The 56723-nt window shown below is 70.4% G+C and carries 48 protein-coding genes and 1 tRNA gene (2 of these 49 cut by a window edge); 20 read left to right on the top strand and 29 right to left on the bottom strand.

Annotated features, from left to right (window positions below; all coding sequences use genetic code 11):
• Window positions 1-249, top strand: partial view of an RNA polymerase sigma factor gene (locus ABH935_RS40060; protein ID WP_370383201.1) — the end only. It extends 285 nt beyond the left edge of the window; 249 of the gene's 534 nt are visible here — the last part of the coding sequence; the start codon falls outside the window, past its left edge; it ends in the stop codon at window positions 247-249.
• Window positions 250-362: 113 nt separating this feature from the next.
• Here ABH935_RS40060 and ABH935_RS40055 read toward each other — a convergent pair whose 3' ends face one another.
• Entirely contained in the window at window positions 363-863 is a 501-nt protein-coding gene (locus ABH935_RS40055; protein ID WP_370383200.1) for a universal stress protein, read from the bottom strand.
• A 210-nt stretch (window positions 864-1073) separates the two neighbouring features.
• On the opposite strand from ABH935_RS40055, the gene ABH935_RS40050 reads away from it, so the two are divergent.
• A complete protein-coding gene (locus tag ABH935_RS40050) occupies window positions 1074-1631 on the top strand; it encodes a hypothetical protein (protein WP_370383199.1) in 558 nt (185 codons plus the stop codon).
• 70 nt (window positions 1632-1701) lie between these two features.
• On the opposite strand, the gene ABH935_RS40045 is transcribed toward ABH935_RS40050, so the two are convergent.
• Window positions 1702-3951 (bottom strand): PQQ-binding-like beta-propeller repeat protein, encoded by a 2250-nt coding sequence (locus ABH935_RS40045; RefSeq protein ID WP_370383198.1) that lies wholly within the window; start codon window positions 3949-3951, stop codon window positions 1702-1704.
• Between the two features lie 134 nt (window positions 3952-4085).
• Window positions 4086-4158: transfer RNA gene (locus ABH935_RS40040), tRNA-Arg, on the bottom strand.
• Between the two features lie 291 nt (window positions 4159-4449).
• Here ABH935_RS40040 and ABH935_RS40035 point away from each other — a divergent pair.
• Window positions 4450-4677, top strand: coding sequence for a DUF5302 domain-containing protein (locus tag ABH935_RS40035; protein ID WP_370383197.1), 228 nt, complete (start codon window positions 4450-4452; stop codon window positions 4675-4677).
• A 111-nt stretch (window positions 4678-4788) separates the two neighbouring features.
• Here the strand turns inward: ABH935_RS40035 and ABH935_RS40030 are convergent, their stop codons facing one another.
• Window positions 4789-6174 (bottom strand): threonine/serine exporter ThrE family protein, encoded by a 1386-nt coding sequence (locus ABH935_RS40030; protein ID WP_370383196.1) that lies wholly within the window; start codon window positions 6172-6174, stop codon window positions 4789-4791.
• 121 nt (window positions 6175-6295) lie between these two features.
• Here ABH935_RS40030 and ABH935_RS40025 point away from each other — a divergent pair, with 121 nt between their 5' ends.
• Window positions 6296-7333, top strand: a complete 1038-nt coding sequence (locus ABH935_RS40025) for a polysaccharide deacetylase family protein (protein ID WP_370383195.1) — start codon at window positions 6296-6298, stop codon at window positions 7331-7333.
• A 116-nt stretch (window positions 7334-7449) separates the two neighbouring features.
• On the opposite strand, the gene ABH935_RS40020 is transcribed toward ABH935_RS40025, so the two are convergent.
• The 6 genes from ABH935_RS40020 to ABH935_RS39995 form a co-directional block, all read right to left on the bottom strand.
• Entirely contained in the window at window positions 7450-9234 is a 1785-nt protein-coding gene (locus ABH935_RS40020; protein WP_370383194.1) for a cell wall-binding repeat-containing protein, read from the bottom strand.
• Between the two features lie 184 nt (window positions 9235-9418).
• A complete protein-coding gene (locus ABH935_RS40015) occupies window positions 9419-11071 on the bottom strand; it encodes a cell wall-binding repeat-containing protein (RefSeq protein ID WP_370383193.1) in 1653 nt (550 codons plus the stop codon).
• Between the two features lie 213 nt (window positions 11072-11284).
• Window positions 11285-12412 carry a PLP-dependent cysteine synthase family protein gene (locus tag ABH935_RS40010; protein WP_370383192.1) on the bottom strand — a complete coding sequence of 376 codons (1128 nt, stop codon included), beginning with the start codon at window positions 12410-12412 and terminating at the stop codon, window positions 11285-11287.
• 137 nt (window positions 12413-12549) lie between these two features.
• A complete protein-coding gene (locus ABH935_RS40005; protein ID WP_370383191.1) occupies window positions 12550-13515 on the bottom strand; it encodes a metal-dependent hydrolase in 966 nt (321 codons plus the stop codon).
• Window positions 13516-13528: 13 nt separating this feature from the next.
• Window positions 13529-15301, bottom strand: coding sequence for an SDR family oxidoreductase (locus tag ABH935_RS40000; RefSeq protein ID WP_370383190.1), 1773 nt, complete (start codon window positions 15299-15301; stop codon window positions 13529-13531).
• Window positions 15298-16191, bottom strand: coding sequence for a M24 family metallopeptidase (locus ABH935_RS39995; protein WP_370383189.1), 894 nt, complete (start codon window positions 16189-16191; stop codon window positions 15298-15300). Before ABH935_RS39995 ends, ABH935_RS40000 begins: the two co-directional genes overlap by 4 nt.
• Window positions 16192-16423: 232 nt before the next feature.
• On the opposite strand from ABH935_RS39995, the gene ABH935_RS39990 reads away from it, so the two are divergent.
• The 3 genes from ABH935_RS39990 to ABH935_RS39980 all read left to right on the top strand — a co-directional run bounded on the left by ABH935_RS39990 (window position 16424) and on the right by ABH935_RS39980 (window position 18871).
• Window positions 16424-17074 carry a TetR/AcrR family transcriptional regulator gene (locus ABH935_RS39990; protein WP_370383188.1) on the top strand — a complete coding sequence of 217 codons (651 nt, stop codon included), beginning with the start codon at window positions 16424-16426 and terminating at the stop codon, window positions 17072-17074.
• 131 nt (window positions 17075-17205) lie between these two features.
• Window positions 17206-17739, top strand: a complete 534-nt coding sequence (locus ABH935_RS39985; RefSeq protein WP_370383187.1) for a SigE family RNA polymerase sigma factor — start codon at window positions 17206-17208, stop codon at window positions 17737-17739.
• 25 nt (window positions 17740-17764) lie between these two features.
• Window positions 17765-18871 carry a hypothetical protein gene (locus tag ABH935_RS39980; protein WP_370383186.1) on the top strand — a complete coding sequence of 369 codons (1107 nt, stop codon included), beginning with the start codon at window positions 17765-17767 and terminating at the stop codon, window positions 18869-18871.
• Window positions 18872-18937: 66 nt separating this feature from the next.
• Here the strand turns inward: ABH935_RS39980 and purU are convergent, their stop codons facing one another.
• The 3 genes from purU to ABH935_RS39965 all read right to left on the bottom strand — a co-directional run bounded on the left by purU (window position 18938) and on the right by ABH935_RS39965 (window position 21415).
• Complete coding sequence (purU, locus tag ABH935_RS39975) at window positions 18938-19822, bottom strand: formyltetrahydrofolate deformylase (protein ID WP_370383185.1); 885 nt, start codon at window positions 19820-19822, stop codon at window positions 18938-18940.
• A 70-nt stretch (window positions 19823-19892) separates the two neighbouring features.
• Window positions 19893-21074 carry a glutathionylspermidine synthase family protein gene (locus tag ABH935_RS39970; RefSeq protein WP_370383184.1) on the bottom strand — a complete coding sequence of 394 codons (1182 nt, stop codon included), beginning with the start codon at window positions 21072-21074 and terminating at the stop codon, window positions 19893-19895.
• Window positions 21074-21415 (bottom strand): hypothetical protein, encoded by a 342-nt coding sequence (locus tag ABH935_RS39965; RefSeq protein WP_370383183.1) that lies wholly within the window; start codon window positions 21413-21415, stop codon window positions 21074-21076. Before ABH935_RS39965 ends, ABH935_RS39970 begins: the two co-directional genes overlap by 1 nt.
• 155 nt (window positions 21416-21570) lie before the next feature.
• Between ABH935_RS39965 and ABH935_RS39960 the strand changes: the two genes are divergently transcribed.
• Window positions 21571-22602, top strand: coding sequence for an NAD(P)/FAD-dependent oxidoreductase (locus tag ABH935_RS39960; RefSeq protein WP_370383182.1), 1032 nt, complete (start codon window positions 21571-21573; stop codon window positions 22600-22602).
• Between the two features lie 73 nt (window positions 22603-22675).
• Here ABH935_RS39960 and ABH935_RS39955 read toward each other — a convergent pair whose 3' ends face one another.
• Window positions 22676-24241, bottom strand: coding sequence for a class I adenylate-forming enzyme family protein (locus ABH935_RS39955; protein WP_370383181.1), 1566 nt, complete (start codon window positions 24239-24241; stop codon window positions 22676-22678).
• A 156-nt stretch (window positions 24242-24397) separates the two neighbouring features.
• Between ABH935_RS39955 and ABH935_RS39950 the strand changes: the two genes are divergently transcribed.
• Window positions 24398-25516 carry an LLM class flavin-dependent oxidoreductase gene (locus ABH935_RS39950; protein WP_370383180.1) on the top strand — a complete coding sequence of 373 codons (1119 nt, stop codon included), beginning with the start codon at window positions 24398-24400 and terminating at the stop codon, window positions 25514-25516.
• A 775-nt stretch (window positions 25517-26291) separates the two neighbouring features.
• Here the strand turns inward: ABH935_RS39950 and ABH935_RS39945 are convergent.
• Window positions 26292-26924, bottom strand: coding sequence for a cysteine hydrolase family protein (locus ABH935_RS39945; protein WP_370383179.1), 633 nt, complete (start codon window positions 26922-26924; stop codon window positions 26292-26294).
• A gap of 143 nt (window positions 26925-27067) precedes the next feature.
• On the opposite strand from ABH935_RS39945, the gene ABH935_RS39940 reads away from it, so the two are divergent.
• The 5 genes from ABH935_RS39940 (at window position 27068) to ABH935_RS39920 (ending at window position 35689) form a co-directional block, all read left to right on the top strand.
• Complete coding sequence (locus ABH935_RS39940; RefSeq protein ID WP_370383178.1) at window positions 27068-28321, top strand: acyl-CoA dehydrogenase family protein; 1254 nt, start codon at window positions 27068-27070, stop codon at window positions 28319-28321.
• Window positions 28321-29367 carry an acyl-CoA dehydrogenase family protein gene (locus ABH935_RS39935; RefSeq protein ID WP_370383177.1) on the top strand — a complete coding sequence of 349 codons (1047 nt, stop codon included), beginning with the start codon at window positions 28321-28323 and terminating at the stop codon, window positions 29365-29367. Before ABH935_RS39940 ends, ABH935_RS39935 begins: the two co-directional genes overlap by 1 nt.
• A gap of 569 nt (window positions 29368-29936) precedes the next feature.
• On the top strand, window positions 29937-30785 hold the full coding sequence (locus tag ABH935_RS39930; protein WP_370383176.1) for a hypothetical protein: 849 nt from the start codon (window positions 29937-29939) through the stop codon (window positions 30783-30785).
• Window positions 30775-32781: a CpaF family protein gene (locus ABH935_RS39925; RefSeq protein ID WP_370383175.1), complete on the top strand. Its 2007-nt coding sequence runs from the start codon at window positions 30775-30777 to the stop codon at window positions 32779-32781. The genes ABH935_RS39930 and ABH935_RS39925 overlap by 11 nt, the downstream gene beginning before the upstream one ends.
• Before the next feature lies 1 nt (window position 32782).
• A complete protein-coding gene (locus tag ABH935_RS39920) occupies window positions 32783-35689 on the top strand; it encodes a LysM peptidoglycan-binding domain-containing protein (RefSeq protein ID WP_370383174.1) in 2907 nt (968 codons plus the stop codon).
• A gap of 59 nt (window positions 35690-35748) precedes the next feature.
• Here ABH935_RS39920 and ABH935_RS39915 read toward each other — a convergent pair whose 3' ends face one another.
• A complete protein-coding gene (locus tag ABH935_RS39915; RefSeq protein WP_370383173.1) occupies window positions 35749-36087 on the bottom strand; it encodes a nuclear transport factor 2 family protein in 339 nt (112 codons plus the stop codon).
• A gap of 14 nt (window positions 36088-36101) precedes the next feature.
• Window positions 36102-37037, bottom strand: coding sequence for a cyclase family protein (locus ABH935_RS39910; protein WP_370383172.1), 936 nt, complete (start codon window positions 37035-37037; stop codon window positions 36102-36104).
• A 125-nt stretch (window positions 37038-37162) separates the two neighbouring features.
• Between ABH935_RS39910 and ABH935_RS39905 the strand changes: the two genes are divergently transcribed.
• Genes ABH935_RS39905 through ABH935_RS39895 form a run of 3 tightly spaced genes read left to right on the top strand, consistent with a single transcriptional unit; the run spans window position 37163 to window position 41289 of the window.
• Window positions 37163-38143, top strand: a complete 981-nt coding sequence (locus ABH935_RS39905) for an SDR family oxidoreductase (RefSeq protein WP_370383171.1) — start codon at window positions 37163-37165, stop codon at window positions 38141-38143.
• Window positions 38140-39219 (top strand): Zn-dependent alcohol dehydrogenase, encoded by a 1080-nt coding sequence (locus ABH935_RS39900; RefSeq protein WP_370383170.1) that lies wholly within the window; start codon window positions 38140-38142, stop codon window positions 39217-39219. Before ABH935_RS39905 ends, ABH935_RS39900 begins: the two co-directional genes overlap by 4 nt.
• A gap of 24 nt (window positions 39220-39243) precedes the next feature.
• Window positions 39244-41289 (top strand): hypothetical protein, encoded by a 2046-nt coding sequence (locus ABH935_RS39895; protein WP_370383169.1) that lies wholly within the window; start codon window positions 39244-39246, stop codon window positions 41287-41289.
• Window positions 41290-41293: 4 nt separating this feature from the next.
• Here ABH935_RS39895 and ABH935_RS39890 read toward each other — a convergent pair whose 3' ends face one another.
• From ABH935_RS39890 to ABH935_RS39865, 6 genes are all read right to left on the bottom strand, one after another.
• Window positions 41294-41863: a flavin reductase family protein gene (locus ABH935_RS39890; RefSeq protein ID WP_370383168.1), complete on the bottom strand. Its 570-nt coding sequence runs from the start codon at window positions 41861-41863 to the stop codon at window positions 41294-41296.
• Between the two features lie 206 nt (window positions 41864-42069).
• Window positions 42070-42897, bottom strand: coding sequence for an enoyl-CoA hydratase/isomerase family protein (locus ABH935_RS39885; protein WP_370383167.1), 828 nt, complete (start codon window positions 42895-42897; stop codon window positions 42070-42072).
• Between the two features lie 95 nt (window positions 42898-42992).
• Window positions 42993-44648 (bottom strand): acetate--CoA ligase family protein, encoded by a 1656-nt coding sequence (locus ABH935_RS39880; RefSeq protein ID WP_370383166.1) that lies wholly within the window; start codon window positions 44646-44648, stop codon window positions 42993-42995.
• 120 nt (window positions 44649-44768) lie between these two features.
• Window positions 44769-46277 (bottom strand): class I adenylate-forming enzyme family protein, encoded by a 1509-nt coding sequence (locus tag ABH935_RS39875; protein WP_370383165.1) that lies wholly within the window; start codon window positions 46275-46277, stop codon window positions 44769-44771.
• Between the two features lie 89 nt (window positions 46278-46366).
• The gene (locus tag ABH935_RS39870) at window positions 46367-47020 is read right to left on the bottom strand and encodes a TetR family transcriptional regulator (RefSeq protein ID WP_194907186.1); all 654 of its coding nucleotides are present in this window, start codon (window positions 47018-47020) and stop codon (window positions 46367-46369) included.
• Between the two features lie 82 nt (window positions 47021-47102).
• Window positions 47103-47873: an SDR family oxidoreductase gene (locus tag ABH935_RS39865; RefSeq protein ID WP_370383164.1), complete on the bottom strand. Its 771-nt coding sequence runs from the start codon at window positions 47871-47873 to the stop codon at window positions 47103-47105.
• Between the two features lie 120 nt (window positions 47874-47993).
• Here ABH935_RS39865 and ABH935_RS39860 point away from each other — a divergent pair, with 120 nt between their 5' ends.
• The gene (locus ABH935_RS39860; RefSeq protein WP_370383163.1) at window positions 47994-48512 is read left to right on the top strand and encodes a hypothetical protein; all 519 of its coding nucleotides are present in this window, start codon (window positions 47994-47996) and stop codon (window positions 48510-48512) included.
• A 369-nt stretch (window positions 48513-48881) separates the two neighbouring features.
• Here ABH935_RS39860 and ABH935_RS39855 read toward each other — a convergent pair whose 3' ends face one another.
• Genes ABH935_RS39855 through ABH935_RS39845 form a run of 3 tightly spaced genes read right to left on the bottom strand, consistent with a single transcriptional unit; the run spans window position 48882 to window position 51277 of the window.
• Window positions 48882-49673: an enoyl-CoA hydratase/isomerase family protein gene (locus ABH935_RS39855; protein ID WP_370383162.1), complete on the bottom strand. Its 792-nt coding sequence runs from the start codon at window positions 49671-49673 to the stop codon at window positions 48882-48884.
• Window positions 49666-50088: a Zn-ribbon domain-containing OB-fold protein gene (locus ABH935_RS39850; protein ID WP_370383161.1), complete on the bottom strand. Its 423-nt coding sequence runs from the start codon at window positions 50086-50088 to the stop codon at window positions 49666-49668. The genes ABH935_RS39855 and ABH935_RS39850 overlap by 8 nt, the downstream gene beginning before the upstream one ends.
• A gap of 31 nt (window positions 50089-50119) precedes the next feature.
• Complete coding sequence (locus ABH935_RS39845) at window positions 50120-51277, bottom strand: lipid-transfer protein (RefSeq protein WP_370383160.1); 1158 nt, start codon at window positions 51275-51277, stop codon at window positions 50120-50122.
• Window positions 51278-51393: 116 nt separating this feature from the next.
• Here ABH935_RS39845 and ABH935_RS39840 point away from each other — a divergent pair, with 116 nt between their 5' ends.
• The gene (locus ABH935_RS39840; RefSeq protein ID WP_370383159.1) at window positions 51394-52932 is read left to right on the top strand and encodes a FadD3 family acyl-CoA ligase; all 1539 of its coding nucleotides are present in this window, start codon (window positions 51394-51396) and stop codon (window positions 52930-52932) included.
• 9 nt (window positions 52933-52941) lie between these two features.
• Here the strand turns inward: ABH935_RS39840 and ABH935_RS39835 are convergent, their stop codons facing one another.
• Window positions 52942-53706, bottom strand: a complete 765-nt coding sequence (locus tag ABH935_RS39835) for a hypothetical protein (RefSeq protein ID WP_370383158.1) — start codon at window positions 53704-53706, stop codon at window positions 52942-52944.
• Window positions 53703-54245 carry a SigE family RNA polymerase sigma factor gene (locus ABH935_RS39830; RefSeq protein WP_370383157.1) on the bottom strand — a complete coding sequence of 181 codons (543 nt, stop codon included), beginning with the start codon at window positions 54243-54245 and terminating at the stop codon, window positions 53703-53705. The genes ABH935_RS39835 and ABH935_RS39830 overlap by 4 nt, the downstream gene beginning before the upstream one ends.
• A 108-nt stretch (window positions 54246-54353) precedes the next feature.
• Here ABH935_RS39830 and ABH935_RS39825 point away from each other — a divergent pair, with 108 nt between their 5' ends.
• Window positions 54354-54974 (top strand): hypothetical protein, encoded by a 621-nt coding sequence (locus ABH935_RS39825; RefSeq protein ID WP_370383156.1) that lies wholly within the window; start codon window positions 54354-54356, stop codon window positions 54972-54974.
• A 37-nt stretch (window positions 54975-55011) separates the two neighbouring features.
• Here the strand turns inward: ABH935_RS39825 and ABH935_RS39820 are convergent, their stop codons facing one another.
• Window positions 55012-56723, bottom strand: the 3' portion of a protein-coding gene (locus ABH935_RS39820; protein WP_370383155.1) for a bifunctional FO biosynthesis protein CofGH. It continues 862 nt past the right edge of the window; the window shows 1712 of its 2574 coding nt (coding positions 863-2574); the start codon falls outside the window, past its right edge; its stop codon occupies window positions 55012-55014.

Raw genomic sequence — 56723 nt, 5'->3', positions numbered from 1 at the left:
GTGCTGGACACCGTCGACGTGGAACCCGCCGAGATCACGGCACTGGTGCCGCTGGAGCACCGCGAGGTGATGGAAGCCGTGAAGGCGCTCCCCACGCGGCAGCGGGAGGTGCTGGTGCTCCGCTACTGGGCCGACCTCTCGGAGACGGAGATCGCGCGCACGCTGGGTGTCACCCGCGGAACGGTGAAGTCCACCGCGAGCCGGGGGATGCGCGCTGTCACGGCACGACTAAGGGCCAGCAACGCATAGCGTCACCAGCCCTGTCACACGCTCTATAGCGTTCGTACACGCAGAGACTCGTACACATAAAGAGCGGCCGGTCGCAGAGCTCTTGGAAGCGACCGACCGCTCGTCCCTACGCATCAGGCGTTGGCGGACTCGCCCTCAGGAGCCTCGCTGCGGGCCTTGGCCAGGTGCGCCGACGGGACGACGAGCACCGGGCGCTGCGCGTGCCGCAGGACCTTCGCGGAGACGCTGCCGACGAGCAGCGAGTGCAGACCGGTCAGGCCGCGCGAGCCGGTCACGATCAGGTCGGCGTCGAGCTCGTCGGCCACGCGCTCGATGGTCTGCCACACCGACTGCGCGCCCTCGGACTCCCAACGGGCGGTGGCCTTCAGGCCGGCCTCGGTGGCGAGCTTGGCACCGACCTCGGCGACCTGCTCCGCGCTCTGCTCCACGACCTTCTCGTCATCCTCGGTGGCGACCGCGCCGACGAAGGCCTCCGCGACACCCAGCTGAGCCATCAGCGGCTCCCAGACGGTCACCACGACGGCCTCGCGGCCGGGGAACGTCCGGGCCGTGTACTCCAGGGCGGTCTTGGCGTCGGCGGAGCCGTCGTACGCGATGAGAAGGGTGCCGGCCATGGTGGTTCTCCTTCGGTGAGACCTCGTCGTCGTGTTTCACGTTCATAACACTGACTCGCTTTAGATCATTCCACCGCACGGGCCCGGAATGGCGGAGCCGGGGGCCCCCGAGTGACCCATCTCCCACACGGTGACGGAGCGCATCCTCCCCACTACTCAAGCCGTTGATACCGATGGGATCGCCGGATCCCTCCGATACGGGAGGACAGGATGAGGATTCGCTATAGAGGAACCGCCACTGTGGCCCTGGCCGCGCTCACGGCCACATTCACCACAGGCATCGCCTTCGCACCTTCCGCCACGGCGGACGCCAGGAGCACGCCCGCCACATCCGGCCGGGTCTGTATGTTCGACGCCCCCAAGGGTGCGCTGTCCCTCGGACACGTCGCCTGGGCCTTCCGCTGGTCCGACGGCAGCGACACCTGGGACTACGGCGCGACGCTGGCGAACAGCAACTGGGAGAAGCACGGGACGGAGCAGCAGATGCTCCACGACTTCGCGACGGCGACCGACTCCGGCGGCTACCAGAGCTACCGCTGCAAGGACACGGCAGCGGACGATCAGAGCGCCGCGGAGTCGGCGGTCACGGCCGGCTTCGCACGGGCCTACAACCTGGTCGACGACAACTGCCTGACCCGCTCGATCGAGATCTTCAAGGCGTACGACGGCTCCGGAGGGCTCAACAGCCTGCCGGACGGGAAGTTCCTCTTCCCGAACGCCTACTTCAACTACGACCTGTCCGGCTGGGATGCGTCGAAATCGCTATAGCGTTCTCGCCCCCGGGCGCTTACGTCCGGGGGCTCTATATAGCCCAGCCGCTGTAACCGCCGCCGCAGGCTCAGTCCGCCTTGAACCCGTGCACGGTGGTGCCGTAGCCGGCGAAGACGTAGGCGTCGTTGGCAACAATCTGCCAGCTGGTATTCGATCCGGTGGCCGCCGGATCGTGGAACTGCCAGAGGGTCTTGCCTGTCTTGGCCTCTAGAGCGACCAGTGTGCCGTTCACGCGGTCGGCGATATAGAGGATTCCTCCGCCGAGAGCCAGCCGACACTCCAGGCTCGGATCCAGATAGGACTTCGGCCAAGTGGAACGCCATAGAGGTCCGCCGTCGGAGGCTCTATAGGCGGCGATCACACTGTTGCCCAATGTGACGCTCGACGCTGCGTAGACGGCGTTGTCGTCGGCGATGACCGCGTGGAACGCGCCGCCGTCGCTTTCGGTGACGCCCACGGGCCATAAGGCACGGCCGTTCGCGTCGAAGGCGTAGAGGCGGTTGGTGGCCCAGTAGATGGACGTGCCATGGCTGGTGATGTCGGTGGCGAACGCGGGATCGGAGGCCGGGGAGGTGTCCTGGGCGGTCCAGGCTTGGCCGCCGGTCTTGGCGTTGTACGCCGTCAGCTTGCTGTCGTGCGGCTGCGACAACAGGACGAGACCGGTTCCGGCGCTGTAGTAGGGCGCGCGGTCCACCGCGCCGATCTGCGTCTGCCACCGCAATTGGTGCGTCTGCGCGTCGACTCCCCACAGGCCGTCGTTGGCGGGCTGATTGGCGTCGATGTAGGACCAGCCCACGACCAGGTCCGAGGAGGCCCCGACCAGGCCGCGGGTCAACCAGTTGGCCGGTCCGGGGACGCGCCAGGCCGGGCGGCCGTTCGCGACGGAGACCGCGACCAGGTCGCTGCCGGCGGCCGCGGTCTCGTACGCGGTGTCCGCGGTGGCGGGGAAGACGCCGTCGTTGAGCTGCGCGTAGGTCCCGGTCGGGACGGTCCATCGCTGGGTGCCGGCGGCGGTGTCGAAGGCGGTGAGGGTCGTGCCCTGGACCAGGAGGGTATTTCCGGACAGGGCGAGGAAGTCGGCGTAGACGCCGGTGTGGGACCACAAAGGGCTCTTCAGCGGACCGCCGAGGCTGCCCTTGCTGACCGTGGTGGGCAGGCCTGATGGGGAGTTCGAGCCGGTGTCGCCGGTCTCGGCGCCGGTCGTCTTGGCATCGCCGTGGGGCATTTCGGCGACACCGACGCTGAAGGCGGCTACCGCTGCGCCTGCCAGGCCGAAGAAGAGGAACTTTCGGCGGGTCGGTGTGTTCGCGGTGTTGCGGTCCTTGCGGTCCTTTGCGTTCTTGCCGGGCTTGGCGCGCATGAGGGTCGTCGGCGTCGTGGCGATCTCAGCGTTCTGGGTGCCTACCGACGCGGCGAGGAGGAGGTCGTCCAGTTCTCGCGTCTTGGTCTTTGTATCCGTCTTGGTCTTTGTCTTCGCGGGGGTCTTGGTCCGCGCGGCGCGTTTCTCGTCCTTAGCGTTCTCGCCCAGGAGCTCCAGTAGAGAGTCCGTAGTAGGGCGCGCTGCAGGGAGTGTGTCCAGACAACGGGATACAATGTCGCGCAGCCCTTCGGGAATCCCTGAGATGTCGCGATCCCCGGACGCCTGGCGGAGCAGCACTCCCGGCGTCGGGCCGTTGCCGAACGGTCCGTGCCCGGTCGCCGCGTAGGTCAGGACGGCGCCGAATGAGTAGATGTCGGCCGCCGCGTCCGCCTCGCCGCCGGCCGCCTGCTCGGGCGCCATGAAGCCGGCGCTGCCGAGCACATAGCCGGTCTCGGTGAGACCCTCCCCGTCCTCCGCGCGGATGATGCCGAAGTCGATCAGGCGCGGCCCGTCCGCCGCCAGCAGGACGTTGCCGGGCTTCAGGTCGCGGTGCACCAGCCCGGCCCGATGGATGTCGCGCAGCGCCTCCGCCAACCCCGCACCCAGAGCCCGGGTCTCCTGCGCACTCATGGGCCCCTCATCGGCAACCCTGGAGAGCAAAGACGGCCCGTCGATGTACGCGGTCGCCAGCCAAGGCCGCTCGGCATCGGGATCGGCATCCAGCACAGCCGCCGTATAGGCACCGCTCACCGACCGCGCGGCAGCCACCTCACGCCGAAACCGCTCCCGAAACCGCGGATCATCGGCCAGCAGATCCCGCACCACCTTCACGGCCGCCAACCGCCCACCCGGCGACCGCCCCAGGAACACATCACCCATGCCCCCGCCCCCGATCCGTCCGGTCAGCTCATAGGGGCCAATACGCGTGGGATCGGTGGAACGCAATGGGCGCGTCATGTGATGAGCATACTTACTCACCCACCGGTCAACGCCAGCAGCCGCTCGCCCGCCGAAGCCGCCGGCCTCGACCGCAGCCATCAAGCAGCGTTCAGAAAGCAGTGTTCAAGACCAGAGCCTGACACCACGGCAAGTGCCCCCGGTTGGATTCGAACCAACGGCCCCCCGCTTAGGAGGCGGGTGCTCTATCCCCTGAGCTACGAGGGCGGGATGACCATGACCACGGGTTCAGGAGATTGGTGCGGCTCCCAGGCCCGAGAACAGGCTGTGGGTAGCTTACAGGCTGGCGTTTGCGGCGCGAACCGCATTGCGGGGTGGACGGCGTGCCTGCTGGGGCGTCCGGTTCGGCCAGGGCTTCAGCCGGTTCCGCGCATTCGCGTCACGTCCGACGTCGCACTACTCGGGACGCGTGTTATCCGTGTGGTGCGGGGCGCGGTGGTCGTGGGAGGCTGGCTGGGACAGCTCTTCCGTCACATCGCACAGCATCAGGAGGCCGGTATGGACGCCACCGCGGCAGGATCGCAGTCGGAGCCCGGCGAGCCGGGGGGTGGGCCGGAGGTCGCTCCGGACGCCGACGAGCAGAAGCGGCGTTTTCTGGAGGCGCTGGAGGCCAAGCGGGGTAGTGGGGGCCGCGGGGCCGGGAGTGGGCCGGGGGACTCGAAGATCCACTCCGCGCATGGGCGGGCCGGGGCCAAGCGGCAGTTCCGTCGCAAGAGCGGCGGGTGACCGGCCGGCGCTATACACGGCGGCGCCTACGTGCCCCTCATAGAGAGGTGTGCATAGAGGTGCCGCGCAGAGCCGCTGAGGGACGTGACTGTGGGACTGCGGTCACGTCCCTCAGCCTTGCTGGGGCGGCAGTCCCGGTTCCTGCTCCCCCGCCGCTTCGCGCCGGAAGCGCCAGACCAACTCCTTGGTGCCCCTCATCCGAGTGAACAGGCGCGCCAGTTCTCCGCCGAGGCTCGCGCCGGCGCCGATGGCCAGGCCCAGGGAGATGGCGGTCTCCAGGGAATCGATGCCGCGGTGGCTGTCGCCGCTGGTGATCTCCAGCATGGCGAAGTACACCGCGGAGCCGGGGAGCAGGGGCCCTACTGCGGGAATCACATAGGGCAGTGCTGAAGTGCGGAAGCGGAGCGCGACGAGGTAGCCGATCAGGCCGACGATCATCGCGGCCAGTCCGGTCGCGACCACCGGGGACAGGCCCCACTGGACGGGATACGTGGCGGCGGCCCAGCTGAACGCCGCGCCGACTGCGGCGAACGGGAGTATGCGCCGCGGCGTGTGCACCGCCACTGCGAACGACACTCCCAGAGCCGCCGCGACGAGGGCGATCAGGGGCTCGGCGCGGACCGGGGCCAGGTGCTCGTCCACGATGAAGCTCGCGCCGACCTCGCGGCCCACCCTCAGCACCAGCGTGATGCCGGTGACCAGAGCGCCGACCAGGAACACCACTTCCAGCAGCCGTGCGGAGGCGGTGATGTAGAAGCCTGTCAGCCCGTCCTGGATGGCCGCGACCAGCGCGCGCCCCGGCAACACCGTGAACACCCCGCCGACCACCACCGCCGAGCTGTTGATGCGGACCCCGAGCCGGTCCAGGATGATCGCCGCGATCGCCCCCGGGACCGCGGCCACCGCCAGCAGGTAGAAGGACGGCAGGCCGGTCCGCGCCAGCTGTCTGTACAGCCAGTCCCCGAGGATGGCGCAGCCGAAGGCCACCAGGCTGGCCAGGTAGCCGCCGCCGACCAGCAGGGCGGCGGTCGCGGCGATCGCCCCGAGGCTGCCGACGATCACCCACGGCGGATACGGGTACTTGTTCCGCCGGATCGCCGCCAGCCGCCGGTACGCCTCCTCCAGCGTCATCCCGTCGGTGCTGATGTCCACGGCGAGCCGGTGCAGCTCGGCCAGGCTCGTGTAGTCCACGGTCCGCCGCCGCACCACCCGCTCCAGCGAGAGCGGCGTGTCGATCAGGCTCAGCTGGTAGGACAGCGTGACGACGGTGAAGGTGACGTTGGTCTCGCACCCCGAGAGCCCGTAGGCCTCGGTGATGCCGACCATCGCGACCTCGACGTCCTCGCTGCCCTCCCCGCTGGCCAGCAGCAGCTCGCCGATCCGGAGGCCGAGGTCGATGACGCGCGCCGCCGAGGACGGCTCGACGGCGCGTTCCTCCAGGCCGGGGGCGCCGGGCGCGCCGGCGCGGATCCGGGTGCGGTGCTCGTGGGATTGCACGCACGAAAGATATCGAATCGACGCGTATCCACTCAGTCACACGTTGTGATGCCCTGATTCACCCGGCTGCCCTGAGCAGTGCGGTTATGGAACATCCGGACCAACAGTGAATGATTGTCCGATGATTCGCCCGCTCTTGTCCCGCTTCCCCGCCCGCAAGCAGGCCCTCGCCGCCGTCGCCGTCCTCGGCGCGGTCGGCATCGCCGCGACGGCGTGTGCGGGTGGCGGCTCCGGCGGACGGAGTGCGACTGCGTCGGGTACGAGACCGGCGCCGACTCGGACCAGCTCCGGTCCGGACGGACAGAACGGGTCGTCCGGTTCGCCCGGGTCCTCAGGAACCACGAGCACCGATTCGACCGGACCGAGCTCGGCTGGCGGCTCGACGTCCCCGTCGCAGCCGCAGTCGCAGTTACAGTCACAGTCGCACAGCGGCGGGTCCAGCTCCGGCGGCCCGAGCACCCCGAACACACCGATCGCCCCGAGCACCACCCCCGGTTACCGCCCGCCGGCCACGCCCCGCACCAACGCGAACGTCGATTGCTCGGCCGCCAAGTGCATCGCCCTCACCTTCGACGACGGCCCCGGGCCGGACACCGGCCGGCTGCTGGACCTGCTGAAGGCGCAGAACGTCCCGGCCACCTTCTTCGTCCTGGGCGACCAGGCCGTCAAGTACCCGACCGTGGTCAACCGCGAGTACGCGGAGGGCAACGAGGTCGGCAACCACACCTGGGACCACAAGGACCTCTCGACCCTGCCCGCCGCCGCGGTCCAGGAGGAGATCAACCGCGCCGCCGACGCGATAACCGCGACCGGCATACCGCGCCCGACCCTGGTCCGGCCGCCCTACGGCGCGGTCAACGACACGGTCCGCACGGTCGCCGGCTTCCCCTTCATCATGTGGCGCGTCGACCCCGAGGACTGGAAGTACCCGGACCCGACCCGCGTCGCGGACCAGATCGTCGGCCACGCCAAGCCGGGCCGCATCGTCCTGTCCCACGACACGCACAAGACCACGGTCGACGCGATGCCCGCGGTGATCCAGCGGCTCAAGCAGCAGGGGTACACGTTCGTCACGGTCAGCACCCTGATGAAGGGCACGGCGTTGCAGAACGGGCAGTCGTACTTCAACCGGCCGGCGGCGACCACCACGCAGCACTGAGCAACTCGCACGGATCAAAAACCGCTGGCCCGCCGGAAGAATCCGGCGGGCCAGCAGGGCTTCAGCTGTTCAGTTGTCAGACGCTCGCGAAAGCGCCCGGTACCGCAGGCAGGTTCTTAGAACTTGCCGATGGTGGTGACGTTCACCAGCGTCGCGATCGCCTTGGCGACAGCCGGGGTGACAGCCTTCTCGCCACCGAAGATGTTGATCTGCGGGACGGTCTTGGCCACGTCGGTGAGCTCAGCCGCGGTGGCGGACGACAGCGCCGACGGGTCGGTCAGCAGCAGCGGGCCGTTGGTCGAGGCCATGTAGGCACCACCGGTCAGCGCGTCCGGGAAGAGCAGGCCGGTGGCGACACCGACCGGCGCGTTCTTGGCCTTGGTCTCGAAGGCCGCGGCCACCTGGGCAGCGGTCTCGTAGCGAGTCGCACCGAAGGAGGGGGCGAAGGTTCCCGCCGAGCCCTTGATGGTGGTCATCGCAGCGACGGCCTGGCCACCGATCGCGGCCACGTTCTGCACACCGGCGTGCAGCTTGCTCTGCACGTAGGCCTCGGTGTTCGGGTCGAACTTGTTGAAGTTGGTCAGCACCACGGCCGAGTTGCCGCCGCCCCAGACGTCGGCCGCGTACGGGCCGGCCGCCAGCGCGTCCGCGAAGCCGTCGTGGTTGTTGCCCTCGTCGCCGCGGGCCACGACCAGGTGCGCCGGGTCGCCCATGCCGACCTGCGCGATCTTCAGCGAGGTCGCGAAGCGGTCCGCGCCGGCCAGGCGGGTGGTGGTGTAGCCCGCCTTCTGGATCTGGGCCTCGATGTCGACGCTGACCGCCTTGTCGCCACCCAGGATGTAGACGGTGGTGCCCTTGGTCGGCAGGACGCGCTGAATCTCCTTCAGCACGGCGGGGTTGACGACGTTCGCGTTGCCGTCGGTCAGCAGCAGCGGGCCCTGGGCCTTCTTCGCCAGCGGCACGCCGACCAGCGCGTCGGCGAAGTCGTCGCCGGTCGCGAGCACGACGGACTTGGCCTGCGTGCGGGTGTCGGTGGTGACACCGGTGTTCGCCCACTGGTGCTGGGAAATCGCCAGGCCGGTGCCGTAGCGGTCGTCGCCCGCGGCGCGGAGCACCACGGTCCCGTCCGAGACGGTCGCGGTGAAGGTCTGGGTCTGCACCGAGTTCGGGTCGCCCAGGCCGTCGTCCAGCTTCACCGTCACGGTGTAGGTGCCGTCAGCGGCGAAGCTGTGCCACAGCGCCGGGTTGCTGGCCTTGATCGTCGACGGGTCGCCGGGGATGGAACCGTCGGCGGTCTTGTCGCCCCAGCTGATGGTGGTCACGGCCTTCGTGGCGGCCGGGTCCACGGTCGAGCCGGTCAGGCTCACGCTCACGGAGGTGTTCTTCTTGGTGGTGCTCGGGGTCAGCGTGGCCTTCAGCACCGGGTCGGCGACGAAGTTGACCTCGCCCGACTTCGACAGGCCCGGGTTGTTGACGCCGTCGACGATGGTGACGGTGACCGCGTAGTCCTTGGTCAGGTCGGCGTACGTGTGCGAAGCCGTCTGGGAGGACAGGGCACCCGTGGTCGAGTCGACCGTGATGGAGGTGACGTCCGGGAGGGACTTGTCGCCCCAGTTGATGCTGACCTTGGCGTTGGCGAAGTTCGCCGACGAGTCGATCGTGGTGCCGGTCAGGTCGACGGTGCCCTTGCCGGTCTTCGCGTCGGCGGTGACCTTCAGCGCGACCGAGGTCTTGACCGAGGTCTGCGGGTTGCTGTTGCCGCCCGCGTTGTGCGCCGGCGTGCTCGCCGCGTTCGCCGCACCGGCGCCGACGACGCCGACGCCGACGGCGGCCAGGGTTGTGGTGATGGCCAGCGTCGAGAGGCGCTTGCGGGCCACAGAGTGGTTGTTCTGGTTTCCCATTATTGGGGGGACCTCCGGAATGGGCCGGGTGCCTGGGACGGGCTTCTCCGGCGTTTCTCGTCTGCAATCTTCAGTTGTGTGGTGCCCCGGTCGCCTTTTCGGTGCCGGGGCCTGGTCGCGGATCGGTGGCGGACCTCGTGGGTCCGTCGCCCGGCCGCGGCCAAGCTTTGGGGGTGCCGGCCGGTCAGGCCATGTGTCCGTGCACTGCGTCGGTCACGGCCTGGACCGTGGTGGTGCTGACCGCCACGGGGCCGCCGAAGACCTCGACGGTGCCGGAGGCGCCGACCGAGGCTTCGATGCCCTGGAGGGCGGCCCAGGTCGCGGGGGCGAGCAGGTGGGTCGGGGTGAGGACCAGGGGGCCGCCGGCCCGGGCCAGGTACGCCGCGCCGGTGAGGGCGTCGGCGAAGTTCTCGCCGGTGGCGACGCCCGCGGTCTTCTCACCCTTGAAGGTCGCGGCCACCATGGCCGCGGTGAAGTAACGGTCGTAGCCGCGGAAGCTCGCGCCGGGGGCCAGCGTGACGTTCGCGCTGCGGGCCGCGGTGACCGCCTGGCCGCCGACCGCGGCCACGGCGTGCGCCTTGGCCAGGTAGGCCTTCACGGCGGCCGGCAGCTGCGTGTCGTCGGTCAGCAGGATCGCCGCCGGGTGCGCGGCGTCGGCGCCGAAGACGTCCGAGGCGTACGGGCCGGCCGCCAGCGCGTCGGCGTAGTCCGCGCCGGTCGCCAGCACCACGTTCCCCGGGTCGCCGAGCCGGTCGGCGATCTTCAGCGCGGTCTGGTAGCGGTCGGCGCCGCCGATCCGGGTCACGTTCACCGAACCCAGCGCCGCGACCACCGACGGCGGGACGGCGTTGGTGCCGCCGAGCACGTACACCGTGCCGCCGGGCTTCAGGACCCGCTTGATCTCGGCGGTGACCGCGGCGTTCGGGCCGGCCGTCGGCGTCAGCAGCAGCGGGCCGCCGACCTGCTTCGCCAGCGGCACACCGGCCAGCGCGTCCGGGAAGGTGTCGCCGGTGGCCAGCACGACGGCCGACGCGGAACCCGCGGGAAGCTTCGAGGAGATCGCGATCGCGGTCTGGTAGCGGTCGGCGCCGGCGATGCGGGAGACCGCGGTGCCGCCGGACGTCGGAGGGCCACCGGGCGTCGGAGTACCGACGGTGACCTGCTGCGTCGAGGTCGCTGTGGCCTTGTCCTGGTCGGCGACCGTGGTCTCGACCGAGTAGACACCCGCTGCGGTATAGGTGTGAGGGACCGGAGTCGTCAGGTCCTGCGCGGTCGGGTTCTCGATCACGAGGGTCGATCCGTCACCCCACTTGAGGGTGAGCCTGGCAATGGTCTGCCCGTGCACCGGGGCGCACTTGGAAAGGTCCGCCGAGACCGCCAGAGAGCCGGACGTGGTCGTGACCGTGGTCTGGGCCGACGGGGGCACCGCGTTGTACGACTGCGTCGTGTCCGCCGAGTCCGTACCGTCGGAGACGGTCAGCTTCACGGGGTAGGTACCGGCGGCCTTGTACGTGTAGGGAACCGTCACCGCACCGGCGTGGCCGCTCACCGGACCGCCGACCGGCTTCGAATTGTCCCCGAAATCCAGACTGTAGGTCAGGTTCGCGCCGGGATCGGTGTCATTGGCGTGGACCACGAAGACCGTCGCGAGCGGATCGGTGCTGTTCGGGTCGTGGCTGATCTGCAGGGTGACCGATATGAGGCCGAGGGACGCAGGAGCCGGAGCTGATGTCGCCGCCGGGGCCGTCGCCGCGAACGAAGGTGCCGCCACTCCCACGCTGACCGCAGACGCAGCGACGGCGGCGACAGCCAGCCGGGCCTTAGTCGTGACATGCATGCGGTTCCTCCGTGGGCGGGGCGCGGGGCGGCAATATCTGATCCGCCCACGCAACCCTCCCCAGAGCCGGGAATCTGCGCATCCTGCGATCTGCGTAGAAAGCCATGGGACTAGATACGTAGCACTCCATGGTTGCCCCCGCGCAGGTAAAGTCTTCGAAACAGCTTTGTGACAATCACCGGACGGGGGGCCGATCCGGTGCTGTCGCGGGTGTCATTCCGACCAGTGCCCAGTGGCGAGCGCCACTCGCAGTTGTTCGCTGTACGGTGCCAGATCGAGCCCTTGCTCAGCTAGCCATGCATCCGATTTATACGTGTTCCGATACCGATCGCCGCCGTCGCACAACAACGTCACGATGGATCCCCGGCTGCCGACGGCGCGCAGCTCGCACATCAGCTTCACCACACCCCAGAAATTGGTGCCGGTCGATCCGCCGGCGTCCCGGCCGGAGAGCTCCGACACCAACCGCATCCCGGCGATCGACGCGGCGTCCGGAACCCGGATCATCCGGTCCACGACGTCGGGCTGGAACGACGGCTCGACCCGGGGCCGTCCGATCCCCTCGATCCGGGAGCCCTTGCCGGTGACGTAAGAGGGGTCGTGGCTGCGCCAGCCCTCGAAGAACGCCGAGTTCTCCGGGTCCACCACACACAGCTGCGTGGCGTGGCGCTGGTACCGCAGATACCGGCCGATGGTCGCCGACGTACCGCCGGTCCCGGCGCCGACCACGATCCAGCACGGACAGGGATGCCGCTCCTGGCTCATCTGGTCGAAGATCGACTCCGCGATGTTGTTGTTCCCGCGCCAGTCGGTGGCCCGCTCGGCGTAGGTGAACTGGTCCATGTAGTGCCCGCCGCCGGACTCTTCCGGGGCCGAGGCGGCGACCCGCCGCGCCTCCTCGTACAGCGCGCCCGGATCGTCGACGAAGTGGCACCGGCCGCCCTGGAACTCGATGAGCTCGCACTTCTCCTTCGACGTGGAGCGCGGCATCACCGCCACGAACGGCAGGCCCAGCATCCGGGCGAAGTAGGCCTCGGACACCGCCGTGGACCCGCTGGACGCCTCGACGATCGTCGTGCCCTCGCGGATCCAGCCGTTGCAGAGCCCGTAGAGGAACAGCGAGCGAGCCAGCCGGTGCTTGAGCGAGCCGGTCGGATGCGTGGACTCGTCCTTGAGGTACACGTCGATCCCCCACTCGGGCCACGGATCCGGGAGCCGGAGCGGGATCAGGTGCGTGTCCGCGGAGCGGTTGGCGTCCGCCGAGACGCGCCGGATCGCCTCGTCCACCCAGGCGCGGCCGGACTGACAGAGGGGGTCGGAGACATCCGTGCTTTGCTGCATGGCCTCATGCTAGATCGTCGGGCTGACAGGAAACGCGCAAAGCATGACATAACGCTCGATCGAAGGTCTGGAAAGGCGGGGCCGCGGCAGCCCTGATCTGCCACGGCCCCGCCGCTTGTGGGCGCCGGGTGCGGCGCTCAGCCGGTACTCTCCACGCCGCCCTTGCGCGCCGCCGCCAACTCCGCCGCGTAGACGGCAGCCGGCGACACCGCCAGGTAGTCCAGCGCCGACTGCGTCGACCCGTGGAAGGACGGGTGGTACGACGGCTTGAGATACTTCGGCACCTCCACCACCAGGCTCCCGAGCGAGGGCAGCCGCCCGCGCCGCGCGGCGTCGCGGAACCGCCCCAGGAACTCGCGCTCGGTCATCCGGCTCGGTCGGCCCTGGCGCAGCCCGTGGGGGTCGTGGGCGACCATGTACTTCGCGCCGCGGCCCCAGATCCAGGCGAACGCCGCGGAGGTCACCAGCATCGCGCGGGTGCGCCGGGCGTAGGAGCCGTCCAGGTGCATGAACACGTCGTACGCCACCGAGCGGTGCTCCACCTCCTCGGCGCCGTGCCAGCGCAGCAGGTCCAGCATCACCGGGTCGGCACCGGCCGCGTCCAGGCCACGGGAGTCCACGATCCACTTGCCCAGCACCGCGGTGAAGTGCTCGATCGCCGCGATGATCGCCAGGCGCTCGCGCAGCCACTTCTTGCGTGCGAACGGCGGCATCGTGCTGTCCCCGAGCAGCCGCTCGAAGAGCCACTCGATCTGCTCCACGAACGGGTCCGGGTCCAGGCCCTGCACCTTCATGTGGTGCAGCACGTTCTGGTGCGCGACCGCGTGCGTGCCCTCCTGCCCCATGAAGCCCTTGACCTCGGCCTTGAGCTGCTCGTCGCGGATGTAGGGCAGGATCTGCTTGTAGACGTGCACGAACCAGCGCTCGCCGGCCGGCAGCAGCAGGTGCAGCACGTTGATGATGTGGGTCGCGTACGGATCCTCGGGGATCCAGTGCAGCGGCGTGTTCTCCCAGTCGAACTTCACGCGTCGCGGCTTGAGATCCGGGTGCCGGTCGATGTCCGGAGAGGTCGCCGAGTCCGCGACCACTGGAGTGTCAGCCATGGGAATCAGCTCCTCAGCCAGTCGGGTCGATCTTCGCCATCCGACGCGCCAGCGCCGGGGACAGCCGGGAAATGGCCTTGCTCGCCTTGGCCTCCAACGCGACCGGCACCACCGGCTTGTCGCGCCGCACGGCGTCCACGATGCGCTCGGCCACCTTGTCGGGCCCGAAGTTCCGCCTCCGGTAGAGCCCGGTAACACGCTGCCGAGTCCGCTCCTGCTGCTCCGCGCTCTGCCCGACGAACTTCGTGGTCCGGGTGATGTTGGTGGCGATGAAGCCGGGGCAGATCGCCGAGACGCCGATGCCGTGGCGGGCGAACTCCGCGCGGAGGCACTCGGAGAGCATGAGGACCGCGGCCTTGGAGGTCGAGTACGCGGAAAGCGTTCGCGACGGCGTATAGGCGGCGGCCGACGCGAGGTTCACGATGTGCCCGCCCTCGCCGCGCTCCCGCATCATCTCGCCGAAGCAGCGCGCGCCGTGGATGACGCCCCAGACGTTGACGCCGAGGATCTTCTCCCAGTCCTTCACCTCTGTGGCGAGGAACGGACCGGACATCCCGATGCCCGCGTTGTTGACGACGACGTCGGGAACCCCTGCCGTCTCCTTCACCTCGTTCGCGAACTTCTCCATGGCCTCGCCGGAGGAGACGTCGACCGTATAGAGGTAACCGCGCGCACCGAGCAGTTCCACCAGCTCTACAGTGCGCGCCGCGGCGACACTGTCTATGTCGGCGACGACGATGTCGGCGCCCTTCTCGGCGAACGCCAAGGCGGTGGCACGTCCGATCCCGGAGCCGGCGCCGGTGATGACGACCAGCTTGTCCTCGAACTCACGCCGGTCTTTGGTGCCCTGACTTGCTTCGGCACGCAATAGGGAACGCACAGGCTCGGGTCCTCCCGGAGTCGCGATGCTGGACTGGACGAACTCGCGAATCCGATCGGCGATCAGTGCGGGCTTCTTGACGACGATCCAGTGGCCGCCATGGACCTTGCGTACATAGAGCCGTTCCGTCCACGGCGCCGGCGCCTGCGCGGCGAGAGCCGGGGTGACGAACCGGTCGCCGGTCGGGGTGAGCACCTGGACCGGAACCGAGGTCGGCCGCTCCTCGGGATGCCGCATCTTGGGCAGCATGTTGGCGCGGTAATAGAGGACACCGCGCGAGCCGTCTCTATGGAGAGTAGGAGAGGGGTCGAGTCTGGTCCCCTCTATAGCCGTGATGATCCGCGGCCACTGTTTGGCCAGACCGAGCCGCCAGGCCACCCGCGGTCCCACCGGCAGGTGGAACACGACGATGTACCAGGACGCGAGCGCCTGCTTCAGCGAACGCGCGGCGGCCTTGGGCGTCGGCTTGCGGATGCCGGAGCGCGTCCACATCGCCGCGTGGTCCAGGCAGGGACCCGAGATCGACGTATAGGAGAGGAAACGCTGTGCGGAGTCCGCGCGCGTGACCGCTTCCCAAGCCTGGATGGAACCCCAGTCGTGGCCGACCAGGTGGACCGGCCGATCGGGAGCCACTACGTCCGCGACCGCGTAAAGGTCGTTCGCAAGGTGCTCCAACGTATAGCCCTGCTTGAACAGCGGCCCTTTGGAGGCGCCGATGCCGCGGGTGTCGTAGGTGACGACGTAGAAGTCCTCGACGAGTTCGGAGACGACGCCGTCCCACACCGCCTGAGTGTCGGGGTAGCCGTGGACCAGGAGAACGGTCGGCTTGGACGCGTCCCCATAGGTGCGGACGGAGAGCTTGCCGCCCTCCACAGTGACCGCGAGAGTGCGGACGTCTTGCGTCATGCGAGTGCGCCTTCCTTGGCCCGGGCCTGCTCCTGCCAGCGCCGCACGTGCGGCAGGTCGTCGTCGAGCCAGAAGGCGTCGTCCTTGGTGACGACCAGCAGCTCCTCGAACTTCACTCCCACGCTGTGCTTGCTGCCACCAGAGGTGGACGGGAACCCGATGTGCGGCTCCACCGCCCACAGCCCCGGCGTGGGGGCGTGGTGGGAGGCGCGGCCTCCGGCCCACAGCGGGGAGCGGCCCTTGATGCCCTCGGTGACGATCTCGCGGCCCAGGGTCTCCAGCGTGCGCAGGCCGAACCCGAAGGCGTAGCGGCCCATGTTGCGGCGCTGGCTCATGTGGCCGACCTGGTGGCCGATGACGCGGCCCGGGTAGACCTTGTGCCGGGACTCGTAGCCCTGCTGCGCGATCAGCGCGTCGACCGCCGCGTAGACCTCGGAGAGCGTGTCCCCGGCCTTGATCCGTTGCGGGATCAGCGTCCGGTACTCCGCGAGGTCCCGCATGAGCGCGTCGAAGATGCGGTTGCTGCCGGGGTCGCCGAGGACGCCCGCGTACCCGATGTCGGAGACGTAACCGTCGACCACCGGCGAGCAGTCGAGGATGTAGGACATCCCCTCTTCCAGCCGCTTGGTGGTCGGGAAGAAGTGCAGCGGCGTCCACGGGCCCTTCAGCGAGCGGAACGCGGTGCGCTCTCCGAACCAGGCGAAAGGGATGTGGAAGAAGTCCTCCACGCCGTTCTCCCGTAGGAAGGCGCGCATCCGCCGCGCGACTTCGCGCTCGGTGACGCCGGCTTCCAGTCCCGCGCCGACCGTCTCGGCGCAGCGGTAGGCCAGCGCCTGGGCGTCGCGGTGACGCCGCAGGGCATCGGGGGTGGGGCCGGTATTATTGGACACGGCGTCTAATGTAAACGCCGAGTGTCCACGCGACAAGACCCCGTTTCCGAAGCGGACACCAAGGGACGCCAAGAGACACCAACGAACGCGAACGGATGCCGATCGATGCGGACGGATGCCTGCGGATAGCGGGCGGTCTTCAAGCAGATCCGGGCACACCGAAGCAGATTCGAGAATGGTCGCGACACGCTCGCCGATTCGTTCCCAGCGCCGGACGTGGCAGCATGGCGATGTGCAGTCCGAGTCCCGCAGCTCCCAGCCCGTCCGCTCGACCCCGCGCACGGCACCCCGCCGCCGGCTGTCGGTGGACCGCCGCCGCGACGAGCTCATCGAGGCGGCGCTGGACCTGCTCTCCAAGCGCGGTCCCGACGACGTCTCCGTCGACGACGTGGCGCAGGCCGCCGGCGCCTCGCGCGCGCTGGTCTACCACTACTTCGGCACCAAGCAGGAGCTCTACGCGGCCGCCCTGTCCAAGGCCGCCGCCGAGCTCACCCGGCGGCTCGCCCAGGTCGAACCCGGCGACACCCCGCTGCAGCGGCTGGACCGCGCGGTGCGGGCGTTCGTGGAGTTCGCCGAGGCGCACTCCGCCGGATTCGTCGCGCTGCTCGGCGGTTCGGCGGCGTACGGCTCCGGCGCGGAGTCGGCGGCGCTGGTGCACTCTGTGGAGGACACCGTCTATGAACTCCTGGTGGAAGGGCTCAGCGAGCCGACTCCGGTGGATCCGCTCGTCCGGATGACGCTCAAGTGCTGGGTGGCGGCCGCCGAGACCGCGGTCCTGGACTGGCTCAAGCACCAGGACCTGGCCCGCACCGACATCGAGCAGCAGCTGATCGTGCAGCTCGGCGCGCTGCTGATGGCGATCGGCCATGAGGTTCCGGTCTAGAGCCCGGTCCAGGGCCCGGTCCAGGGCCCGGTCCAAGGCCCGGTCCAAGGCCCGGTCCAAGGCGTTCGCAGGGAACGAAGAAATCCGGTCCCTGTTCCAACCACACGGACCATCCCCCGGTCATACCTGATGTGAGGAAACTCAAGAGCCCGCTGGCGCACGGCGGTTCGGCCGACGCCCGCGAACAGTTCCGTGAGTACGCCGTGGGGGCTCAGCCCCATCTGCGCCGTAGCGCGTACCTGTTGTGCGGGGACTGGCACACCGCCGAGGACCTCGTCCAGACGACCTTCGGTCGGCTGTTCCGGTCCTGGCCCCGGGTGATGCGCGCCGACTCGGTCGACGCGTACGCCCGAACGGTGCTGTACCGCGCCTTCCTGGACCTGAAGCAGAAGGACCGCGCGACCGTCGCGCTCGACGACGTCCCCGAACCGGCCTCCCCGGCCGACGACGCCGCCCTGCGGCTCGCGGTGCGCAGCGCACTCGACACGCTGCCGCCGCGGGCCCGGGCGGTCGTCATCCTGCGGTTCTGGGAGGACCTCTCCGTCGACCAGACGGCCGAGGCGCTGGGGGTCTCCCCCGGCACCGTCAAGAGCCAGACGTCCCGCGCGATCGCCATCCTGCGGCAGCGGCTCGGTGCGGCCGTCAGCGAGCTCATCCGTGACTAGCTGGGAGAAGAGAACTGTGAAGGACATGCGTGAGCTGTTGTCCGGCGCCCTCCCCGCGCCGCAGGACGAGCCACCGCAGCGGGACGTCATCGACTCCGCGATGGACTGGGGCGCACGCCGGCGGCGCCGGGACTGGACGCTGACCGGAGCGGCGGCGTTGGCCGTGGTCGCGTTGGCGACCGGGGTCGCCGCGCTGAGCGGCGGGGGCGGAAGCCGGGGCGGCACCGCCACCCCCGGCGGACAGGCGCCGACGAGCGTCTCGACGCACCGCTCGATGGGGGGCGTCCCGTCGCAGCCGGCGGGTTCGTCGCAGACGCAGCAATGCCAGTCCCCGGGAGACCTCAAGGGGAGTCTGGCGGACTTCTGCAAGGTGTTCAACGAACAGCGGAACTTCAACGCCGACTTCGCCAAGGGTTCGGTGCCGTTCATCCAGGCGGCGCTGCCCCCGGGATTCACCGTGCGGGCGACGAGTACCTGGGTGGTCATCCTCACCGGGCCCGACGGCACCACGAACTATCTGTTCCCCTCGACGGGGCAGATATCGACGCTGAACGGGGAACGGCCGGGTTGCGGCACACCGGCCCCGGCGGGCTGCCTCCAGACCAGCACCGCGGGCGGGAGCGTGGTCGTGAACAGCGAGCCTTCGGGCCAGCAGAGTGCCGGCTATGTCGGCGACTTCCCGGACGACCCGCGCCTCGACATCCTCGTCGGCACCTCTGTGAGCGGCGCGATGAACGGCATCGCGCCGCCCACGGCGAAGGTGTCGCTGCTGAGCGACACCCAACTGGCGAAGATCATGAGCGATCCTCAGCTGCTGCAGTACGCGAAGCTACAGCTCAACTACGCCAAGGCCCTCAGCCGCCAGTTGGCGGCGATGCTGGAGCCGAGTTCGAGCGGGTCCTACTCCCCTCCGCCGGGATCGGCCCCGCCGTCCGGGGTGCCGTCGAGTCCGCCTCTGGGATGGCAGTCGTCGCCCGGGGATCCCTCATGGCATTCGGTTTCGGGAGGGCAGTCGTCGAGCTCGTTGCCGCCGGGGGAGTCGTATTCCACGGACCCCGCGGGGGGTCCGCATTCGGGGCCCGGTTCCACGCACAGCCAGCCGTCCGGAACGCAGTCGTCGTCCGGCTCGTGACGCGATGAGATGAGGCTCTGAGAAGCGCCGCAGCGCTTCTCAGAGCCTCTGGAGGCTTTCCCCGGCTCAGGCGAAGATGACCGTCCGGTTCCCGTTCAGCAGCACCCGGTGCTCGGCGTGCCACTTCACGGCCCGCGCCAGCACCTGGCATTCGACGTCCCGGCCGACCGCGACCAGCTGCTCGGGGCTGACGCCGTGGCCGACGCGCGCCACTTCCTGCTCGATGATCGGGCCCTCGTCGAGGTCGGCGGTGACGTAGTGCGCGGTGGCGCCGATCAGTTTCACGCCGCGGGCGTGCGCCTGGTGGTAGGGCTTGGCGCCCTTGAAGCTCGGCAGGAAGGAGTGGTGGATGTTGATCATCCGGCCCTCCAGCGCCTTGCACACGTCGTCGCTCAGCACTTGCATATAGCGCGCCAGCACGACCAGCTCAACGCCCCGGCTCTCGACCACTTCCAGCAGCGCCGCCTCGGCCTTCGCCTTGGCTTCGGCGTCCCCGGCGGCGACCGGCAGGTGGACGAAGTCCACGCCGTAGGAGCGGGTGAGGTCCTCGAAGTCGCCGTGGTTGGACACCACCGCCGCGATCCGCACCGGCAGCGCCCCGGTGCCGGCCCGGAAGAGCAGATCGTTCAGGCAGTGCCCGAACTTGCTCACCATCAGCACCACCGGCATCAGCTCGTTGGCGTCGTGGATCCGCCAGGCCATCCGGAACGTCGCGCCGACCGCCGCGAAGCTGCTGTTGAGCTGCTCCAGCGTCACCTCGTCGTGCACCCGCTCGAAGCTGACCCGCATGAAGAACAGGCCCGAGTCGGGGTCGCCGTACTGCTGGCTGTCCAGAATCGTGCAGCCCGTCATGAGGAGGTAGTTCGCGACGCCGTGCACGACACCGGGGGTGTCCGGACACGACAGGGTCAGGACCCACTGCTGCTTCTTCGGATCGGCCATGCCCGTCATTGTCGCTGATCGCGGGCGTTCGTCCCAGTAACCGTCCGGCTGGCGACACCGGGACCCCGCCGAACAGCGGCTACCCGTCGATGACGTGCGGCACGAACCGCGCGTAGGTGTCCGTCACCAGACCGTCCGACTCCCGGATCCCCAGCCCGGCCGGCTCGCCGTCGACCAGCCACGAACCGAGTACCGCGCGCCCGCCGCCGTCACTGCCGGGGAACGCCGGAAGCGCGGAGAACTCCTGGTAGACGTACCCCTCCTGGCCGTAGTGCCCCGGCTGCTCGAAGTGCTCGCCGCCGGTGACGACGCGGATCGAGGCGCCCTCGCGGCCCAGCAGCGGCTTGGCGACATAGTCCACCAGGTCGCGGGGGCCGTCGAGGTAGGCGAGAAGCAGGTTCGGGTGGCCCGGGTAGAGCTCCCACAGGATGGCGAGCAGCGCCTTGTTGGACAGCAGCATCTTCCAGATCGGCTCGATCCACTGCGTCCGGTCGAGGGCGGCGAGCGCCAGCGGCCCGAAGTCCTCGGCGACCAGCCACTCCCACGGGTAGAGCTTGAACACCGTGCGCATGCGGGTCTGGTCGAGGTCGACGAACCACCCCGACGCCGAGTGCCAGCCGATCTTCTCCACCGGCAGCACCACCGGCGTCAGCCCGGCCTGCTCCGCGGTCTCGGCGACGTAGGAGGAGGTCATGTAGTCCTCGCCACTCTCGTCGCACTCGGCGTAGACGAAGTGCACCGGCCCGTGCGACAGCCGGACGCGGGTCTTCTGCCAGGCGTCGACCAGGCGCTCGTGCAGCGAGTTCCACTGGTCCAGATCCGGACGCGTGTCCTGGAGCCAGTACCACTGGCAGATCGCCGACTCCAGCAGCATCGTCGGGGTGTCCGCGTTGTACTCCAGCAGCTTCGCGGTGGTGCCGTCGTCGCCGTCGTAGCGCAGGTCGAACCGGGAGTACAGGGACGGCGGCTGCACCGACCACGACTCGCGGATCGCGCGGATCACCGCCGGATCGGTGATGCCCAGGTCGGCGAAGCGGTCGCGGGACACGATGTGCTCGGCCGCGGCCAGGCACATGGCGTGCAGCTCCGCGGTGGTGTCCTCCAGCGCGTCGACCTCGGCCATGGTCAGCGTGTAGTGCGCGGATTCGTACCAGTACGGGACGACGCGGCCGTCGTCCATGGTGGTCACCGGGAAAACCAGACCCTGCGACTCGACCGCCTGCTGCCAGCCGTCGCGCGGCTTGCTCTGGACTCTGCGCATCAGCCGCCGTGCCCGCCTTCGCCACCACCGTGGCCGCCTTCGCCCCCGGAACCGCCGTGGCCGCCGAAACCGCCCCGGACCACCCCGTGCTCGCCGACCTCGCCGCCGGAGACGCGCTGGCCCATCTTCAAGCCGCTGCCGCCGCGGTACCAGTGCGCATAGGTGTGGTTCGCGCTCGTGTCGCCGCAGTACTGATCCGGAATCACGGTGTTGTCGCGGGTGTCGACGCACCGCTGGTGGTCGTCGTGGCTGCACCCCGCGACGCCCCAGCCGATCACCGCAGCGGACATCATCCCGCCGACGATCAGTTTCGCGCGCCGGCGTTTGACCTCTTCACGCATGGTGTTCCCCCGATTCCGAGCCCCCGTTGCCAAGCGAAGCGCAGCTTACTCCCTTGTTACAAACAGGAACGGCTGCGGAAACACCGTCGAAGCGACCGGGAAACGTCGGTCGGCCATCGTGAGGGCATCGCGTCGCCGACCGAAGGGATCCCACGATGACCAGGAAGATCGTCGTCGTCGGCTGGGGCCTGGCAGCCCACCGCCTCGTCACCGGCCTGCTGACCGCCGAGGCCGATGTGGACGTCACCGTCTACGCCGGCGAGGGCGCCACCGCGTACGACCGCTCGGCACTGCCCGGCACGCTGGCCGGGGCCGACGCCGCGCTGCCCACTCCGGCCGACGCCCGGCTGAACCTGCGGACCGGGGTCCGGGCCGTGGCCGTGGACCGCATGCACCGCCTCGTGCACGGCTCCGACCAGTGGGTGCAGCCGTACGACACGCTGGTCCTGGCCACCGGCGCCAACCCGGTGCTGCCGCCGATCAAGGGCCTGCGCACCGCCGACGGCGAGGACCTGCTCCCGGGCGTCCACTCGGCCCACAACGCCGCCGACTTCCGGCGCCTTGCCGAGGCCGCGAGCACGGCCACACACGCGGTCGTCATCGGCGGCAGCACCACCGGCCTGGACACGGCGGCGGCGCTGCGCACGATGCGCGCCGAGGACCCTCTGCATGTCGAGCTCATCGACCAGACGCCGGCCCGGCCCGAGATAACGCCGACCGACGCCTACCTCACGCTCAGGCGCACCGGGGTCATCGCCTACCAGGACTGCCGGGCCCGAGCCCTGACACCCGGAGCCGACGGCGCGCTCGACGCCGTCCTGCTGGCCGACGGCCACCGGCTCTCGTGCGACCTGGCGGTCATAGCGTGCGGTACCGCGCCGAACACCGCGCTGGCTTGGACCTCCGGTCTGGCGGTCGCGCGCGGCATCGTGGTGGATGACACCCTGCGCAGCGTCTCCGACCCGCACATCCACGCGCTCGGGGCGTGCGCCGAGCACCGGCGCAGCCTGTCGGGGCGCCGCGAGACGGTGCTGGCGCAGGCCGACGTGCTCGCCGCCCGGCTGTCCGGGGTCGACCCGCAGCGCACCTACCGCGGGCCCGTCGCGCAGCCCGCGGCGAACGCCACGGCGAGCACCGCCACCGTCATAGCGGAGGCCGAAGCACTTCTCAGGGCCGCAGCAGCCTGAGAACGGGGTCGATCAACGACGCCCGACCCATGGTGGCGGTACCAGTACACCCCGCTGGTACCGCCACCTCGAACTAATCCCGGAACCGCGCCACCAGATCGCGCTTGATGACCTTCCCGGTCGGGTTCCGCGGCAGGCCGTCCACCACTTCCAACTGCTCCGGCAGCTTGTGGGTGGTCAGCCCGGCCGCTTTGAGGAAGGCGACCATCTCCGCGAACTCCAGCGGCGCCGAGCCCTGCGCGCTACCCGCGCCCTCAGCACCCTCCACGCCGACGACCACCGCGCACACCCGCTCCCCGCGCTCGGCGTCCGGCAGCCCGATCACGGCCGCCTCGGCCACCCGGGGGTGGGTGAAGAGCAGGTCTTCGATCTCCTTGGCGGAGATGTTCTCACCCTTGCGGATGATGATGTCCTTGAGGCGTCCGGTGATTCGCACGAAGCCCTCGGCGTCGATCGTCCCCAGGTCGCCGGTGCGGAAGTAGCCGTCCGCGTCGAACGCGTCGGCGTCGAGTGCCGCGTCCACGTACCCGAGCATCAGCTGGGGCGCCTTGGCCCGCAGCTCCCCCTCCTCGCCGGGCTCGGCAAGCTTGCCCTCCAGCGTCACCACCCGCAGCTCGACGCCGGGCATCGCGCGCCCCTCGGAGTCGTCGAGCGCCGACTGCGGGTCGTGCACGGTGGACATGGTCAGGATCGGCGCCTCGGTCAGGCCCCAGCCCGCGATGACGCCCAGGCCGCCGACCTCGTCGCGGATCTGCGCGTGCAGCGTCGGCGGCCGCGGCGCCCCGCCGCCGTTGCACAGCCGGAAGTACGGGAACGCGCGCTCCCCCGGCCGGGTCTTCACGAACTCCCGCTGAGCCTTGAGGTAGGCCAGGTGGAACGGCGTCCCCGAGCCGCCGAGCGTCACCTTCTCCCGGCCGAACAGCTCGACGGCCGCCGCCGGGTCGAACCGGTCCAGCAGGACGTTCGGCAGCCCGGCCATCAGGGACGAGGCCAGCCAGATGGGGCCGGCGACGTGGGTCAGCGGGAACGCCATCCCGTTGATGTCCTCGGCGGTCAGCTCCAGGCAGGCGTGCATGCCGCGCGCCGCCGCGAGGATCGCGGCGTCGGTGTGCCGGGCGCCCTTGGGGTCGGCGGTGGTCCCCGAACTGTAGAAGTACCAACGCAGCTCGCGCTCCGCAGGGGCCTGATAGGCCGGGAGTACTGCGGGATCGCCTTCGGGCAGCGCGCGATCCGCCGCTATGTGCCACGTCGCGGTGCCCTCGGTCAGCCGCGCGATCATCGCCGCGAAGTCGAAGCCGCCGAACTCCGAGGGCGTGATCACCACCTCCGGCGCGATCTGCCGGATGATGAACCCGACCTCGCGGTCGCGGTAGATGGGGATGATCGGGTTCTGGACCGCGCCGAGCCGGCTCAGCGCGGCCATCAGCACGTAGCCCACGTTCCACGTCGGCAGCTGCCAGGACACCACGGTCCCGGCGCGCACTCCGAGGCCGTGCAGCCCGGCAGCCGCGCGCAGCGCGGCGTCACGGAACTCGCCGTTCGTCATGCGCGAGCCGCCGGAGTCCACCAGCAGCTCGCGCTCCGGGTCGGCCTCGGCGCGGCGCTCGATCAGCTCCCACAGACTCTCGGCGTCCAGCATCTCCGCGTCCTCCAGCTCAGATCTGACGGTGAGTCAGTCTTACTCCGGCCCGCGATCAGGCGGAAGAGCCATGCCCCTTGCGACCGCAAAGCCGATCAGTACGATATCTGACGGTGCGTCAGATGGCGCCGACCGACCGACGAGTAGGAGCACACCGTGGAGTTCGGCCTCTTCAACAGCCTCTACGTACCGCGGAACCACCCCGACATCACGGAGGCCAGCCGCCTCCGCGACGAGATCGAGCTGGTCAAGGCGGCCGACCGGTCCGGCTTCAAGTACACCTGGGCCACCGAGCACCACTTCCTCGACGAGTACTCCCACCTGTCCGCCAACGAGGCCTTCCTCGGCTACCTCGCCGCCGCCACCGAGCGCATCCACGTCGGCTCCGGCATCTTCAACATCACCCCGCCGGTCAGCCACCCCGCGCGCGTCGCCGAAAAGGTCGCGGTCCTGGACCACCTGTCCGGCGGCCGCTTCGAATTCGGCGTCGGCCGCGGCTCCTCGACCACCGAGACCAAAGGCTTCGGCATCGAGGACTCCGACCTCACGCGCGAAATGGTCGACGAAACCCTGCCGCAGATCGTCCGCATGTGGAAGGAGACGGACTACTCGTTCCAGGGCCGCTTCTTCTCCATGCCGCAGCGCAACGTCCTCCCCAAGCCCCTGACCGACCCGCACCCCCCACTCTGGGTCGCAGCCGGCTCACCAGGCACCTTCAAGAAGGCCGCCGAGATGGGCATCGGCGTCCTCTGCTTCGCCCAAGCCTCGATGGACGACCTGGCCAAGCTGATCGCCATCTACAAGGAGGAAATCGACCGCTGCGAAAACCCAGTCGGCGGCTACATCAACAACAACGTCATGGTCACCTCCCAACTGGTGTGCCTAGAGGACGGCCAGCGAGCCCGCGAAGTCGCCGCCACGATGGGCTCGGGCTACCACCAGAGCCTGCTGTGGAAGTACCTGGACACCTTCCCGCGCCCCCAGTGGGTGAACGACCTCGGCGGCCGCATCCCAGAGATGGACCGCGCGACCATCGACGCGGTGATCGAGGCCAAGCAGATGTGCATCGGTACCCCCGAGGAGGTGGCCGGCGCCGTCGCGGCAGTGGAAGCGATCGGAGCAGACCAGCTGGTGTTCGGCATGCTGTCCACGGCGATGCCGATCGACGTGGCGATCGAATCAGTGGAGACCTTCGGCCGGGAGGTGCTGCCGAGGTTCGACACCGACCCGGTGCACTCGACGACCCGGCAGCGGGAGGCTCAGGTGGGACGCTGAGGGCGGGCCGGGCAAGGGAGTCCTGGCGGGCAGGCGCGGTGGCCGAGCCGGTACGGCGCCGCACTGCCAGCCACGAGAGCAGGCCTCCGCTGGTTTCGGCGCCCCCGGGTGGTGACGGATCAGCGCGGCCGGCCATGTCGTTCGTCGTGTCCGACCGGACCATGCGGGGTGTTGGTTCTGGGTCCCTCGCCGCGTCGGCGGGCTCTGCCAACCTGCCCGGTTTGGCGGTGTCAAGCCGAACGCGGCTGCACCACAGCAACAGCGATACGGCTTGATTCCGCCAAACCGGGCTGGTTCCGTCTACGGCGACGACGCGGCGAGGGACCCAGAACCCGGCGACCACAAGCAACACCGCCACCGACCAGCGCGGCGCAGGCAACAGCGGATAGAAAGCCGACCAGTCGCGGACCGCCGCCAAACAGCAGGACGCACGGGTCGCCCCCTCGCTGTAGAGCGCCCGCCGGAGGCCTCAAGGCGCCCACCACGCACGACGATTGCCGCCTACGACATGCGCAGTGACTCGGACCGGCGCGCGGTCGTGCACGCGAAAACCGCCACCCGCCAGCGCACCGCCGCAGAGACCTGAACCGCCGCGCGGTCGTGCCAGCGAAAACCGCCGGCCGCCAGCGCAACCCGCGACGCTCCACCGAACTGCGTCCCCCTGCGAGGTCATCAAACCCTGCGCGAACCCATAAAAATCGCCTGCAAAACCCCAGACCAACCGCACCGAAACAACCCGCACCCTCACCGCGCCCAAAGCTCACCCCCCCAACCCTCACCGCCCCCAAACCCCACCAACCACACCACTCGTAGTCACCACAGCCAGCACCGCAAGCGTGTTCTCAATCACCGCCTCCGCATACGCCGCCGGCACCCCCGCCACCGCATCGCGCGGCAGCACCACGTCAAATCCGGCGTTCACCGCATCCATCACCAGATTCGTAATGGCAACATTCACCGACACCCCCACCGGAATCAGCGTCCGCGCCCCAAGGTTCCGCAGGACCGCCGCCAGCCCGGAGTCGTACATCGGCCCCAGCCCGTGGTACCGCGGCAGCTCAATATCCGTATCCAGCAGCCCGATCTCGTCGATCACCGCCGCCGCCTTCGAGCCCGGCAGCAGGTCCTCGACATCGTCGCGGCGCGCCGACTTCAGTGCCGCGGCAAACAGCCTGGCGTTGGTGTTCGCGCCCCTTGCATCAGGGCGGCGGTAGACCGTGGCGTGGATGACCGGGACGCCGGCCGCGCGTGCGGCGTCCACCACCCGCACCATGGCCGGGACGTGCGGCCGCGCCGCAGCTGCGAGGTCCGGGAACAGGGCCGCCGCGCCCAGGACGCCGTTCTGTACCTCGGAGGTGACCACGGCGCAGCGGGACGGTTCCAGCATCGCGTTCAGATCGACCGGCATGCCGGGCACGGTAGCTGACGCGGCATCAGAAGTGGAGCGGGTCTTGTCGCCTGCGATCTCTGGCAATACGCTCACCTGACGGACCGTCAGATTTGCTTGGCCCGCAGTCAGACCCAGATGTCGGAAATCGCCAGGAGCCCGCCGTGCAGCTGCGTGACACCCCGGACCAACAGCGGTTCCGCGAAGAGCTGCGCTCCTGGCTGCGCGCCGTCCTGCCGACCCTGGACCCGCAGCCCTCCCAGGACGACTGGCCGGCCCGCCGGACCTACGACTCCCACTGGCAGGCCCTGCTCCACCAAGCCGGCTACGCCGGCCTGAACTGGCCCGCCGAGTACGGCGGCCGCGGCGCGACTCCGACCGAGCACCTGATCTTCCTAGAAGAGTCCGAACTCGCCGGCGCCCCGTACGTCGGGGTGAACTTCGTCGGCCTGTTGCACGCCGGCCCCACGCTGATCGCCGAGGCGAGTCCGGAGCAGCGCGAGCGCCACATTCCGGCGATCCTGCGCGGCGACGAGATCTGGTGCCAGGGCTTCTCCGAGCCGGATGCCGGGTCGGACCTGGCCGCGCTGCGGACCCGCGCGGTGCGCGACGGCGACCACTACGTCGTCACCGGCCGCAAGATCTGGACTTCGCACGCCGAGGTCGCGGACTTCTGCGAACTGCTCGTGCGCACCGGCCCGGCGGACGGTCCGAAGCACCAGGGCATCACCTGGCTGATCATGCCGATGGACGCTCCCGGTGTGACGCTGCGCCCGTTGATGACCGCCGGCGGCTCGACCGAGTTCTCCGAGATGATCCTGGAGGACGTGCGGATCCCGGTGGCGAACCGGGTCGGGGCCGAGGGCGACGGCTGGCGGATCGCGATGGTGACCTTCGCGTTCGAGCGCGGGACCGGGTTCGTCTCCGAGGTGGTGTGGGCACGCCGGCGGCTCGTGGAGATCGCCGCGCTGGCCCGGGAGAACGCGACCTGGGAGGACTCCGAGATCCGGCGCCGGATCGCCCGGCTGGCCGCCGAGTTCGACGCCCTGTGGGCTCTGGTGAAGCGGAACGTCTCAGAGGCCGAGCATTCCGCGGCGGGCATCCCGGGGCCCGGTTCCTCAGTTTTCAAGTTGAGGTTTTCCGAGGCCCGGCAACACCTTGACGATCTCCACGCCGATGTCCGGGGCCGGGACGCACTGTCGTTCGACGACGACCTGTGCACCTACGACGGCGAACCGGGCTACGAACGTCTCAGATCCCTGGCATACACGATCGCCGCCGGGACCTCGCAGGTCCAGCGCAACATCATCGGCGAGCGGATCCTGGGCCTGCCCAAGGAGCCCTCGGCCTCGACCTCGGCAACGGCGGCATCGGCAACAGCGGCCGGGGCCGGGGCCGCGAAAGGCGGCGCGAGCTAATGGACTTCCGGCCGACACCGGACCAGCGAGCGCTCGCCGGCGCGGTCCGCGACGTCCTCAGCAAGCACCCCGCGCCGGGAACACCCGGCCAGGAAACAGAAGAAGGCCCCGAGCCCGGCATCGGCGGCGTGGCCGTCGCCCTCTGGCGCGACCTGGCCGAGCTCGGGATCTTCGGAGTCCGGGTCCCGGAAGCGGCAGGCGGCCTGGGCCTGGGGCACCCCGAATCAGTGCACGTCTTCGAGGAACTCGGCCGCGCGCTGGCGACCGGCCCCTTCACCGCGACCGCACTGGCCGCGCCGTTGCTGCCGGAGTACGCCGGCGGCCGGTACCGAGTGGGACTCGGCGACCTGACATGCGGCGATCAGCAGACACAGATCCTGGAGCACCTGGACGCCCTGGACGCGCTGCTGGTCATCGAGATCGTCGACGGCGAGACCCCCGGCGTCGCCGGGCACAGCCAGGTCCTGCGTGTGGAGCCGATCGAGCTGCGCGCCGATCCCGTTCCCCACCCCGTGGATCCCCGCGTCCCGCTGCACCGGCTGCGCCAGAAGCCGCTGCGCGGCGAGATCGTCGGCGACGCCGGCACCGCCGACGCGCTGCTGCGCGAGGGCGCCCTGCTCACCGCCGCCTACCAGGTGGGCATCGCCGCGGTGCTGACCGAGCGCGCCGTCGCCTATGCCAAGCAGCGCACGCAGTTCGGCCGGGCCATCGGCTCGTTCCAGGCGGTCAAGCACCTGTGCGCGGACATGTTCGCGCGCGCCGAGCTGGCCCGGGCCGCCGTGCACTCGGCCGCTGTGCTGCTCTCGGACGAGGCGGCCGGCCACGACGGCACCGACCTGCCGACCGCCGCGGCCGCGGTGTCCACGGCCAAGCTGCTCGCCGACGAGGCGGCGGTGGCGAATGCGAGGTCTGCGATCCAGGTACACGGCGGTATGGGCTGCACGTGGGAGATGGGTCTGCACCTGTACCTCAAGCGAGCCTGGGCGCTGTCCCTGGCGTACGGCCGCGCCGCGGAGCACGCGGACCTGATTTCCGAATCCCTGTAAGGGAAATCCCGCGCGACACACACGTCACAGCGGCACGCCGCACGCCTGCGACAGGGACCGGTCATCACCCCCACACTCAGGCGTTGATTGATGGCGAATATTGACACTCTGGGACGCGGCGCCTATACAGGGTTCTCTGGCGTAATCACAGAGAACCCCCAGCTCAGAACCTCACCAGCGGCCTCAGGGGCCGCACATCGGAGCAGGTGAGGCCCTGCTCCACCAGCGCGACAGGGCCCTGCGACACCGGTGGCGAACCGGCGACGAATCCACAGGACTACATCGGTCGCGACTGGTTACAACTGAATCAGAGTTCTCATTGGTTTCAGCGAGAACCCGAGAGCGCCGTAACGATCAGAATAAGTCCGCGCAATGCCACACAGAACCACCGCGCTGCCGAACAACCGGGAAAGAGCTCAGCCGATGTGTACCGCACCCGCCCCACCGCCCGCCGGCGGCGGCGCCGGCCCCAGCGCGCCGTCCGTCCCCCCGACGGCGGCCGCGGCAGGCCGCCGTCCGGTCCGACGTCCGGTCCGACGACCGCGGGAACCCGTGGTCCCAGGTGCGCCATGGCGATGATCTGCCTGGTGTCGGCCAAGAACTCGCCCGGGGTGACCACCACCGCGGTGGCGCTGGCCGAGGCGTGGCCGCGGCCGGTGCTGCTGGCCGAGTGCGACCCGCGCTACGGCGACATCGTGGCCGGCTACCAGCAGGGCGGCGGGGACGTGGCCAAGGGGCTGCTCGGACTGGCCGCGATCCACCAGCACACCGACATCCGGCAGGAGGTCTTCCGCTACGTCCAGCCGCTGAGCCCGAGCTCCCCGGCGCGGTTCCTGGCCGGGGTCCAGGTGCCGGCGCAGGCGGCCGCGGTGTCAGTGCTCTGGGAACCGCTGTCCCGGGTGCTGCCCGCGCTGGTGGTGAAGCGGCGGACGGTGGACGTCCTCGTGGACTGCGGGCCGCTGCACGCCGCGCACGCGCCGCTGCCCCTGATCCAGCACGCCGACCTGGTGCTGATGGTGACCGGCGACCACCTGGAGCAGATCCGCGCGGCGCACGACGCGGTCGGCACGATCACCGAGCGGCTGGCCGCCGCCCGGCCGCACGCCGACCCGCGCTGGTGCCTGGCCGGCGTGGTGATCCCGCCCGGCGCGCGCCGCCACAACGAGCGCGAGGCGATCGAGCAGGCGCTGGACATCGACGTGATCGCCGAGGTCCGGCACGACCTGAAAGTCGGCGCGGAGCTGCTGGGCCGCCGGAACCTCCCGAACGGTTATTCACGCTCGGGATACATGAGGGACATCCGGGAGTTGCAAGCTGCTATCGACCGCCAGTTGAACCGCCCGGCTCCGCCGGCGCGCACCGTCGCCTCGAACCACCGGCTGACGGTGGTACCCGGGGAGGCCGCCCATGCCGGCTGACAAAAACGACCCGAGGCACGCACAGGGCGGCGGGCCGGGCCGGTCGCGCGGCAGCGGCCGCAGCGACCAGGTCTCGGAGCTGCGCGACGCGATCGCCTTCCTGAACCGGGAGAGCGTCGCGCTGCCCGATCCCGGCACCCCGCCGTGGGAGAACCACCCGTCGACCGATCCTTCGCGCCCCGCCGCCGGACCGAAACCGCCGCTCGCGCCGGTCCGCGAACTCGGGCCGCCGCAGGGCAGACCCGCCACCCACGCCCTGCCTCCCGCGCCGCCCCCGCTTGTGGAGAACGCCTTGCACTTCCAAGGAGCGCAGGGCGCCAGCCGCCGCCAGCTCCCACCGCCACCACCGCCCCAACCGCTGTCCGCACCGCTGTCCCAACCTCCGGCCCCGCCACAGCCCCTGGACGAAGGGACGAACCGCTCGCGCCACGAGCTCGCGCTCCGCTTCGGCGGCGGCTCGGAGTACCCGACGGATCCCAAGCCCGCGCAGGGGATCCACGCGTTCTCGGCGGTCGACTGGCCCGGCGTCGACGTCATCCGCAAGCAGGTGCGCGAGCGGATCACCGAACAGTTCCCGCGCCCCGACTCCGGAACCGACGAGCAGCGCCGCGCCTTCGGCATGGCGGTCATCGAGGAGGCGGTGAACTCCTGGTCGGCGCGGGCAACGGCGCGCGGGCAGGCGGTCGACGACGCGCGCCAGGACGCGATGCGCCGGGCCGCGGGCGCCTGCGTCTTCGGCATGGGCGGCCTGGCCCCGATGCTGGACCACCCCGACGTGGAGACCATCGAGTACCGGGGCTGCGACGACGGCCACGTGGTCTACACCGACGGCCGGGTGGAGAAGGCGCCGCGGATCGCCTCCTCGGACGAGTCGCTGCTGGCCGACATGCGGACCTGGGCCGCCCGGCGTCATCGGGTCCTGACCCCGGCCGAGCCGCTGCTCGACCTGACCGTGGACGGCGGCGCGCGGCTGACCGCGACCATCGGCGTGTCCCGGCGGCCGACGCTGGTGGTGCGCCGGCACCGGGTCGTGAAGGTGACGCTGGACGATCTGGTGGTGCGCGGCATGGTGTCGCCGGCGATCGCGGCGTTCCTGCGCAGCGCGGTGCTGGCCGGGCAGACGATCGTGGTCACCGGACCGCTCGACGCGGGCAAGACGACGCTGCTGCGCGCGCTGGCCGCGGAGATACCGGTGATGGAGCGATACGCGACGGTCGAGGCGGAGTTCGAACTCAACCTGGACGAGATCGGGCGGCATCCGCGGATGGTCGCCTACCAGTCGTGGCCGGGGACCGCCGAGCGCGGCCCGGACGGTCGCCGGATCGGCGAGGTGACGCTGTCCGACGTCATCGAGGTGGCGCTGCGGATGAACGTGGCGCGGCTGGTCGTCGGCGAGGTGCGCGGGCCGGAGGCGGCCACGCTGCTGGAGGCGGTGTCGACCGGCGGCCGGGCGGCGCTGTGCGCGATCCACTCCGGGTCCTCGCGGGAGGCGTTCAACAAGTTCGTCATGCTGTGCATGCGGACGACGATGAACCGGGACTCGGCGGTCCAGCTGGCCGCCGAGACGCTGCACTACATCGTCGACATCCGGATGGACACCGAGCCCGCGACGGACATGCGCGAACCGCGCGCCACCGCGCGTTATGTGGACCGGGTGGTCGAGATCAACGGGCTCGGCGACCGGCTGGCGCCAGTCGTCACCGAGGTCTTCGCCCCGGGACCGGACGGCCGGGCGGTGTTCGCGCAGCGGCCGGAGCGGCTGGCGACGTTGCAGCGCGCCGGATTCGACCCCAAGTGGTTCCTGTACGGGAACGACCAGTGGTACGTCGCCCCGACGCCGGCCGCGCAGAACGTGTCGCGGCCCGCGCCGCACCAGCAGCGCGAGGGCGGCCGTGGCTTCCAGAACATGACGCCGGTGCCGAAGCCGTCCCTCACCGAACAGGACGTCTTCGACCGGCAGTACCTGCACGAGCGGCGGCGGTTGGACCAGGAGTGACATGGCGGACGACGGGGGCGTCGCGCAGGCGAGGCCGCGATCGGGTGCGGTTTCCGTTTCGGCTTCGGGGCAGGAGGCCCCGGAGTATCAGACGTATGTCGTGCGCAAGGGCGACTCGCTGTGGCGGATCGCCGAGGAGCAGTTGGGCGATCCGAACCGCTTCGCGGACATCGCCGAGCTGAACGACGGCCGGCGGATGCCGGACGGGACGGTGTTCAGCTACGTCGAGTTCCTGCAGTCCGGGTGGGTCCTGATCATGCCGCCGGACATGGGGCGGCACCGGCCGGCGGCCGGCGAGCGCGGGCGGTTGGCACTTGAAGCGGGCGCTGGTTCAAGCGGTTCCGGTGTTACCGGGACCGAGGGCGATGCCGCCGGTGGTGCGGCGACGGCCGGCGACTCGCGGCGGGAGTCCACGTTCGCCACGACGCGCAACGACTCCGGCAAGACGGTCGCGGCGACCGGCGGGCTGCTGGCCGCGGGCGTGTTGGGCACGCTGGGGGACCGGCGGCTGCGCAAGGTCATGCGGCGGCGCCCCGGCGAGCGGATCTCGATGCGCCGGCCGGGGGAGTGGGAGCTGGAGCTGAGCCGCGTCGACAACCCGACCGGCCAGGTTCTCATCGACGCCGCTCTCAGGACCCTGAGCGCCCGGCTGACCAAGGCCGACCGGGGACTGCCGGACATCAGCACGACGGTGCTCAAGTCGCACGGCCTGGAGCTGCACCTGGCGCGCCCGCAGCCGCCGGTCGCGCCGTTCTACGCGGACCCGCAGCGTCCCGGGGTGTGGATCTGCCCGCTCGGGGCGCAGGTCGGTTCGCATCCGGGGCACGCGCCGGCGCCGTATCCGGCGCTGGTGTCGCTGGGCTTCGACGGGGAGGACGACACGGTCCTGGTCGATTTGGAGGCCACCGGCGGCGTCTCGCTGCTGGCCCCGGAGGCTGAGGCGGTGTCGGTGCTGCGCGCGATGGCCGTGGAGCTCGCGACCGGGATGGCGGCCGAGCAGGTCGAGGTGACACTCGTCGGGTTCGGGGCGGAGCTGCCGCCGCTGTTCGCGCCGGGGACTCTGAACCACACCGAGGACCTGGTGCGCGCCGTGGAGGCGCTGGCGCGCTGGTCAGCTGGCGTCGAGGCGGTGCTGGACCGGCGCGGCGTGACGGTGCGCAAGGCACGGACACACCCGGACGACGAGCTGGCGCCGATCACGAAGACGCACGTGCTGCTCTCGGCGGTGGCGCCGGACCTGCGGCTCACGCACCGGCTGCGGCACCTGCTGTCGGGACGGCAGCGGACGTCGATCGCGGTGGTGGCGGTGGCCGACGACCGCGAGCAGCTGCTCTCGCCGTGGACGATCGGCGCGCCGGCGTTCCACACGCCGAGGTCGCAGGCTGGGGTGCCGGGGATCGCGCTGCGGGTGCAGGCGCTGCGAGAGGAGCGGTACGCGGCGGCCGTGCGGGAGCTGTCAGCGGCGGATTCGGATCAGGAGAAGCCGGCGCCGACCGGGGACGGAGCCTTCAACCTGCCGGCGGCCGCGGCGGCCGAGGTGGAGGCGTCGGGGGCGAAGACGCCGTTGCCGAAGCGGAAGCCCGCACATCCCCGGCGGCATGTCGCGGGGCGGGGGACCAGTGGTGGCGCTGCCGGCGCGGCGGGCGATCGGCGCGGAGCCGGCGCCGGGAGTGCTTCTTCGTCCTGGTCCGAGGCGCATCCGGCCGAGCGCGTCGAGCTGATCGCGACGCCGGATCCAGTGCAGCCGAACCGTTTCCGCGTGCCTGTCGACGACCTGTTCCGAGTCGACGCGCTGCTGCCGACCGCGCTGCCGACGACCACCGCGCCGCTACCGGGGCCCGGGACGGCGAAGCAGGTCCGGCTGGCGCTGAAGCCGGCGAACCTGCCGCAGTTCGATCCGGCGGCGGACGGCGAGGAGGAGCCGCCGCCACCTCGCGCGGAGGATCGGCTGGTGGGGATGGAGGCGGACCTGCCGGGCCAGCACGGACGCGCCGCGTTGGCTGCGCCGGGCGCGCAGAGCACTCACGCCCCGACGGATGCGCGACCGGGTCGGCCGGCGCCGCCGTCCTCTTCGCCGGCGCTGCCTGAGCCCGCCCGCATGGCGACGCCCCGGAAGCCGGGGCAGTGGCAGGGTGCTTATTGGAGTCAGCGCCGGGCGGCCGCGGCGGGGAGGCCGAACCGCGCCGAGACACCGGACGAGTCCGTCGTGCTCGGTCCGTCGTACGCGATCGAGGTCCTGGGCCCGATAGTGCTCGCCGGCGCGGCGGACGATACGCCGGAGCTCGCCGAGATCGCCGCGTACGTGATCCTGCACCCGGGATGCTCGATGCACCAGCTGGCCGCGGACCTGTGGCCGGCCCGCGCCGGCGCGCTGGGAATCGTGGACGCGCTGGTGATCCAGCTGCGCGAAGTCCTCGGCGCGGACGCCAACGGAGAGCAGCTGCTCCGGATCACGCCGGAGAGCGTGACCCTCGCCCCGTCAGTGTCCTGCGACTGGCTGGAGTTCGTGCACCGCACCCAGAACGGCGAACTGGTCGGCGCCCTGAGCCTGCTCCGGGGCCGCCCCTTCGAAGACGCCCCGCTCCGCCGCTACGGCTGGGCCGAAACCCTCCGGCACGAAATGGCGGCGCTGGCGATAGACACGGCCCACTACGTCGCCGAGGCGTGCCTGCGCGAGCAGAGCCCCCGCAGCGCCCGCAAGGCGGCCCTGCGCGGCCTGGCAGCCGCCCCCGAATCAGAACTCTTGTACCGCGACCTCCTGTCCGCCCTGGCCGCTCTTGGAGACCTCCCCGCGGCCCGCCGCCACGCCGACACCCTCCTCGGCTACGCCGAGCGCGAAGGGCTGCCGCTGCAACCGGAGACCGCCGCGATGCTGCGGGACGTCGCGCAGGCGGCCGCGCGGAGCTGACCAGCGACCAGCGCGACCAGCGCGACCAGCGACGGCCACCAGGTCCAGCGAGCGCTGTCTCAGCCGTGGAAGTCGACGCGGTCGATCAGACCGCCGCGCACCCGATAGGCGACCAGAACGCGGATCGGATCGTCGGCCAGCCCATGAGCGACTTCGTGGTCGACCACCCAATCACCCTCGCTGAGCCGCGCCAGGATCTCCGCCCGGCAGCGGCCTTCGGCGAACTGTCCGGCGTACCTGTCACGCAGCGCCTGGCGTCCCTCCAGCCGGCTGCCGTCGCTCCGGTTGACGACGACGTCCTCGGCGTACATGGCGGCGAAGGCGTCGATGTCGTGGCTGTTGTAGGCGGCGAGCTGCTGCTCGACGACTTCGCGAGGATCGGTCATATACATGATCATTCCACGCCGCGCCCCTACTTCACCGCCACCGGAATCACCGGCGCCCCGACCGCGCGCGTGAAGGGCTCCGGCGAAGCCGTCAGAAAGAACTCGTACACCCCATCCTCCGCGCAGTCCTCGGCCAGCGCCTCAAGGTCCCAGTTCTGCCCCTGCAACATCCCCATCTCGACCAGGTGCAGCAGGTGCACGGGGAGCTGCGCGTCCTCGCGCTCCGGCGGGTACACCTCGAAGGCCACGTTGTCCGTCGCCACCGCCGCCACGTCGTGCGCGTGGAACCACGGCACCGTCCGCATCGACGGTCCCGACGTCGGGTAGCTGTACGCCAGCTTGTCCCCCGCCTTCAGCGCCGTCATCGCGCCGGTGCGCAGCAGCACGATGTCGCCCGGGCGGATCCGTACCTTCCCGAACTCCGCCGCCGCGTCCAGGTCTTCCGATGTCAGCGCGTGGCCGTGCGCCGCATCTCCCAGTCGTGGGACGCCCAGGGCGCGCGCCACGTCCAGCAGGACGCCGCGTCCGATGACCGGCCCCGCCTTGTCGATCCCGCAGTGCGCCGCGCCCGCCGCGGTGATCTCCGAGGCGTCGAAGCCGTTGTACAGCCGCCCCTCGTACGACACGTGTGCCAGCGCGTCCCAGTGTGTGCACGCCTGGAGTCCCATCTCCACCCGGTCGTCCGACGTGCGGAACGCGTGCTGCTCCCCCATCACCTGCGCGTTCACCATGATCATGGTGTGCTTCGGGTTGTCGCGCCCTTCGATCATGCCGATCTGCGGGCCGTCCTCGTCCAGGGGCACCGCGAGGCTGAAGCGGCGGCCGGCGCGGATCAGCGACGCCGCCTCCACCACCCGCTCGGGCGTGATCAGGTTCAAGGTCCCGCGTTCGTCTTCGGGGCCCCAGCGGCCCCAGTTGTTGACGCGGCGGGCGAGGTCGGTGAACTGCTCGGGCAGCGGCATCGCGGTGCTCCCAGGTGCTCCCAGTGATATCTGACACAGCGTCAGTTGGTGCTGTCCACTGTCACGAACCTTAGCTAACATGCCGTCAGATTCGTACCGTCAGATCTCTTCGAGGAGCGAGCAAGGTGGCCGACTTCCTGGCAGGCAAGGTCATCGTGGTGACCGGCGCGGGCCGCGGCATCGGGCGCGCCGTGGCCCTCGGCTGCGCCGCCGAGGGCGCCTCGGTGGTGGTCAACGACTACGGCGTCTCCATCGACGGCAGCGAGCCGTCCAGCGAGGTCGCCGACGCGGTGGCGCGGGAGATCCGGGACGCCGGCGGACAGGCGGTCCCCTGCGCCGACTCGGTCACCAGCATGGCCGGCGGGCACCGCATCGTGCAGACCGCGCTGGACGCCTACGGCCGGCTCGACGGCGTGGTGTGCGTGGCCGGGATCCTGCGCGAGCGGATGCTGTTCAACATGGCCGAGGAGGAGTGGGACCCGGTCATCGAGACCCACCTGAAGGGGACGTTCACCGTCTTCCGCGCCGCCAGCGCCGTGATGCGCAAGGCCGGCGGCGGCGCGCTGGTCGGCTTCACCTCCGGCAACCACGCCGGCAGCGTCTCGCAGGCCAACTACAGCGCGGCCAAGGGCGGCATCGTCAGCCTGGTCCGCAGCGCGGCCCTGGGCCTGGGCAAGTACGGCATCACCGCGAACGCCGTGGCGCCGGTGGCCCGCACCCGGATGAGCGCCAACGTCCCGTTCGACATGGCCGAGATGGGCGAGCCGGAGGACGTCGCCCCGCTGGTCGCCTATCTGCTGTCGGAGGCCGCGCGCGACATCACCGGCCAGATCTACACGGTCGCGGGCCGCCGGATCGCGGTGTGGAACCAGCCGCAGGAGATCCGCTCGATGTACGGCGAGGAACCCTGGACCGCCGAGTCGATCGCGAAACGGCTGCCGGAGGCGGTCGGCGTCGAGACCATGCCGATGATCGCCAAGATGGCCGCCTACGCGAAGGCCACCGAGGAACGCAAAGCGACTGAGGACCACACAGCCCCCGAAGGACAAACAGCATCCGAGGATCGCACGGCATCCGAGACCGGACAGGAAGGCGCAACCTCATGAGAGCCGCGGTCTTCGAAGACGGCAAGCTGGAAGTCGTCGACGGTATCGAGGTGCGCGGCCCGCGCACCGACGAGATCGTCGTCCGCATCCGCGCCGCCGGTCTGTGCCACTCCGACCTCAGCGTCGTCAACGGCACCATCCCGTTCCCCGGCCCGGCCGTCCTCGGCCACGAGGGAGCCGGCGTCGTGGAGGAGATCGGCGCGGCAGTGACCCGGGTGAAAGCCGGCGACCACGTCTGCCTCACCACGATCAACCACTGCGGGGTCTGCCCGGCCTGCAGCAAAGGCCATCCGACGATGTGCCGCGCGACCTTCGGCAAGATCAGCAAGCCGTTCACGCGCGAAGCTGCCGACGGCTCGGCCGAGAAGCTGTTCTCCTTCGCCAACACCTCGGTCTTCACCGAACGCGTCGTGGTCAAGGAGGTCCAGGCCGTCCCGATCCCCGAGGACGTGCCGATGGCCTCGGCCGCGCTGGTCGGCTGCGGCGTCCTGACCGGAGTCGGCGCGGTCCTGAACCGGGCGAAAGTGGGCATCGGCGAGACGGTGGTGGTCATCGGCGTCGGCGGCATCGGCCTCAACGCGATCCAGGGCGCGCGGATCGCCCGCGCCGGCCGGATCGTCGCGATCGACACCAACCCGCGCAAGGAGGAGGCGGCGCGGCGGTTCGGCGCGACCGACTTCGTCGACCCGAGCGGCCAGGACGTGGTCCAACTCGTCAAGGACCTGCTCCCGCGCGGCGCGGACCACGTCTTCGAGTGCGTCGGGCATCCCGCGCTGATCCGCGCCGCGACCGACCTGCTGGCCTGGTCCGGGACCGCGGTGCTGCTCGGTGTGCCGCGCAGCGATGCCGAGGGGACGTTCCTCGTGTCCGGGATGTATATGGACAAAACAATAATGGGCTGCCGATACGGAACCTCACACCCCCAGTTCGACGTCGAAAGGTATGTCGACCTCTATCGGAAGGGTGAGCTTCTCCTGGACGAACTGGTCACAAAGACCTACCCTCTGGAGCACATCCACGAGGCGATCCACGACCTGGAGAGCGGCTCATTGGCAAGAGGGGTCATCTTGCTCTGAGACCTACGAGGGGAAGCTAAGGCCGTGACGGAGAGCCCGAGCGGGCAGGGCGCACCGGAGCACGACAGCGAAGCCGCACTGCTCACGGAACCGTCCACGCCCTCGCAGCCTTCCGTCCCGGGACAACCGACGCGCGACGATGTCGAGACCGAAAGCGTCCGAGCCACGGTTGTCGGGGACGTCGCGGACGACACGTACACCGATGACGACTCGGTTACCGCCGCCGACCACACCGAAGACGCCGAAGAAACTTCCACGCCGCACGGCTTCCCGATCGACTCGACCAACCCCCTGGCCCGGGCCGCGAACCGCGTCGTCGAGGAACTCCTCAATCCCAGCACCGGCCTGCTGCTCTCACTCTGCTACATCGTGGTCGCTGGCTTCCTCACCTGGAAGCTGCTGTTCCACCCGGTGGCCAGCGTCCTGGCCGGCAACCCCTACGACCAGTTCTACTTCGAGTGGCAGCTGACCGCGGTCGAGCACGCGCTGATCCACTTCCAGAACCCGCTGTTCACGCACACGATGAACGCCCCCGACGGCATGAACCTCGCGGGGAACCCCCAGATCATCGGTCCGGCGGCGGTCCTGGCCCCGATCACCTACCTGTTCGGCGCGCCGGTCTCGTTCGCCCTGCTGACCACCTTCAACCTCGCGGCCACCGCGATCACCTGGCGCTGGTTCCTGCGCCGGCACGTGGTCCGCACCGAGACCGCGGCCTTCGTCGGCGGCCTGTTCATGGGCTTCTCGCCGTCGATGATGTCCCACTCGCTGGCGCACCCGAACCTGGCCGGACAGTGGCTGGTGCCGCTGATCCTGGCCGGGGTGCTGCGCCTGCGCGAGCCGGAGCACCGGGTGCGCAACGGAATCGTTCTCGGCGTGCTGATCGCGGCGCAGGTGTTCGTCGGCGAGGAACTGCTGTTCCTGACCGCGATGGGCTTCCTGCTGTTCTTCGTGGCCTACGTCGCGCAGCGGCCGCGGCAGTCCTGGGCCGAGGCCGCGACCTTCCTGCGCGGCGCCGGCGTGGCGATCCTCACGGCCGGTGCGCTGCTGGCGTACCCGCTGTCGTTCCAGTTCTTCGGGCCGATGTCGTTCAAGGGCATCCCGTTCGACATCGCCTACTACGCGGCGGATCTGAAGTCCTACGCGGTGTATCCGAACCTGGAGCTGTGGGGCGACCCGGCCAAGCTGGACCCGCTGGCGCCGGGCGGCACCGAGCAGGCCGCGCTGGTCGGCTGGGCGCTGCTGCTCGTGGTGGCGCTGCTGACGGTGTGGCTGATCCGCGGCGTGGCCGTGCGGGCACTGCTGATCGCCGCGCTGGCCCTGGTGGCGCTGTCCGTCGGCCCGACGCCGGTGTTCGACCACGATCCCATCACCTGGTGGTGGTGGCCGCTGCCGTCGGACGGCGTGTGGGCGCACATCCAGCACCTGCCGCTGTTCTCCTCCAGCCTGCCGATCCGCAGCGCGCTGGCGGTGAGCTGGATCATCGGCATCCTGCTGGCCCTCGGCCTGGACAAGGCGGTCCTGCACCCGCGGCAGGTGCTGCGCGGCGTGGTGTTCGGCAGCGTGGCGGCGGCGCTGATCCCGCTGATCCCCAGGGTGTTCGACACCTCACCGCGCACGCCGATCCCGGAGTACTTCACGTCGAACGCCTGGAAGGAATGCGTCTCGCCGGGGCGCGACACGATCGTCGGCGTCCCGTTGTCCGACGGCGGAGACCGCACCAACCAGACCTGGTCGACGGCCGCGGACGCCGGCTTCGACATCCCGCAGGGCCCGGTGATGGCGCCGACCTCGCCCACCGACAAGCAGGTCGCCTGGGGCAAGAACAACGTGCTGTGGACCGCACAGTGGCTGTCGTACATCTTCAAGAACGGCGGCGGCGCCACCCCGACGATCACCCCGTCCATCCAGAACCGGGTGAAGCTGGACCTGGCCACGTGGCAGGCGAACTGCGTCGTCATGGCCGACGGCACCCAGAACCTGGCGGCCGTCAAGACCTTCCTGGACCAGGCGATCGCCCCCGGAACGATGGAGGACGGCGTGGTCGTGTGGAAGGAACCCACCCGCTGAGGCGTCAGCCGAACGCCCCCCGGTGGAAGATCAGCGGCGTCGACTCGCCGTCGGCGTCCAGGCCGTGCACGCGCCCCACCACGATCGTGTGGTCTCCTCCGGGATACGTGGCCTCGATCGTGCAGTCCACCCAGCCGTGCGCACCGGCCAGGATCGGGGAGCCGAGCTCGGAGTGGCTCCACTCGACGCCGGCGAACTTGTCGCCGCCGCTGACCGCGAACGCGCGGCACAGCTGCTCGTGGTCGGCGGCGAGGAAGTTCACGCAGAAGCGGCCGGTGGCCTCTATGCGCGGCCACGTGGTGGACGTGTGGCCGACGGAGAACAGCACGAGTGGCGGGTCCAGGGACAAGGCGGAGAACGCTTGGCACGCGAAGCCCACGGGCCCGTCTGCGTCCTCGGACGCGACGACGGTCACCCCGGAGGGAAAGTGGCCGAGGACGCGGCGGTAGTCCGCGACGGCGACGGCGGTGCCGTCGGCGCGGGTGTTCGCGGCCTTGTCGGCGTCAGCGTTCGCGACGTCGGCGACGTCGGCGACACGCCCGGCGTGCTCGCGTGCGGTGGCCTGTGCAGGCATGGTCCCAGCCCCTAGGTGTCACGCTGTGTGCGGCTGCGCGGTGCTCCAGCTCGTTCGCTATATCAAAAGTGCAGCTCGACCCAGCATACGTGGACGGACATCGCCAATATGGATGGGAACTGACGACCCGTCAAGAGAGACGGCGTTTGACATACCGAACGCTCTTCGGACATCACAGAACCCTGTGGTAGCAGGTGTAACAGCGATCAGTGCCCGGTGAATTCCGGCGCACGGCGCTCCACGAAGGCCCGCACGCCCTCCCGGCCGTCGTGGGTCGCCATGTTCAGCTCCACGGCGTCGGCCTCCTCGCGGAAGGCCGTGGCGCGGTCCACCTCCAGCGCGCGGTTCACGAGGTTCTTCGTGAGCGCGAAGGCCCGCGTCGGCCCAGCCGCGAGCCGCTCAGCCCACTCGCGCGCGGCCTTCTCCAACTCGGCGTCCGGCACGACCCGGTTCACCAGCCCCAGCGCCAGCGCCTCGGCGGCCGGCACGTCGTCGGCGAAGAACATCAGCTCTTTGGCTTTGTGCACCCCGACCAGCCGGGTCAGCAGATGCGCACCGCCGCCGTCGGGCACCAACCCGCGCCGGGCGAAGATCTCGATGAACTTCGCCGACTCGGCCGCGATCACCAGATCGCAGGCCAGCGCCAGATGCGCGCCGATGCCGGCGGCGATGCCGTTCACCGCGCCGATCACCGGCTTCTCGCAGTCCAGCACCGCGGCGATGAGAGCCTGCGCGCCGTCGCGGATGGTCCGGGCGACGTCGCCGGGCCGCGGTGCGGCCGGCACGGCGCCCGGCTGCGGCCGCAGATCCGCACCGGTGCAGAAGCCGCGGCCGGTGGCGGTGAGGATCACGACGCGCGTCAGCGGATCGGCGGAAGCCTGGCGCAGCAAGGCGATCAGGCGGTCCCGCTGGTCGGCGGTGATCGCGTTCAGGGCTTCGGGGCGGTCGAGGGTGATCCAGCTGACGCCGCCGGACAGCGAGTGCCGGACGGTTTCCTCCAGCGAGGGCTCTGGTACCTCGGATACCTCGGACATGTGGTCTCCCATCGAACGAGTCGGCGCCGGACCGCGGTCGCGCGGCAGCACGACAGCGTTCCGGCGCCAGACCGGTCTATGTCTCTATCGGTGTCTCAGCGCACGATCAAGTGCGCCGAAGCGTCCAGCGCCACAGTCCCGCCGCCGCGTCCCAGCACCCGCAGCGGCGCAATGTCGAAGCTCTCCAGCACGTCGCCGAGGTCCAGCGCCATGCGCTGCACCCGCAGGATGGTGTCGGCCAGCGCCTCCAGGTCGGCGCCGGCGGTGGTGAGCAGCGGCAGGCAGTGCAGCTCGTCGAGCATGCGGTGCGCTTGGTGCGCGTCGAAGGGGGCGACGCGGATCGCCACATCGCCGAGGGTCTCGGCGTACGCGCCGCCGACACCGACCACCACGGCCGGGCCGAAGCGGTCGTCGCGCCGGATGCCGACCATCGTGTCCACGCCGCCGGTGATCTGCTGGCCGATCAGCACACCGTCCAGCGTCCCGTAGCCCTGGCGGCCGGCCGAATCCATCAGGTCCTTGAAGTTCTCCCGGACCTGCGAGGCCGAGGTGATGGTCGTGCGGGTCAGGCCGGCCGCCGAGGCCGACGGCAGCCCGGCCACGGACGCCTTCATCACCACCGGGTAGCCGATGGTGGCGGCGGCGCGCACGGCCCAGGCCGCGCTGGTGACCAGTTGCTCCCGAGGAGTGCGGATGCCGTAGGCGCGCAGGAGTTGGTGGGTCTGCGACTCCGACAGACCCTTGGCCGGGTCGGTGTCCCGCTTGCGGACCGTGCCCGGGGCGCCGCCGGAGGTCAGGATCTGGCGCGCCTTCACCCCGGCCATCGCGTTGTCCTCGACCAGCGACGGGATCCGGAAGCGGTAGTCGCAGTGGTCGTAGTAGGCCTTGGCCGCCGCGACCGCGTTGGTGAGCGTGCGGAACGTCGCGATCTCAGGCGAGCGCTGCAGGATCAGGCGATAGCCGGTCTCGGTGCCGCCGGAGGAGCACCAGACCACGCCGATCGGAGTGTCACTCTCGCGCGCGGCCTCGACCAGCGCGGCGGCCGTCCACTCGCCGGAGGATCCGGTCTCGGTGACCGCGTACAGCAGCATCCCGGCGCCGGGGCGCGCGGCGAGCTCGGTGATGTCCGGGGCGTGCCCGGCGTCCTCGACCTCCAGGCCGGCGCGGCGGGCGAGGTCGGCCAGGAGCGTGGCGGCGCCGCCGGAGTCGGCGGCGATCCGGACCGGACCGGGACGCTGCGCCGGACGCGGGAAGCGGGCCAGCGTGGCGGCGCAGTCCAGCAGTTGGTCGAAGCCTTCGACCCGGATCACCCCGGCCTGCCGCAGCACCGCGTCGATCACCCGGTCTGCGCCGGTGGCCAGCACGACCAGCGGACGTCCCGCCCCGGACGCGGCCTGCGCGGCCCGCATCAGCGCCCTGCCGTCCAGATCGGTGCCGATCGCGTCCACGCACGCGGCGATCGCGCCGACGCCGTCCGCCTGAGCGAACGCCTCGACCGTGTCCGCAAACGTCGGACCGTCCTCGCCGGGGCCGCAGTAAGTCCAGCCGGCCACCGGAACGCCCAGCTCATCGGCGGTCACCAGCGGGCATCCGGTGTGCGCGCCGGTGGTGATGAGCGCTATAGCAGGGGCAAGCGGGGCCGGATCGGGATCGAGCGGCCGAGCCGGAAGGTGCTGGCGCCGGTCCTCGGAAACAGGCCGACGCCGGGTCACCTTGATCTGCTCGGTAGTCATGACGCTGGTGGCAGGCATCGCACCGCCCTCTCAGGAGCCGACTGACAAGTAACCTGACGCTGCGTCAGTTTAGGACGGCGATGCGATTTAGCACAGAGGTAACAAGCAAGAGATCTTGTGTTCACCGAGATTTGTTCGTCATGAGCCGACCCGCTTTCGCAATGCCGAACGATCCACCTTCTGCCCGGCGGTCAACGGCAGGCTCGGGACGGCCCGCACTTCCTCCGGCAGCTTGTGCTTGGCCAGCCGGGACCCGGCGAACAGCCGCAGCTCCTCGACGGTCGGCGGCGCGTCGGGATCGCGCGGCACCACGAACGCCACCCCGACCTGCCCCATCACCGCGTCCGGGCGCGGGACCACGGCGACCTCGCGGACCCCGGCGTGCTCCTGGAGGACGGCCTCCACTTCCTGCGGATGCACGTTGTAGCCGCCACGGATGAACATGTCATCGCGCCGGCCGGCCAGGCGCAGGCAGCCGGTGTCGTCGAGGAGGCCGACATCGCCGGTGCGCAGCCAGCCGTCCGGCGTCAGCGCCGCGCGCGTGGCGGCCGGGTCGTGCCAGTACTCGGACATCACCGAGGCCGAGCGGATCCAGACCTCGCCGGTCTCCCCGTCCGAGAGTTCTTTGCCCTCCTCGTCGCGCATCGAGATCTCCGTGCCCTCACGCGGGCGGCCGACGGTGTTGAAGAGCTCTTCGTCGGGCGCGTCGAAGGCGGTCAACGTCCCGAGGCCGCCGGATTCGGTCGAGGAGTAACGGATCGAGTAGGCCGCGCCGAACGACTCGCGGGCCCGCCGGACCAGCTCCGCCGGGGACGGGCCGCCGCCGATGATCAGGGCTTTGATGGCGTCGGTGCGGTAGTCGCGCAGCCCGGGGACCCGGAGCAGCAGGGCCACCTGCGCGGCCACTCCTCCTATCACCGGCACGCCCTCGTCACAGATCAGGCCCAGCGCCTCCTGGGCCCGCCAGTGCGGCAGGATGTGCAGCCGGTTGCCGGCCAGCAGGTGCCCGGCGAGCTTGGTCATGAAGCCGACGTGGTTCAGGCCGGTGGCGACCAGCAGCGGCATCGGCGCGGACTGCGCGCGGTTGTCGATCTCGGATATCGCAGCGATCTGCTTGGCGCCGAAAAGTGCGCCCTTCGGCAGGCCCGAGGTCCCGGAGGTGAAGACGATGGTCTCGGAGCCGTTGTGAGAACGCGGACCGGGAAAGGTCCGCCGCCGTTCGCGACCCAGCATCGGCAGTCCGGCCGCGAACTCCCGGCGGTCCTCTGCCTGCCGGACCGGAATGATCTGCGCGTCAGGCAGCCGGCCGGTCAGCAGCTCCTCGGTCCCGATCACCACATCGGGCCGGATCCGGTCGAGCATCGCCTGCCGTTCGGAAGGCGAATAGTGCGCGCCGACCCCAGCGGTGACCGCACCGACTTTCGCCAGCGCGCAGTAGGCGACTACGTAGTCCAGGGAGGCGGGCAACAGCAACGCGGCCACCTGGCCCTGACCGACGCCCCGCACCGCGAGCCGCGCCGCCATGGCCTCGGAGGCCGCGTTGAGCTGCTGGAAGGACAAGGAGAGCGGACCGCGGGCGGCCACCAGCGCGGTGGCGGCGCCGTGCTCCCGGGCGGCTTTGCGGACGGCGAGGGCGAGGAACGTCATCGGAGCTCCCTGAGGGGATGGGTACCGATCTGACTCGGGGTCAGGGTTTCCCCTTCCTCCGGGAGCTAATCCGAAGGCGCGGCGTAGCGCTAGACCGCGACCGGCTTCTTCTGCGTGATCCCCATGAACACCAGCCCGATCATCGCCGCGCGCAGCTCGGCCAGCTTGATGCTCCAGGCCTCGAAGACCCGCTGGTGCGCGGAGATCGAGGCCAGCATCGCCACCAGCGCGCCGGCGGTCGCGGTCGGCGGCATCACGGCGTCGGCCTTGCCGGCGGACTGCAGCTCGGTGATCGCGTCGGCCAGGGAGATGGTGACGTTGTTCAGGATCTTCATGCGGATCTTGTGGAAGCGCTTGTCGCCCTCGGCGGTGGCCAGGTCCACCACGCGCAGGATCGCCTCGTGCTCGTTCCAGAACTCCAGGAACCCGTCGACCAGCGCCTCGGCGGCCTGCATGCCGGCCCGGCCGGACCAGGTGCGGCCGTCCGCGAGCTCCTTCAGGTGCGCGCCGTCCTTGGCCATGTCGTTGGCGATCTCGATGATCGCCGACTCGATGTCCGGGAAGTACTGGTAGAACGTGGCCGGGGAGGTGCCCGCCAGCCGGGCCACGTCGATCACCGTGATCGAGCGGTACGGCTGCCCGACGAGCATCTCGCCGAGGCACTCCAGCAGCCGGGCCCGGGTGGCCTGGCCGCGCTTGCCCGCGATCCGCCCGTCGACGGTGCGCACTTGCTGAGCTGTCATGTCGTCAGTTTATGCGGTCTGGGCCCCTTACCTCGTGCAGACCTGGGTGATCGTCCATGATCGGGATTAGTTATCATGCTCGTCACTTCCCGGCTGTCGTGATGCCGCGGCCCGCCGCCCCGGACTCGCGGTTGAAGCGCGGCGCCTCACCGCCGCCGTGCACCAGCAGTTCCGCGCCGGAAACCTGGCCGGCCTCGTCGGAGGCCAGGTAGAGACAGGCTCCGGCGATGTCCGCGGGCTCGGCCATCCGCCCCATCGGCAGCCCCTGGCCGACCAGCGCCGCAGCCTCCGGGCCGCCGTAGTAGGCGGTCAGCGACTCGGTGAGCACCGGTCCGGGCACCACACAGTTCACCCGCACCCGCGGCGCCCACTCCAGCGCCAGGCTCTTGGTGAGCGAGGCCAGCGCGGCCTTGGCGGCGCCGTAGACGGCCGTACCGGGGCTCGGCCGGGTGCCGGCCACCGAGCCGATGTTCACGATGGAGGCGCCGCCGTGCTCGGGCGTCAGCGGGTACATGCACTGCGCGGCGTGCAGGACACCCAGCACGTTGAGATCGAACGCGGCGCGGGCCGCGTCCTCGGGGTAGTCCAGCGCCCGGCCCGGCCGCGCGCCGCCGGCGTTGTTGACGAGCACGTCGACGCGCCCGAACTCGTCCGCGATCGCCGCGAAGGCGGCCCTGATGTCCGCCGGCGAGGCCAGATCGGCGGCGATGAAGCGACCGACGGCCTGCGCCGGCTCGGTGCGTGCGAGCGTCACCACGGTGGCTCCGGCGGCTTCGAAGCGCGCCGCGACCGCCCGTCCGATGCCCTTGGTCCCGCCGGTGACGACGGCGACCCTTCCGGTGAACGACGTCACACCCCCGTGTGTATCAGAGGCGGCTTTTACTCGGAAGCACCTCAGCATCACCCGTCCGGTCGATTGACCGTGACCGATGTGCGTTGTCGACTCTTGCACAGTCCGGAGGAGATGACGACGATGGGCGAATCCGCCGCAGTACCGCAGATCGACCCCGCCGGCGGCGGGGACGACGAACCCTTTTTAGGCCTGGCGTGGGCCGAGGCCATCGAGGCCACGGAGCTCTTGCGCTCCGCCCTGGCGGCCCTCGGGCTGGCCGGGGAGATCCCGCGCTTGCGGGGTGACGTGAACGTGTACGGACGGCCGATGGTGACCGTGGGCCGCATCAGCCCGACGGCCGCCCGACGGCTGGCCGCGGCCCTGAGCCGGGCCGCGCAGCACCAGCCCCGGATCTACGGCCAGGCGCAGCCGGCGGACGGTGAGACGGCAAGCTGCGGGCTGCCCGGGCCGAACGGCTCCGGGACCGCCGGCGAGCCGCACCGGAGCCTGCGGCCGCCGCGGACCGCGACGCCGCTGAACCTGCCGGTGGCGGTTCCGATGGCGACGGTGCTGCCGGCCGCGGTCCCGGCTCCGACGGGGGCACCGGTAGCCGCGGTACCGGGGGCCTCGCCCGCGGACTCCATGCGGCTGCCCGCCTGATTCCCGCTCCGCTCGACAACGATGACGGCCGGGTCGGCGGGATGACTCGGCCGCCATCGTGCGTCGAAAGTAGCGCTTTCCAGGGATCTTGACCATGGTTTGCGTTGAAGACTGAATACATACGCAAGCTGCGGTTACGCGTTGCGGTTTGTCAGTAGCCGAATGCCGACAACGGACACGCGGAAGCGGCTGGAGCCCGACACGGCTCCAGCCGCGATCCCGGCTGACCCGGGGGGATCGTCAGCCGGGTTGTGGGTGCCGATCCCGCGGCCACCCACGCCTTGACTGCGACACGCAGATTACGAGTCAGGGCTCGAACCCGGCCAGCGTTTCGCCCCAGCGGCGAAAGGCTGCGACCCCTCCGGCGCCTCAGCGGGGACGCCAGCCGCCGCCTTTGGCCCGCGCCGCGAACAGCTCCGCCTGCTGCTCCGCGCTGAGGTTGCCGAGCTGCACCAGATGCGGAGCCAGGCCCAGCGCCTGTCCCTTGGCCATCTCGCGTGCGGCCCAGACCGCGCGCACCGTGCCCTCGACCGCGGAGGGTTCGGATTCGGCGACGGTCCGCGCGGCCTGCTCCGCCGCCGCCAGCAGCGCCGCGTTGTCCGGCACCACTTCGCTGACGAAACCGATCTCGTAGGCGCGCCGCGCGGTCATGCGCTCGGCCGTGCCCGTCAACGCCAGGCGCGCCAGCTCGCCGTGCGGCATGCGCTGCGCGAGGTGCACGGCCTCGTACGCCATCACCATGCCGTAGGTGACGTGCGGGTCGAAGAACGTGGCGTGCTCGGCGGCGATCAAGAACTCGCACTCGCCGAGCAGGTAGAACGCCCCGCCGCAGGCCATCCCGTTGACCGCCGCGATGACCGGCTTCCACAGGTCGGCGGTCTTCGGTCCCAGCGCCACGCCGGGGTCGTCGACCATGAACGGCGACGACGGCTGCGGCACCACCGCGTCCCGGTCGATCCCGGTGCAGAAGGCCTTGTCGCCGCTGCCGGTCAGCACCACGCAGCGCACCGAGTCGCGGTGCCGCAAGGTTTTCCACAGCCTGTGGATTTCGTCGGCCATCGCCAGATCGAAGGCGTTGTGGCGCTCCGGGCGGTTCAGCGTCACCCACGCGACGCCGTCCCGCTCCTCGTACAGGAGGGTACTGAACTCCAAGTCACTCATCCGGCGTCCAGGCCGCCACGAAAAGCCCTTCGATCTCCTGGAACACGGCACGCACCGGCTGCCCGATCTCGACCGTCGCCGGATCCACCGAGTTGATCGCGGCGCCCTCGGACGCCACGAGGTTCCCGACCAACCGCAGCCGCCGGTCCTCCTCCAGTTCCACGACGACCACCGGATACGGCGCCAGCGCCGCGTAGTCCGGCAGCAACGGCGGACGCGGCACCGCGAAGGACCAGACGTGCCCGCGGCCGGACATCAGCTTCCACTCGAATTCAGTGCCCTGACATCTCGGGCACATCGGCCGCGGCGGGAACAGCACCTCGCCGCAGTTCGCGCACGTCTGCATGCGCAGTTCGCCCTTCGCGGCGTACTCGAAGTACGGCGCGCCGTCGTCGTCGACGAGCGGTTTGAGCATCGTGGGTGACCCTCCGTTCGGTGCAGTGTGGTCAGCCCCGGCGCAGCAGGACAGCCGACGTCGGTACAGCTTCGCCCGCGGTGACCAGGCATGTCGAGGCCCCGGCGACCTGGTTCGTGGAGGTGCCGCGCAGTTGCCGCACGCCCTCGTTGATCAGGTTGAAGCCGTGGACGTAGGCCTCGGACAGGCCGCCGCCGGAGGTGTTGATCGGCAGCCGCCCGGACAGTTCAAGTCCGCCGTCGTCGGCGAAGGCCCCGCCCTCGCCCTTGCCGCAGAAGCCGTAGCCTTCCAGGGACAAGGGGATCAGCGGCGTGAAGGCGTCGTAGATCTGCGCCACGTCCACGTCGGCGGGGCCGAAGTCGGCGTGTTTCCACAGCTGCTTCGCCGCCGTCCACGACGGCCCGGCCAGCGGGTCGTCGTTCCAGTAGTTGACCATACCGTGGTGCTGGGCTGGCAGGCCCTGGCCGAAGGCGTGGACGTAGACCGGCTCGCCGCGGCAGTCCCGGGCCCGCTCGGCCGAGACCATGACGACGGCCAGGGCGCCGTCGGTCTCCAGGCAGTTGTCGAACAGGCACAACGGATCGGAGATCATGCGGGCGCTGAGATAGTCATCCATGGTCAGCGGCCGCTCGTACATGATCGCCGCCGGATTGGCGTTGGCCCGGTTGCGGCAGGCGACGGCCACCGCGCCCAACTGCTCGCGGGTCATGCCGTACTCATGCATGTAGCGGCGGGCCAGGACGGCGATCTCGTCGACCGGCCGCAGCAGCCCGAAGGGCCGGGTCCACTGCGCCGGCGTGGCGAGCTGGTTCACGGTGTCGGTCCACGGCCGCGGCCCGCTGCCGCGCTTGCGGGAGCGCCACGCGACGCCCACGCTCGCCTGGCCGGTGGCGATCGCCATCGCCAGGTGGCCGACGGTGGCGCACGATCCGCCGCCGCCGAAGCCCACCCGGGAGAAGAAGGTGACGTCTCCGGCGCCGACCGCCTTGGCGATCTCGACCTCGTCGGTGGCCTCCATCGTGTACGCGGCGAACGCGTCCACCTCGTGGGCGGCGATGCCGGCGTCGTCCAGCGCCATGGCTATGGCCCGGCAGGCGAGCGCTTTCTCTGACGGCTCAAGGTGTTTGGCGAACTCGGTCTGGCCGATGCCGACGATGGCGGCCCGGTCCTTCAAAGACGTCGGATTCATGCACCTTCCCATCTGACGCTGCGTCAGATATCTGCCTATCATGGGCCCCGGCACGGTGCCAGAGCCAAGTTCCTTGTGCGTACCTCTGCGTTCCTCTGTGCGAAAGGCCGCTGAAGATGACGGTGCAGCTCGGCACGACGACGATCCCGGAGCTGGTGGCGCGGGCCGCCGCCGACCACGGCGAGCGGGAGGCGGTGGTCGACGGGGAGCAGCGCCTCACGTTCGCCGACCTCGCGGCCCGCGTGAAGCAGGCGGGCCGGGCGATGATCGCCTGGGGCGTGGCGCCCGGCGACCGCGTGGCGATCTGGGCCCCGAACTCGGCGGAGTGGATCGTGACGGCGCTCGGCGCGGTGTCGGTCGGCGCGATCCTGGTGCCGCTGAACACCCGGCTGAAGGCGGCCGAGGTCGGTCACATCCTGGAGAAGTCGCGGACGAAGCTGGTCGCGGTGTCCGGGGAGTTCCTGGGCGTGGACTATGTGGGACAGCTGGCCTCGATCCGGGACGGGCTGCCGGACCTGGAGGTCATGACGGCGTTCACCGACGGCGGGCTGCCGCCGGTGGTGTCGCGACGGCAGTTCCGGGCGCCGGGGATGAAGGTGCCGGCGGCGCTGTTCGACGAGGCGGCGGCGGCGCTGACCCCTGAATCGCCCGGCGACCTGTTCTTCACCTCCGGGACCACCGGCACCCCGAAGGGGGTGCAGACCACGCACGGACAGACGACGCGCGCCTTCCATCAGTGGTCGGAGATCGTCGGGCTGCGGGCCGGGGACCGCTACCTGATCGCGAACCCGTTCTCGCACACGTTCGGCTACAAAGCCGGGATCGTGGCCTGCCTGACGCGCGGGGCGACGATGGTCCCGCTGGCCTCGTTCGACGCCGAGGCGCTGTTCGCGACGATCGAGCGCGAGCAGATCACGGTGTTCCCGGCGGCCCCGGCGGTATACCAGATGCTGCTAGCGCACCCGGACCTGGCGAAGCACGATCCCAGTTCCCTGCGAGCGGCGGCGACCGGCGCGGCGGTGATCCCGGTGGAGCTGATCGAGCGGATGCGGGACACGCTGGGCCTGTCGACGGTGATCACCGCCTACGGCCTGACCGAGGCGACCGGCGTGGTGACCATGTCCCGCGACGGCGACGACCCGGAGGTCGTCGCCCGCACCTCGGGCCGCGCCATCGACGGGGTCGAGGTGCGGACCGCCGAGGACACCGGCGAGATCCTGGTGCGCGGCTACAACGTGATGCACGGCTACTTCGAGGACGAGGCAGCCACCGCCGAGACGATCGACGCCGACGGCTGGCTGCACACCGGGGACGTCGGGGAACTGGACGCGGCGGGGAACCTGCGGATCACCGACCGGATCAAGGACATGTTCATCTGCGGCGGCTTCAACGCCTACCCGGCGGAGATCGAGCAGGTGCTGCTGACGTTCCCGGGCGTCCAGGAGGCGGCCGTGGTCGGCGTGCCGGACGCGCGGCTCGGCGAGGTGGGAAAGGCATTCGTGATCGCGGTGCCGGGGCAGCGGATCGAGCCGGACGCGCTGATCGCGCACGCCGAGGAACGCCTCGCCAACTACAAGGTGCCGCGGCACGTCGAGGTGGTCGAGGCGTTCCCGCGCAGCTCGCTGGGGAAGGTGCTCAAGCGCGAGCTGCGGTGATATGGAGGGTCACTGGCCGGTCGTGTCGTCGTACCTGGGCACGCAGGTCGTCTGCCGACCGACCTTCAGCCCGAATTGGGTCCCCATCTGCCGGCCGTGGGACTGGAACTGCATCACCGTCATGAAGTCCCCGGCCGGGATGGCGGCCTTGTCGATCACGAAGTCGTAGCCGTGGGCCGGATTGATCTTGAGGACCTTCCCACCGACCGTTCCGGCGTCGACCACCCCGGGGTCCGGAGTGCACTCGATCCCCCGGGTCATGTCCCACCCCTGCGGGACCTGCTGGACCAGGATGACCGCGGGCACTCCGGCCTTCTCCAGCACGGACTGGATGACGGCCGGGTCGATGATCTGGGTGATGGTCAGATGGACCGTGCCGTCCGCCTTCTCCTCCATGGAGAACCCGGCCTCTTGAACGTTCAGGGTCTGGACAGTGCCGGGCTTGGTGGCGGCCGTTTCGGTGCCGGGGGTGGTCACAGTCCTTTCGGCGCCGGGAGTGACAGCCTTCTGCGGCGGCGCGTTCAGCACGGGCCCGGTCCCCGTCCCCGCCGACGGAGCCAGCACCCCGACCGCCGCGACGAGCGCCGCCGCGCTCGTCCCGATGCCGGCGGCCAGGGCGCGGTGCCGGTTGCGGGTGCGGCGGCCGAGGGCCGCCACGTCGGCCGCGCTGGTGGCCAGGGTCGCGCCGGCCACGGAGCGTCGCAGTCCGGCGAACACCTCCTCGTCGTCGATCGCGTCGTCGGAGCCCTCTGGGTTCGCTCGCGTGTTGATCACTTCACTTCCTCCCGCTCGGTCTGATCTTCGAGCTCCGTCCGCAGCGTCTTCATCGCGCGGTGGAGGTGGGCCTGGACGGTTCCGGGGGCGATGCCGAGCGCGGCGGCCGTGCCCCGGGTGTCCAGATCGAGGAAGACCCGCAGCACCACCACTTCGCGCTGCCGGAGCGGCAGATTGCGCAGGGCGGCGCGCAGGACGGGCTCAACGGCGGTCGCATCGCCGTCGGGGCCCGTGTTCGCGGTCGCGCCCGCGCGCGCTCCGGCGCCCGGCGCGTCGGGGTACGCGACCGCGTCCCACGACACCTCGCGGCGGCGTCTTCGCCACCAGGAGACGTGGGTGTTCAGCGCGGTACGCACCACCCACGCCGCCGGCGCCGGGTGCTTACGCACCTTGCGCCAGTGCCCCCACGCCCGGGCGAAGGCCTCGGCCGTCAGCTCCTCGGCGAGGTGCCGGTCGCCGACGCTGACCAGAACCGCCCGAAAGCAGGGGTCCCGGTGGCCTTCGTAGAAGGCTGCGAAATCCTCGGATCCTCTGTCCACGGTCCTTTCACGCTTTCGAGTGATGATGCGTTTACCGCGGTCCACGGCCGAGTACGAATACTCTTAATCCATGGCACAACGGGCAAAAACTGGAATGATCCTGATCTGATGAGCCACACACAGTCTCCGCGCCGCCGGCTCGGCGCCCTCGCCACCCTCGCGGCCCTGGCCGCCCTGGCGCTGTCCATCGGATTCTGTGGCGCGCCGATGGCCGCCGCGGACGAGATCGTGGACGACCCGCCGGTCCTGGCCACGGCCGCCGTCCTGGACGGCAAACCGGTCGACGGCATCCCGGCCGGCCCGATGGTCGCCGGCGGCTACCACGTGCACTCGCACCTGACGCTGTACATCAACGGCATGGAGCAGTGGGTCCCGGCCGGCGTGGGCGTGACCCGCCCGGTCGTGCTGGACCCCACGCGCCCGGACCCGTCGATCACGGAGGCACACAGCTTCTACTGGCTGCACACGCACGACGAGTCCGGAGTCATCCACGAAGAGGCGCCGACGCCGCACGACTTCACCCTCGGCCAGTTCTTCGACCTGTGGGGCCAGCCCCTGGACCGGCACGAGGTCGGGCCGGCCCAGGGTGACGTGACGGTGTGGGTGGACGGCAAGAGCTACGACGGCGACCCACGCGCCGTGGCCCTGAAGGACCACACGACAGTGCAGCTGAACGTGGGACGGGACGTGCCGTTCGTGCCCTACGACTTCCCGACCAGGTACAACTGAGGCCGGCGGGCCCGGAATGACGGGCCCGCCGAAACACCTACGCCAGCGGCAGCATCGTCCGCAGCAGCCCCCGCGAGTCCGCCTCGCGCGCCGCCTGGATGCGCTCGGCCGGCACCTCGCCGTACAGGGTCGAGCGCTGGCGCGTCGGACGGCCGAGCGGGGCGCAGATCTCCTCCAGCTCCGCGATGCCCTTCGCCGAGCCGTACTCGGACCCGGCCATGCGGGAGATCGTCTCCTCCATGAGCGTGCCGCCCATGTCGTTGACGCCGCCGGCGAGCATGAGCCGGGCGTTGTCGGTGCCGAGCTTGACCCACGAAGTCTGGATGTTCTTGATGCGGCCGTGCAGCATGACGCGCGCCATCGCGTGCACCGCGCGGTTGTCGCGCATCGTCGGTCCCGGGCGGGCGATGCCGGCCAGGTACACCGGTGCGTTGGAGTGGATGAACGGCAGCGGTACGAACTCCGTGAAGCCGCCGGTCTCGTCCTGGATCCGGGCCAGCACCCGCAGGTGCGCGACCCAGTGCGCGGGGTTGTCGACGTGCCCGTACATCATCGTCGAGGTGGTGGGGATCCCGACCTGGTGCGCGGTGGTGATCACCTCGATCCACTGCGCGGCCGGCAGCTTGCCCTTGGTCAGCACCCAGCGCACGTCGTCGTCGAGGATCTCGGCGGCGGTCCCCGGCAGCGAGTCGACGCCCGCCTCCTTGGCCGCGGTGAGGAACTCGCGAATCGACATGCCGGTCCGGGAGACGCCGTTGATGATCTCCATCGGCGAGTACGAGTGCAGGTGCAGCCCCGGGACCCGCTTCTTGATCTCGGCGGCCAGGTCGAAGTACGCGGTGCCGGGCAGGTCCGGGTGGATGCCGCCCTGCATGCAGATCTCCGTCGCCCCGACCTGCCACGCGGCCTCGGCGCGGTCGCCGACCTCTGACACGGAAAGGGTGTACGCGTCCGCGTCCGTACGCCGCTGCGCGAAGGCACAGAACCGGCAGCCGGTGTAACAGACGTTCGTGAAGTTGATGTTCCGGTTGACGACGTACGTCACCTCGTCCCCGACCGCGTCCCGCCGCAGCCCGTCGGCCAACGCGGCCAACGCCTCCAGCGCGGGACCGTCGGCGTGGATCAGCGCGAGCGCGTCGGTGTCCGACAGGTTCCCCGGGTCACGCTCGGCAGCCGCCAGCGCGGTCTTCAGCGCCGCGTCGATGCGCTCCGGAGCGCTGTGGTCGACAGAGGTCCGGGAGGCGTGCTCGCGGAGCTCGTCCCAGTCCCCGTAGACGTCGGAGAAGTCGGAGCGCCGGTCCTCGCTGCGGCCGTCGGTGTCGATGGTGGTGTGCAGGTCGGTGCGGCCGCTGGAGGTGTCCCAGCCGCCGTCGGGCTCCTGCCACCGGATCCCGGTGGGGATCCGCCCCTCCACGGCCATCCCGGTCTCCGGATCGGCCAGCGCCTTCACATGCGGCATGATCCGCGGGTCCAGCCACGGCTCCCCGTGCAGCACGTACTCGGGGTAGATCGTCAGGCGTTCCTTCAGCGTGAAGCCCGCGGCGGAGGACTGCTCGGCCAGTTCGTCGATGGCCGGCCAAGGCCGCTCCGGATTGACGTGGTCCGCGGTCAGCGGCGAGACCCCGCCCCAGTCGTCGATACCGGCCCGCAGCATCAGCGCGTACTGCGCGTCCACCAGGTTCGGCGGCGCCTGGATCCGGACCGAGGGCCCGAGCACGACGCGCGCCGTGGCAATCGTCGCCGCGAGCT

It is taken from the genome of Catenulispora sp. GAS73 (assembly GCF_041262085.1).
In the GTDB taxonomy this organism is placed as follows: domain Bacteria; phylum Actinomycetota; class Actinomycetes; order Streptomycetales; family Catenulisporaceae; genus Catenulispora.
This window is presented reverse-complemented; position numbering and strand designations above follow the sequence as displayed.

Excerpts from the sequence above, each read along its gene's own strand:
- ABH935_RS40025 (WP_370383195.1), top strand. The coding sequence starts at position 6,296 with ATGATTCGCCCGCTCTTGTCCCGCTTCCCCGCCCGCAAGCAGGCCCTC.
- ABH935_RS39965 (WP_370383183.1), bottom strand. The coding sequence starts at position 21,415 with ATGCGTGAAGAGGTCAAACGCCGGCGCGCGAAACTGATCGTCGGCGGG.
- ABH935_RS39875 (WP_370383165.1), bottom strand. The coding sequence starts at position 46,277 with ATGACGTTCCTCGCCCTCGCCGTCCGCAAAGCCGCCCGGGAGCACGGC.
- ABH935_RS40050 (WP_370383199.1), top strand. The coding sequence starts at position 1,074 with ATGAGGATTCGCTATAGAGGAACCGCCACTGTGGCCCTGGCCGCGCTC.
- ABH935_RS39855 (WP_370383162.1), bottom strand. The coding sequence starts at position 49,673 with ATGAGTGACTTGGAGTTCAGTACCCTCCTGTACGAGGAGCGGGACGGC.
- ABH935_RS39890 (WP_370383168.1), bottom strand. The coding sequence starts at position 41,863 with ATGCCTGCACAGGCCACCGCACGCGAGCACGCCGGGCGTGTCGCCGAC.
- ABH935_RS40020 (WP_370383194.1), bottom strand. The coding sequence starts at position 9,234 with ATGGGAAACCAGAACAACCACTCTGTGGCCCGCAAGCGCCTCTCGACG.
- ABH935_RS39880 (WP_370383166.1), bottom strand. The coding sequence starts at position 44,648 with ATGCCTGCCACCAGCGTCATGACTACCGAGCAGATCAAGGTGACCCGG.
- ABH935_RS39935 (WP_370383177.1), top strand. The coding sequence starts at position 28,321 with ATGGACTTCCGGCCGACACCGGACCAGCGAGCGCTCGCCGGCGCGGTC.
- ABH935_RS39850 (WP_370383161.1), bottom strand. The coding sequence starts at position 50,088 with ATGCTCAAACCGCTCGTCGACGACGACGGCGCGCCGTACTTCGAGTAC.
- ABH935_RS40005 (WP_370383191.1), bottom strand. The coding sequence starts at position 13,515 with ATGGCTGACACTCCAGTGGTCGCGGACTCGGCGACCTCTCCGGACATC.
- ABH935_RS39915 (WP_370383173.1), bottom strand. The coding sequence starts at position 36,087 with ATGATCATGTATATGACCGATCCTCGCGAAGTCGTCGAGCAGCAGCTC.
- ABH935_RS39930 (WP_370383176.1), top strand. The coding sequence starts at position 29,937 with ATGGCGATGATCTGCCTGGTGTCGGCCAAGAACTCGCCCGGGGTGACC.
- ABH935_RS39955 (WP_370383181.1), bottom strand. The coding sequence starts at position 24,241 with ATGCTGGACGCCGAGAGTCTGTGGGAGCTGATCGAGCGCCGCGCCGAG.
- ABH935_RS39845 (WP_370383160.1), bottom strand. The coding sequence starts at position 51,277 with ATGAATCCGACGTCTTTGAAGGACCGGGCCGCCATCGTCGGCATCGGC.
- ABH935_RS39980 (WP_370383186.1), top strand. The coding sequence starts at position 17,765 with ATGCGTGAGCTGTTGTCCGGCGCCCTCCCCGCGCCGCAGGACGAGCCA.
- ABH935_RS39885 (WP_370383167.1), bottom strand. The coding sequence starts at position 42,897 with ATGTCCGAGGTATCCGAGGTACCAGAGCCCTCGCTGGAGGAAACCGTC.
- ABH935_RS39910 (WP_370383172.1), bottom strand. The coding sequence starts at position 37,037 with ATGCCGCTGCCCGAGCAGTTCACCGACCTCGCCCGCCGCGTCAACAAC.
- ABH935_RS39945 (WP_370383179.1), bottom strand. The coding sequence starts at position 26,924 with ATGCCGGTCGATCTGAACGCGATGCTGGAACCGTCCCGCTGCGCCGTG.
- purU (WP_370383185.1), bottom strand. The coding sequence starts at position 19,822 with ATGACGGGCATGGCCGATCCGAAGAAGCAGCAGTGGGTCCTGACCCTG.
- ABH935_RS39970 (WP_370383184.1), bottom strand. The coding sequence starts at position 21,074 with ATGCGCAGAGTCCAGAGCAAGCCGCGCGACGGCTGGCAGCAGGCGGTC.
- ABH935_RS39870 (WP_194907186.1), bottom strand. The coding sequence starts at position 47,020 with ATGACAGCTCAGCAAGTGCGCACCGTCGACGGGCGGATCGCGGGCAAG.
- ABH935_RS39825 (WP_370383156.1), top strand. The coding sequence starts at position 54,354 with ATGAGCCACACACAGTCTCCGCGCCGCCGGCTCGGCGCCCTCGCCACC.
- ABH935_RS40000 (WP_370383190.1), bottom strand. The coding sequence starts at position 15,301 with ATGACGCAAGACGTCCGCACTCTCGCGGTCACTGTGGAGGGCGGCAAG.
- ABH935_RS40015 (WP_370383193.1), bottom strand. The coding sequence starts at position 11,071 with ATGCATGTCACGACTAAGGCCCGGCTGGCTGTCGCCGCCGTCGCTGCG.
- ABH935_RS40035 (WP_370383197.1), top strand. The coding sequence starts at position 4,450 with ATGGACGCCACCGCGGCAGGATCGCAGTCGGAGCCCGGCGAGCCGGGG.
- ABH935_RS39960 (WP_370383182.1), top strand. The coding sequence starts at position 21,571 with ATGACCAGGAAGATCGTCGTCGTCGGCTGGGGCCTGGCAGCCCACCGC.
- ABH935_RS39920 (WP_370383174.1), top strand. The coding sequence starts at position 32,783 with ATGGCGGACGACGGGGGCGTCGCGCAGGCGAGGCCGCGATCGGGTGCG.
- ABH935_RS39840 (WP_370383159.1), top strand. The coding sequence starts at position 51,394 with ATGACGGTGCAGCTCGGCACGACGACGATCCCGGAGCTGGTGGCGCGG.
- ABH935_RS39925 (WP_370383175.1), top strand. The coding sequence starts at position 30,775 with ATGCCGGCTGACAAAAACGACCCGAGGCACGCACAGGGCGGCGGGCCG.
- ABH935_RS39900 (WP_370383170.1), top strand. The coding sequence starts at position 38,140 with ATGAGAGCCGCGGTCTTCGAAGACGGCAAGCTGGAAGTCGTCGACGGT.
- ABH935_RS40010 (WP_370383192.1), bottom strand. The coding sequence starts at position 12,412 with ATGCAGCAAAGCACGGATGTCTCCGACCCCCTCTGTCAGTCCGGCCGC.
- ABH935_RS39860 (WP_370383163.1), top strand. The coding sequence starts at position 47,994 with ATGGGCGAATCCGCCGCAGTACCGCAGATCGACCCCGCCGGCGGCGGG.
- ABH935_RS40055 (WP_370383200.1), bottom strand. The coding sequence starts at position 863 with ATGGCCGGCACCCTTCTCATCGCGTACGACGGCTCCGCCGACGCCAAG.
- ABH935_RS40045 (WP_370383198.1), bottom strand. The coding sequence starts at position 3,951 with ATGACGCGCCCATTGCGTTCCACCGATCCCACGCGTATTGGCCCCTAT.